A 57,671-nucleotide genomic window follows, 5' to 3' on the forward strand; every position below is an offset into this window, starting at 1 on the left:
TGGTGCATCCGGGAGGATTCGAACCTCCGACCGCTCGGTTCGTAGCCGAGTACTCTATCCAGCTGAGCTACGGATGCGTAAATGGCGGTGAGGGAGGGATTCGAACCCTCGATGCAGCTTTTGACCGCATACTCCCTTAGCAGGGGAGCGCCTTCAGCCTCTCGGCCACCTCACCAATTTACTTCTTAACTTAGCTTCAAAGGAAACTTACGTAACCGTTCGTTGCTGCGTTGGCGCACATATTACTTTCCCCGGTTTATAAGTCAAACACTTTTTCGAGAAGATTATTTGTTTGCACAAAACCGCAGCAATTAGCACATTTACTCGGCGATTTTCTTTTCTAAAGCATAAAAAAACGGCTGCAAACATAATTAAGTTTCACAGCCGCTTCGTAACCTGCCCCTGGTGAGTGCAGATAGATTAATACTCAGAGTCCTGAGTTTTTTCAGCTTGGATGCGTTGGTAAATCTCTTCACGGTGCACCGAAACCTCTTTAGGTGCATTAACACCGATTCTCACTTGGTTCCCTTTGACACCGAGTACTGTCACTGTAACCTCATCACCGATCATGAGGGTTTCACCAACTCGACGAGTTAGAATAAGCATTCTTTGCTCCTTGAAAGATTAAAAGAGTCGGGTCTCTGCACAACCCGGCACATCCATCGTTAACACTAAGTAATTAGGACAGTATTTTATTAATAAAATTCACTCAATCCGTGATTACTCATGCTTGATAATAGTTTAGCCGAAATACACAGTTCTTACCTGACATTATCAAGAGATTTATTAAATGATTTTATAATGTGCCCAACAGAATTTGTTGGGCTATTAATGTAATCAATTTAACTTATTGTAATTTATTGGAAATAATTTCAGGCACTTGCGCGAACGTTGCCGTAAGCGCATCAGGTAGATTCCCTCCTGCTTGTGCCATATCCGGTCGACCGCCACCTTTGCCGCCGACTTTCGGTGCAATAAGTCCAATCAGTTCACCCGCTTTAACGCGGTCTGTCAAATCATTAGTCACACCAACAATAAGTGAAACTTTATCTTCGCTCGTCGTACCTAAAACAATAATTGCTGAACCTAGTTGATTTTTCAGGTCGTCGACCATGGTACGAAGTAGTTTAGGATCAATTGACGGCAACTCACTTACTAGCACTTTTACACCATGAATTTCACTAACTTGATCAGCTAAAGAAGCACTTTTCTGAGCCGCTTGCTGGTCTTTGAGTTGTTGAACCTGTTTTTCTAGCGCACGAGTATGTTCGGCTAGCGCTTTAATCTTGTCATTAAGATTTGTGCTATTTGCTTTGATCAGTTGTGCTATTTGCGTCAGCTGATCTTGGGCCGCGAATACCGTGCCCAGCGCACGCTCCCCGGTAAAGGCTTCGATACGGCGTACTCCAGCGGCAGTGCCAGACTCTGAATCCAACACAAAAAGGCCGATATCTCCGGTGCGCTGTGCGTGTGTCCCGCCGCAGAGTTCAACCGAGAAGTCACCCATAGTCAGTACACGGACCTGTTGATCATATTTTTCACCAAACAAGGCCATAGCCCCTTTCTGTTTGGCGTCTTCAATGTCCATAATATCTGTCGTGACGGGAAGATTAAGGCGAATTTGTTGGTTAACAATCTCAGTCACTTGGCGAAGTTGCTGTTCGCTCATAGCTTCCGTGTGAGAAAAGTCAAAACGCAAATATTTATCGTTAACCAATGAGCCTTTCTGTGCGACATGCGGCCCGAGAACCTGGCGTAATGCTGCATGTAACAGGTGCGTCGCAGAGTGATTTAATCGGATTTTTGCCCGTCTTGCTTCATCAACGTGAGCGTTGGCCTGTTGTCCAACGTGTAACTCACCCGTGACCAAGCGACCTAAATGCCCCGGACTTTTACCATATTTTTGTGTATCTTCTACGGCGAATTCACCCTGTTCTGTCGAGATAACACCGGTATCACCGACTTGTCCACCGGACTCGCCATAGAATGGAGTCTGATCAAGTATCACAACGGCCGATTGACCTGGTAAGAGTTGTTGAACTGATTGTCCTTCGACAAAAATCTCACTCACCTTGGCAGAGAAGGCTAATTGGTCATAGCCATTAAATTCGGCCTCTTTCTCTACCCGAATTTGCGCATTGTAATCCGCGCTAAAGCCGCTTGCTTGGCGGGCACGTTGGCGCTGTGCTTCCATTGCTGCTTCAAAACCGGCTTCATCAATTTTTAAATCACGCTCACGACAGACATCTGCCGTTAAGTCAGCAGGGAAACCGAAGGTATCGTAGAGACGAAAAACAATCTCACCCTGTAAGGTATCACCTTTTAAGGCAGCAAGTTCTTCATCAAGAAGGGCTAAACCACGCTCTAGAGTTTTAGCGAACTGCTCTTCTTCGGCTTTTAGCACACTCTCAACATGTTGTTGTTGTTTACGTAATTCTTCGCCTGCACTGCCCATCACCTCGATCAGCGGCTGGACCAATTTATAAAAGAAGCTCTGTTGTGCGCCTAACATATTACCGTGGCGGACTGCACGACGAATAATACGACGCAGCACATAACCCCGGTTTTCGTTAGAAGGAACAACACCGTCGGCAATTAAAAATGCGCAGGAGCGGATATGGTCAGCAATAACACGTAACGATTTATTGGTTAGATCTTGTATTCCAGTAACCTGTGCCACAGATGTAATCAATTTTTGGAATAAGTCGATATCGTAGTTAGAGTTAACATGTTGCAGCACTGCAGAAATACGCTCTAGACCCATTCCCGTATCAACGGAAGGTTTAGGAAGAGGAAGCATCGCGCCATCCGCTTGACGATTGAACTGCATGAAAACGATGTTCCAGATTTCAATATAGCGGTCGCCATCTTCTTCTGCTGATCCTGGAGGCCCTCCCCAAATATGGTCGCCATGGTCGTAGAAAATTTCGCTGCAAGGGCCGCATGGGCCAGTATCACCCATCTGCCAGAAATTATCTGAAGCATAGGCACTGCCTTTATTATCACCAATACGGATAATACGTTCAGCGGGAACACCGATCTCTTTTTCCCAGATATCCCAAGCTTCATCATCGGTTTCATAAATAGTTACCCATAAACGTTCTTTGGGTAAATTAAACCATTGATCGCTAGTAAGCAGTTCCCAAGCGAATGAAATAGCTTCACGTTTAAAGTAATCACCGAAACTGAAGTTACCGAGCATTTCAAAGAAAGTATGGTGACGCGCAGTATACCCAACGTTTTCGAGATCGTTATGCTTACCCCCTGCACGGACACAGCGTTGAGAGGTCGTGGCACGAGAGTAATCGCGTTTATCTTGACCAAGGAACACATCCTTGAACTGGTTCATCCCTGCGTTAGTAAAGAGTAACGTTGGGTCATTGTTTGGTACTAGCGAACTGCTAGCAACAATTTGGTGGCCTTTGCTTTGGAAAAAATCGAGAAACGTCTGGCGAATCTCTGCAGTACTCTTGCTCATAAATGTCCTGGTATCATGCTTAACAGACGTTCCGTTACATCTAAGTCACTGGAATGTTCACAGTCGACCTATGATAGGGAACTCAAAGTCTCAATAAGATAAGTTTTCTTCACGGCGAAGTAAAATCTCAATCTTATTCACGAGGAAATATTTTCAAAAACAGCACGGATATCTTCGCTTTGAAAACCTCTGCTGTAAAGATAACGTTGTAACTTCACTTTTTCAGGATAGGTCGTTGGCCAACGTTGGCCCGCTTTTTTCTCGGCAACGTCTTGCGCACACTGCTGCCAATCCACTTCAGTGTGACGCAATGCATGCTGTACTTTTGCCGACTCTATATATTTTCGTTGTAAATCTTGGCTAATGCGCTGTGGTCCATAACCTCGACGGCTACGTTGCAGAATAAATTGTTGGCAAAAGCGCTCGTCATTTAGGTAGCCTTGTTCTGTGCACCACTGCACGACACTTTCAAGTGTCTCTTCTGCTACCCAAAAATGATAGGCTGTCTCGCGCAAAGCCTTCCTTGCGATTCCTAAACGTAACTTTTCTCGTAACTCTTCTGTACCATGATCTCGCTGTCCTAATATCCATACTGCACGTTGTAGCAACTGTGCATAAGTTACCTCTTTCTTCGGGACGCTACTCTCCATTCGATGTCCTCTTTACTCAGCACCTGTAACGAAAAACGGGAGCCGCATAAGCAGGCTCCCGTTACTAACGTCACGATGTAATGTTAAAATTCATCTTGCTCGTCGTTCTCTCCAGATATTTCATGTACTGGAGAGGTTTCACCTTCATGGTTTGGATTATTCAGCAAAGTTTCACGAAGTTTCTGTTCAATTTCGGTAGCAATTTGCGGATTCTCACGTAAGTAGTTACCTGCATTAGCCTTACCTTGACCAATTTTATCGCCTTGGTAGCTGTACCAAGCACCTGCTTTTTCAATAAATTTATGCTTCACACCTAAATCAACTAACTCACCATAGACGTTGATACCTTCGCCATACATAATTTGGAATTCTGCTTGGCGGAAAGGTGCAGCAATTTTATTTTTTACAACTTTCACACGGGTTTCACTACCGACCACGTTTTCACCTTCTTTAATCGCACCAATGCGGCGGATATCAAGACGAACCGAGGCGTAGAATTTTAATGCGTTACCACCCGTTGTAGTTTCAGGGTTACCAAACATTACACCAATTTTCATCCGGATTTGGTTGATGAAAATAAGGAGTGTATTAGATTGTTTTAAATTACCTGCTAATTTGCGCATCGCTTGGCTCATCATACGTGCCGCAAGGCCCATATGCGAATCACCAATCTCGCCTTCGATCTCAGCTTTCGGTGTCAGTGCCGCAACGGAGTCAACGATAATGACGTCAACGGCGCCTGAACGTGCTAATGCATCACAGATTTCAAGTGCTTGCTCACCTGTATCAGGCTGAGAACAAAGTAGATTATCAATATCGACACCTAATTTCTTAGCATAAACAGGGTCTAGTGCATGCTCAGCATCGATAAAGGCACATGTTTTCCCTTTACGTTGCGCAGCAGCGATAACTTGTAATGTCAGCGTTGTCTTACCGGATGATTCAGGACCGTAAATCTCAACAATACGTCCCATTGGTAGGCCACCGGCCCCTAACGCGATATCTAAAGATAATGATCCCGTTGAAATGGTTTCAACATCCATCGTCCGGTCTTCACCCAGACGCATGATGGAGCCTTTACCAAACTGCTTCTCAATCTGTCCTAGCGCAGCTGCAAGTGCTTTTTGTTTGTTTTCATCGATAGCCATTTCAACTCCTAATCGTACTGGTTTCGCCAGCAAGGGGATTTTTATGCTTATGCATTTACGGGATTAATTATACTGTATAGTCATACAGTATCAAGCTTAATTTTGAAAAATGTCTCTAACGCGGTCGCTAGGGCAAAGGTCACTGCCTGCTGGCGGATAGACTCGCGATTACCTGTGAAGTGGCATATATGGCTAGTCGTCGTCCCCCCTGCCATTGCAAACCCAAAGCAGACGGTACCCACCGGCTTATTCTCGGTTCCCCCCGCCGGTCCCGCATAACCAGTTACCGAGATGGCATAGTTAGCTGAGAAGGCTATACAAGCACCTTCAGCCATCGCTTTCGCTACGGCTTCGCTAACCACGCCATGCTGCTGCAACGAGTCAGGCAATACACCCAAATAACGCTGTTTACTCTGCTCGCTGTAAGTGACTATCCCCCCATCAAAATAAGCGGAGCAGCCACTGATATCAGTGAGCGCTTTAGCGATCCCCCCTCCCGTGCAAGATTCTGCAGTGGTGATCGTTGCTCGAGATTGCATAAGATGATGCCCGAGTAATTGGCTTACTTGGGCCAGTTCGTCGCTCATATCATTATCTCCGTCCACCTGGTTCAGGTCGATAGTTTAACAATTCTAGGTCAACAATGGCGCATCGGGCATACGATCTACTACTCGATACTCAATTAATCCATCGTATTACAGATTATTTTGTCGAGAAGCGCGGACTGACTCACCAAGTTGCCATACAGCCATCGCGTACTGTGTACTGTGATTGTAACGCGTTATCGCATAAAAATTGGGTAACCCAAACCAGTATTGATAACTGTTACCCATATCTAAACGTAATAAACTCACTTTTTGTGAGCCTGAGAGCGGCTGCTGTGGAGTCAATCCACTGTTTTGTAATTGGCTAACGGTGTAACGCGTTGAGTACCCGTTTTCTAAGCCAGGAGCTTGACCTGACCCGACGACTGCCACCGGTTGGCCTGTTTTCCAACCACTTTGTTGAAAGTAATGCGCAACACTACCAATAGCATCCACCGGATCCCAAAGGTTGACATGGCCATCACCATTAAAATCGACTGCGAACTGCTTATAGGCAGAGGGCATAAATTGACCATACCCCATTGCCCCGGCAAAAGAACCTCTTAACGTTAATGGGTTGTCTTGCTCATGTTGAGACATTAATAAAAAGGTTTCGAGTTCACTACTGAAATAGGTCGCTCGACGAGGGTAATCAAAGGCAAGAGTCGCTAGGCCGTCAATGATACGAGTTTTCCCCATAACACGGCCCCAGCGAGTTTCAACCCCGATAATTCCAACAATAATTTCCGCCGGCACTCCGTATTGTACTTCCGCTCGAGAAAGTGCATCGCGGTATTGGTTCCAGAAAGCGACACCATTTTGTACATTTGAATCAGTTATAAATTTATTACGGTAACGAATCCATGCGCCGTTAGGGCCAGGCGCAGGCGTGTAGTTTGGCGCTTGGCGATCCATTAATCGAAGCACGTAGTCCAAACGGCGGGTTTGGCTAAGCCACGCGATGAGTTGCTGACGGTTAAAATCATGCTTTTCAACCATCATATCGATAAATTTTTCTGCTCTTGGGTTACCTGCAAAGTCCCCGGTTAGATCACTTTGGGTTAAGATTGCCGGCTTTAATAGAAACCCGCCTTGAGGGGCTGTTTGATTATCTGTACGGTGCGAGTGGCTACTGCAAGAACAGAGAAGAGTGATGATAGGTACGATAAGATAGTTAAATCGCATGCGAGCTCCACTAGCTATTACATCGACTTTCTCATAATAAGAAAGCAGGATTATTGATGTCTTAGCATAATATAAAAGACGGAAACTTTCTGCACTAACCTAGTATTTTCTATGCAGTTTATCGCCGCCTCAAGGCCATTCCGTTATCTTAATTTAAAAGTGCCCTTTACCGCCTAAATTGAGACAATTATCGTTATGCTTTTATTACCAATTTGAACTGCTGTATTCACCCTAATACTGCCTTGCGGGAAGAGATTGGCTTCAAGCCCCAATTTCATTTCAGCGATATTCTCTGCTCCGGCAAGCTCTACTTTAGTACTGTCCATTTGGATACCATGACGTTTTGAATTATGTGTCCAGTTAAGCTCGAAAAAAGGTTGGAAATATCGTTTAGTTTCAGGTGAAGCCCTAAACGGATCAGTGAGTTGTATACCATCGAGAGAAATATGAGGTAGATATGTCGGAAGAACAGCTCTTTACCAAACGCCAACTCACCACGAAACTACTGCTGAACTCTCTGAAAAGCTTGCTGCGTTAAAAGGTAAACACACTGTCGCGTCACTCAATACTGGCGAGGGACTTCAAGTTTAGCTTTTTGTTGTTCATGATGAATATTTACATGAGTGACAGCATGGTCCCATGACACTTAAAAAATCAAGCATCTTCAATAATCAGGGGGATAGTGAGTTTATATCTTTCACCTTTAACTCTCCTTTATCTACCCAAACGGAAAAAGTCACACTATAACTATTCCCATTTTCTGTAGTGTGATCTTCCTTTATACGTATTGCATTAATAGAAAACACATATGATTTACCGGGTTCAAAAGAAAAAGCGGAATTAGAGAGGCATTTATTTGAGTATAACTTAGGTCCATTTCCAATAGCGAATTGTTTCTCCAGCACATTTTTACTATTACCAATTTCATTTATACTTAATAAAGATATGCTTTCATTTTTAGTATCAGGCAGTGAAACACAAATACCATCACCTACTACACTCACATTAGCCCGATGATTTTCCGGGCGAGTATCATTAAGGTGGCAGGATGCTAAAAACAGAACAGAAATAAATAAAATTATGCTTTTCATCACATCGCTCTCTTATAAAATTGATGCTGGCAATATTTTTCTATACAGCGAAAGGGTATTATTATCTAACACCCCCTGAAAACCAGCCTGACGCCCAATTTCACTTTTCAGACCACTTACACCATATCTTTCTAACAGAAAATAATCGGCAATAATCTGAGCTTGTTGCTCCATACTGTATTTACTTAAACTTTTATTCGTATCGATGGTATATTTGTAAGTTGATGCCCAGCTAAATACACCTCTTGTTCTAACCCACATTCCGTGCTGATGTTGCCAGACATGTGTCATTTCATGCATAAAAAAATGTTGGTTAGATTTTGAAGATAATGAGAAGTCCTTGAGATATGTTTCTTTTCTGAAATACATTTCACCATTTGGTGTCATCCCAACAAACTTTCCTTGCAAACCAAATGGGAGATAACTCTCACAATGAACCCATACCTTATTCCATTGAATTGAACTACCGAAAACTGTCTGAGCTAATTTTTTTTCCCCTGATGTTAGGAGGCGTAGAGAATTTTCCGTTTCCATAAGTAATCCTTCATTATGTATATAAATATTATCCTAATGAGTAAATAATAGATCCTGTGTAATAGAAAGTACACAATAGATATATTTTTAAGAATGGTGCTCAAAAACACAAAAAATAGTTATTGATTTCTATCCCATAAAACTATGATTATGGGTCCTCGCCATATAATCCGCCCTTATTTGCAACCACTTCCGACATTCAGCACCATACTGATACAGATTATAAATCTCTTCGCCGCCGCCGCGCGTATAACCCAGTACAGCCTCTGCGACTTTATTTGGACATTGCAGGTGGGAGAGTCCTGTTCGTACTGTACGGCGTAAATCGTGAGGCGTCCAATAAGTTATATTAAGCATCGGACTCCCTTTTAATCGTGTTAGGGTTCGTTTTCGTCTATTTCAATGTCTGCACCAAATTACGAGCAACATCACGGGCTTGTTCAATATTGGTAAATTCGGACACATTACCAATAGTAGACCTGATGACAGTTTGTCGTGACTTACCACCAGTAGTAGATTGGCTTTCAGCTAAGGAGACTCGGTGCGGGATAAAATAGGTCTTTATGGTGGCACTGATTTTGTGTACCAAAACCAACGGGTGAATCCCTGTGATTATCAGTGATAAGATACGGTTTTCGTTCTGGATTGGGTAAGTAGACTACTCGCCCATCATGATCGTGACTTGGTTTTACGTTGATAGATAATTTATTGATTATAATCGCCTGATTGAGTGTCATTTTCATCAATGTATATCAGCAGTTCAAGTGTGTATGAGAGAGAGTAGCTAGCATACATCTGGCATGCAAATTTTCGGATTTAGAGGGAATTATCAGGGTTTCAGATGGGGCCACTTGAGTACTTCTAAAACCATAAAAATGAGTAAATTCAATATGAAAGAGTCTACCGAGAAGGACCTTAGCACCCACACCCCGATGATGCAGCAGTATCTCGGCCTCAAAGCTGAACATCCTGATATCTTACTGTTCTATCGTATGGGTGACTTTTATGAGTTATTTTTTGATGATGCACGGCGGGCATCTCAACTGCTCGATATCTCATTAACCAAACGGGGTTCTTCCGCTGGGCAACCTATTCCAATGGCCGGCGTTCCCTATCATGCGGTGGAAGGCTATCTAGCCAAACTGGTACAGATGGGCGAATCGGTGGCGATTTGTGAACAAGTCGGCGATCCTGCGCTGAGTAAAGGGCCAGTGGAACGTAAGGTTTTACGTATTGTCACCCCTGGCACCATCAGCGACGAAGCGTTATTAAATGAACGCCAAGATAACCTTCTCGCGGCCGTCTATGAAACGAAACAAGGCTTTGGCTACGCTACGTTAGATATTGGCTCAGGCCGCTTTTTATTAACGGAAGCACAGAGTGAAGAAACTCTTGCAGCAGAATTACAACGCACCAACCCTGCAGAATTGCTTTATCCGGAGGGCTTTATCGCCTTTCATTTGATTGAACAGCGCCGAGGCTTACGCCGCCGCCCCATTTGGGAGTTCGATCTCTCAACCGCACGTCAACAACTAACCTTGCAGTTTGGCACCCGTGACTTACAAGGTTTTGGCGTAGAACAAGCCTTACTCGCTCTACCGGCCGCAGGCTGCCTATTGCAATATGCTAAGGATACGCAGCGTACCGCTCTGCCCCATTTACGCAGTATCACGATGGAACGTCAGCAAGATACCATCATCATGGATGCCGCCACACGACGCAATCTAGAAATTACCCAAAATCTCGCCGGTGGCACGGATAACACTCTTGCCGCAGTGCTCGATCGTACCGTCACACCCATGGGGAGCCGAATGCTGAAACGTTGGCTGCATACGCCCCTGCGGGATACCGCCATCATTACCGCCCGTCAGCAGGCGATTACCGAATTACAGCCGTTAGCTTCGTCGCTGCAGCCCTTGTTACATCAGGTGGGAGACTTAGAGCGTATTCTGGCGCGATTAGCCTTACGTTCCGCGCGCCCACGTGACTTAGCGCGTATGCGTCATGCTTTCCATCAGCTACCTGATATCCAAACATTACTGGCCGAAACGACCGGCCCTTCACTCGCCTTATTGGCAGAACGTAGCGGCGAATTTACCTCATTACGTGAGTTACTCGATCAAGCGATAGTTGAAGCTCCGCCTGTTTTAGTGCGTGATGGTGGCGTTATCGCCGAAGGGTATCATGCAGAATTGGATGAATGGCGAGCGTTGGCGGCAGGTGCGACAGACTATCTGGACCGTTTAGAGATTCGGGAGCGCGACCGTTTAGGTATTGATAGCTTAAAAGTCGGCTATAACGCAGTACACGGTTACTTTATTCAAGTTAGCCGTGGCCAAAGTCACCTAGTACCGATTAATTATGTGCGCCGTCAAACCTTAAAAAATGCCGAGCGTTATATCATTCCTGAATTAAAAGAGTATGAAGACAAAGTATTAACGTCCAAAGGCAAAGCATTGGCTTTGGAAAAGGCGCTCTACGATCAGCTATTAGATCAACTGCTGCCACATCTTGCCGACTTACAGCAGAGCGCAGCAGCCTTAGCAGAACTCGACGTCTTGGCGAATTTGGCCGAGCGCGCCGAAGCGTTAAACTATGTTTGTCCTCAATTATCCGAACACACCGGAATCGAGATTAATCAGGGCCGACATCCGGTAGTCGAACAGGTACTGAAAGAGCCTTTTATTGCCAACCCTGTTTCGTTGCAGCCGCAACGCCGGATGCTGATCATCACCGGCCCGAATATGGGCGGGAAAAGCACCTACATGCGCCAAACAGCGCTCATCGCCCTATTGAGCTGGGTCGGCAGTTATGTTCCTGCACAAGCCGTTACCCTAGGTCCTATTGATCGCATCTTTACCCGCGTTGGCGCAGCCGATGATCTGGCTTCAGGCCGTTCAACCTTTATGGTCGAAATGACCGAAACGGCGAATATTCTCAATAATGCGACCTGCAATAGTTTGGTGTTGATGGATGAAATAGGCCGGGGAACTTCAACCTATGATGGTTTATCACTGGCTTGGGCCTGTGCAGAAAATATTGCCAGCCGATTACAGTCACTGACGTTATTTGCCACACACTATTTTGAGCTCACCGCACTCCCTGACCAGATTCCGGGTGTCGAGAATGTTCACCTTGATGCGCGCGAGCATGGCGATAGTATCGCCTTTATGCATACAGTGAGTGAAGGCGCAGCCAGTAAAAGCTATGGTTTGGCCGTTGCGGCGTTAGCCGGCGTGCCGAAAGAGGTAATAAAACGCGCCCGGCAAAAATTACGCGAACTGGAAGCCCAGCCTACTCATGCGCCGACGGCAGGGGTAGAGACTAATCAATTATCACTGTTAGTGGAAGAGACCTCTCCAGCCATCGAAGCGTTAGAAACACTCGATCCTGATAGCCTCAGTCCTCGGCAAGCACTGGAATGGATTTATCGCCTCAAAACACTGCTCTAACGCGTAGATAAAAAAAAGCCATCTAACGATGGCTTTTCTTCTTATGCATTACTGTCGATTATAGGAACAGGGCGTCTAAGCTGAGACCTTGATCTTCAAGGATTTCACGTAAACGACGCAGACCCTCAACTTGAATCTGACGAACACGTTCACGGGTTAAACCGATTTCCTGACCCACATCTTCCAGTGTCGCCGGTTCATATCCCAGCAACCCGAAACGACGCGCGAGAACTTCCCGCTGTTTGGCATTCAGTTCATACAACCACTTAACGATACTTTGCTTCATATCGTTATCTTGGTTGGTGTACTCTGGCGAGTTATCATCGTCATCGGAAATCATGTCCAGTAATGACGTTTCCGAGTCGCCACCGATTGGCGTATCCACCGAAGCAATACGTTCATTAAGGCGAAGCATTCGACTGACATCCTCGACTGGCTTATCCAATTTCTGTGCAATATCTTCAGCAGTTGGCTCGTGGTCCAGAACTTGCGTCAGTTCACGTGCAGTACGTAAATACACATTTAATTCTTTAACGATATGGATAGGCAGACGAATGGTACGCGTCTGGTTCATGATAGCCCGCTCGATCGTTTGACGGATCCACCATGTCGCATAGGTAGAGAAGCGGAAACCTTTCTCGGGGTCAAACTTCTCAACCGCACGGATCAAACCAAGGTTACCTTCTTCGATCAGATCGAGTAGCGGCAGGCCACGGTTGTTATAGCGGCGCGAAATCTTCACCACCAGACGGAGGTTACTTTCGATCATTCTGCGGCGTGAAGCGACGTCGCCTCGTAGCGCACGACGAGCAAAATAGATCTCTTCCTCTGCAGTAAGCAGTGGCGAGAAACCGATTTCACCTAAATAGAGTTGAGTGGCGTCCAGAACCCGTTGGGATGAATTCGGCGCAAAGAGATCTTCCTCTGCGCTAGAAATTTCATAATCATCTTTAGAATCGCTGGTCGCATTCTGCTCTTCAAAAGCTACATTCTCATGATCGTCATAATCAACATCATGTAACTCTTCAACTTTACGCGTATTCTGACTCATTGTGATGCCTCCTGGTCCTGGCAGAGCCAGAAGGCCCTGCATCTATCGCTGCGGTAAGTAACGCAACGGATTGACGGATTTTCCTTTATAACGAATTTCAAAGTGCAATCTTACCGAACTCGTCCCTGTACTGCCCATGGTGGCAATTTTTTGACCGGCAGTGACTTCTTGTTGCTCTCTAACCAACATCGTGTCGTTGTGTGCATAGGCGCTGAGGTAATCATCATTATGTTTGATGATAATCAGGTTACCGTAACCGCGTAACGCATTACCTGCATACACAACTCTACCTGCTGCTGTAGAGACCACTGCTTGACCACGAGAACCGGCAATATCGATTCCCTTATTTCCACCTTCCGACGCCGAGAAACCATCAATAATGTTTCCTTTTGTCGGCCAACGCCAAGTCGTAATTGGCGTCGAGCTGGTCGTACTACTGACTGTTGGAGAGGTTGCTGGTGCCACAATAGGTGCCGCAGCACTCCCTGTTACAGCCGTTTTGCTCGGTAATAATTTACTGCTCGATTGAGCAGAATTATTGCTGCTTTGTTCGTCAGTATCTTCAGAATACTTAACTATTGGCTGTTGTGCAACCTCTTTGGGAACGGTTCTCTGAACATTATTTGCACTATTGTTATTAGAAGAGATGTTATCTGCTTTACTAATTTCATTAGGCCCCGTTATAGGTTGTCCAGCACCGTTACCAATTTGGAGAACTTGGCCAGCATTCAAGCTATAAGGGGCTGCGATACTATTTTTTTGTGCAAGATCGCGAAAATCGTTACCTGTAATCCATGCGATATAAAATAATGTATCACCGCGCTTAACAGCGTAGGTGCTGCCGCTATAACTACCCTTCGGAATATTCCCATAATTGCGGTTATAGATAATTTTGCCATTTTGCAACTTCACTGGCTGGCTACTGACCACTTGCTGAGTAGGCTGAACCGGCTGAGTCGATTGTACTGGCATTACCGGCTGAGGCGCTTGAACGGGTTGTGCGGCCATTGAACGTGGCGCACTTGGAACAGTAGACGATGTCCTCGGATACTGCTGAACCGCACGTTGGGTGGAGCCCGCTGGCGCTCCGCCACTCGCACCAATAGCTGTGATCGGGGCTTGTGAATCGGTACTATCAGAACTACATCCTGCCAAGCTGGCAGCAATCAATGAGGCGAGCGCCATCTGGCGATAATTACTACTTTTGCTTCCTTTGCTCATTCATTCCCCCATAAGGCTTACGGCTATTGGTTTTACGATCCTCGTTCGGACTGTAAACAACTTAAATGAAATTATCGTCCAATAGTAGCAGGCAACGCCAAGACAGGCTATGAGACGATGTGAGGAAAACATTAAGCCAGATCACCTGGAATTAACGGGACAAACCTTACTGGTTCAATCATATCGTCGGTGAACTCTTCACCAATACGTTGGATTCGCTGTAAAAATTGCTGTTCCTCGCCGACGGGAAGAACCATTACTCCCCCATCGGCTAATTGCGCCACCAGCTCGAGCGGAATCTGAGGAGCGGCTGCAGTGACAATAATGGCATCGAAAGGGCCACGAGAGACCCATCCATGCCATCCATCACCGTGGCGTGTTGAGACGTTATGCAAATCGAGATTTTTCAGTCGTCGTTTGGCCGCCCACTGTAGCCCTTTGATACGCTCGACCGAATAAACATGCTCAACTAAATTCGCTAAAATAGCGGTTTGGTAACCCGACCCGGTACCGATTTCCAGCACACGTGAAAAAGGCGTTAGGCCGAGTAGTTCAGTCATTCTCGCTACCATATAGGGTTGAGAAATCGTTTGACCGTAGCCGATAGGGAGTGCGTTATTGTCCCAAGCCTTATGCTCAAATGCCTCATCGACGAATTGCTCACGCGGCACCAGTGAAATAGCACGTAGTATCGACTCATCAGCAATGCCGTGCTGACGTAAGTAATCAAGTAACATCTCTACACGCCGACTTAGCATGTGACTTGGCCCTCGACATTCCCTAACCATTCTGTCAATTGGGATACTGCATGGTATGCAGTAAGATCAATACCTAAGGGAGTGATAGAAACATAGCCTTGTTCTACCGCATCAAAATCAGTCCCTTCGCCCGCATCGTGCGGCTTACCTTGTGGACCAATCCAATAAAGGGTTTCGCCACGCGGATCGCACTGGGTAATCACTTTATTAGCCGGGTGACGATAACCACAGCGCGTCACTTTCCAGCCCTTAATCTCCGCTAAAGGTAGATTAGGAACATTAATATTTAATACCGGACTTAGCCGCAGTGGGTGTTTCGCCAGTATTTTCAGAAGCTGGCAGGTAACCTCGGCAGCGGTATCGTAATGGGTATGGCCATTTAGCGATACCGCGAGTGCCGGTAAGCCAAGGTGACGGCCTTCAATGGCCGCGGCAACCGTTCCTGAATAGATCACATCATCGCCAAGATTTGGGCCAGCATTAATCCCAGAGATAACAATATCGGGCGCAGGTGTCATCAGGCAGTTCACACCAAGGTAGACACAATCTGTCGGAGTACCTTGCTGCACGGCAATATCACCATTGTCATGGTGGTAAGTGCGCAGTGGCATATCTAGGGTCAATGCACTCGATGCCCCACTACGGTTGCAGTCGGGAGCAATAATTTGGACGTCCACTGCTACACAACGCAGTGCTTGGGCCAACCGTTGAATACCCGGTGCTAATACACCGTCATCGTTACTCAGCAGGATCCTCAATCATTTCTCCCTGTAATACGAGTTCTCTAACGACACTGGTTGCAAAACTGCCTGCTGGCAACCAAAAATTAAGTTGTAAATGCTGGCCATCTAACCATGTCCACGTCATGTCTCGCGGACAAACGAGCATCGCGCGGCGTGCTGCATCGACACGCTCATCAGATAACAGCGAGATAAATGCCTGTTGCGTCGCCAACTGCTGTTGCTCGAATTCAGCGGCTACGCCAGCCACGACAGTGTTCCCCTTACCGACTAATGGGGCGGTTATACGCAGTTCACCTTGCTGGACACGCGTTAGCGTCTCGCTAAATTCTTCTTCGCTCACCACAAACCAGCTCCCCCGCCCGGTGAGCTGCACACAATCGCCCACCCATAGTGTCGAAAGATTGGATTGTGCCGCGAGTCGTGCACTGGTGACTTGGTTAAAGATATCACTCCGTATCGCGGAGAGCAGCAAGCTTCGCTTGGCACGATCTTTAATCCGTATCTCTCCAGACGCCCACTGTTGCGCAAGCGTCAGATTATGACGGTCTCGTCCAAAACGCTGTTCACCAAAGTAGTTCGGTACACCTTGTTCAGCGACAGCGGCTAAACGCTGCTCAACACTTTGCACATCACTGACGTCACGGACAATCAGTTCGAAGTAATTACCGGCTAACCCACCGATACGCACTTTGCGTTGGTGACGCGCCACCTCAAGGATCTCAACACCTTCAAGGGTAAAGTTGGCAAAACTCGGCATCTCTTTACCAGGAAGACGCGCGCAAAAGGTTTGCTCAGTCACAGCGTGACGGTCTTTCATTCCCGCATAACTGACTTCGCGAGCCGGTATTTTTAAAAATTTCGCCAAAGCATCTGCCACAAAACGGGTATTACACCCCGTTTTACGTAGACGAATTAATAAATGTTCACCTTGCTGATCAGCAGTATAGCCAAGATCTTCAATAACGCGGAAGTCACTAGCAGACTGTTTGATCATTCCGGTAGCACTAGGTTTACCCAGTAGCCATTGCAGTGGAGTCGACTCCATTACCCTTCTACCTTGACCAGTAGCGCTACCGCTTCGCAGGCAATCCCTTCACCGCGGCCGGTAAACCCTAGCTTTTCCGTGGTGGTTGCTTTGACATTAACGTCATCCATGTGACAACCTAAATCTTCAGCGATATTAATTCGCATCTGAGGAATATGTGGGAGCATTTTGGGCGCTTGCGCAATGATCGTCACATCGACATTACCTATCGTATAGCCTTTTTCTTGAATTCTGCGCCAAGCCTCACGCAATAGCCCTCGACTGTCGGCACCTTTAAAGGCTGGATCGGTATCAGGGAAGAGTTTGCCAATATCGCCCTGCGCCACCGCACCGAGCAGGGCATCTGTCAGCGCATGTAACGCTACGTCACCATCGGAATGCGCAAGGAAGCCTTGAGGAAAGGGAATACGTACCCCTCCAATAATCAGCGGACCTTCCCCGCCAAAAGCATGTACATCGAAGCCGTGCCCAATACGCATTATAATGCTCCTATTGGTTTTTTTGAGAAAGATAGAATTCCGCTAACGCCAGATCTTCGGGGCGGGTTACTTTTAAATTATCGCTGCGCCCTTCTACTAAAATTGGCTGATAACCCCCTAGCTCTAGCGCTGAGGCTTCATCCGTGATCTCTTTACCTTGTTCGAGTGCTTGCTGTAAGCACTGTTTTAACAGCGATAGCGGAAATAATTGCGGGGTTAAGGCATGCCAGAGATCGGTACGTTCCACGCTGCGCTGCACACGCTGTTCCGCCGCAAAAGCCCGCTTCATCGTATCTTTAACGGGTGTGGCGAGTAAGCCTCCCACCGTAGAGTGAGTTGTCAGCTCTACTAACCGCTCAAGATCCTGAGGAACTAAACACGGACGAGCCGCATCATGCACCAGTACCCACTGCGTCACCAGTGGGTCGATAACCGCAAGACCCGCTAAAACTGATTCCGCACGGGTTGTGCCACCAATTACCGTGCTGACTCGAGGATCGCGAGCAATGGGCAATTGTTGGAAACGACCGTCCTCAGGATGCAAGGCAACGATAACCCCTAAAATTGCGGGGTGATCAATAAGCGCCGCGATACTGTGTTCAAGAAGAGTTTTGGAGCCAATAGAGAGATATTGCTTTGGGCAAGATGATTGCATGCGGCTACCAATGCCGGCAGCAGGAACCACAGCAATAATTCCCGTAGTTGAAACGGTTTTCATCATTGATTTTCGTCGTTGTTATTGTCCTTGCGCCGAATTATTTGCGGCGTTACGATTCTGTTCAGGCACTAAGCGAAAGAAGGTTTCACCAGGACGAATCATTCCAAGTTCATCTCGAGAGCGTTCTTCAATGGCTTCAGAACCTCCATTGAGATCGTCAATTTCAGCAAACAGTTGGTCATTACGCGCTTTTAATTTGACATTAGCATCTTGATGCTGCGTAACTTCTTCGCTGACGCGACTGTAATCATGGATACCATTTTTACCGAGCCACAATGAGTATTGTAACCATCCCAGCAAAATAAGTAGCAATAAAGTGAGTTTTCCCATCCTTCCCCCCAACAGACTCGCTAATCTTCCCACAAGTTAGCGTTCGACTCCACTGTAACCTGTCGCAAGTCAGCGTTTTCTGACAAGTTTTAGCCTGCGCACTTAAGTGGTAATCGCTTTACCATCCAACAAAGGCATAAAAGAGTCCCCAAAAACTGCTACTGACCAGCAGCAGCGTCAGCAAGAAAGTCAGGAAAATTTTCTGCTGTTGCCAGACTGAAATCGCCATCCCTGAAAATACCGCGACGGGCAATAAAGCCAAAAAGAAAGGCCAAGTATAGAGGAAAAAGAACAGGACACTGGCCCCGAAAGCCACGAAGGGTGAAAGTATCGCGAGGAAATAAGCAAAAAGGCCAAAGCAGCCCCCCGCAACGAGTGTTGAGGGCCACTCCTTGGTTAAGGGAGGGCGAGTCATAACGGGATCTGGCAACTCTGGCATAGCGATCGTAACTTATCCTAAAAGGGTTAAGCGGCGATAATAGCGCGATCACGCAATAGATCGATAATCTGCTCGCTCAGTTTTGTAACTAATTGTTCGCCATCGACCCGTAGCTCGGGTAAGAGTGGCGCTTCGTAGCCTGAACCAATCCCTGTGAAGTCTTTGATTTCACCCGCTCTTGCTTTCCGGTATAGCCCTTTCGGGTCCCGAGCTTCGCAAATTTCGGGGGCTGTATCGACAAATATTTCGATAAATCTTTCTTCACCAATCAGCTCACGGGCCAGCTGTCGCTCACTGCGGTGTGGCGAAATAAAGGCCGTTAACACAATCATCCCGGCATCGGCCATTAACTTTGCGACTTCACTGATACGACGAATATTCTCTTTACGGTCATTATCACTAAAACCAAGATCTCGACATAATCCTTGTCGGACATTGTCGCCATCAAGCAAAAAAGTGCTACTACCCAATTGATGGAGCGCCAACTCCACGGCCCCTGAGAGGGTCGACTTTCCAGAACCCGATAGGCCAGTAAACCAAACGACTGCACCACGATGGTGGTGCAGGGTTTCACGCATTTCTGGCGTCACGGCATGTTGATGCCAAACAATGTTTTCCGCTTGCCGGCTCATTTAAGACTATCTCGTAAGTTTATTGCATTCCAATGTGGAAAGTGCTTACGCACCAGCTCATTGAGCTCGAGCTCGAAAGCACTGAATTGTCCAGCCGATTGCGCCGCGTCTAGCGTTCGCGTCTGATAGACCATTCCTGCCCCAACGGTCACATTGCTCAGGCGATCAATAAAGATTAAGCCACCTGTCACGGGGTTTTCCGCATAAGGGTCAAGCATTAATGGCTCATCAAAAGTTAAGGCTACGCGACCAATGGCATTAAGCGGTAGAGTCTGCGTATCACTGGTGGCTAAGGTATTGATATTCACTTGGTGAATAATCTCATCAACCACAGCGCGTGCCGTCTTACCCGCCACTTTAATCTGATAGCTTTGACCTGGCTGTAGGGCATTCTCTCCCATCCATACCACGTCTACTTCCGCGGCGTGGGTCGGACTTAATTGCGCATCACCGTCAACCAACAAGTCACCACGTGAAATATCGATTTCAGTTTCCAATACTAGGGTCACGGCTTCGCCAGCAGCGGCTTGGGGTAAGTCGCCATCAAACGTCGTGATCTTCGCAATACGGCTGCTGACACCGGACGGCAAGACTTTGATCTGTTGTCCTACTGACACGATGCCGGAAGCAACGGTACCGGCATAGCCTCGGAAATCAAGGTTTGGCCGGTTAACATATTGCACAGGGAAACGCATAGCCTGCCATTCCACTACTTTTTTCACTTCGACAGTTTCTAGGATTTCAAGCAGCGTTGGCCCAGTGTACCATGGCATATGCTGACTATTGGCAGCGATGTTCTCACCCTCTAAGGCCGAAACTGGGACGAAGCGGATATCAAGATCTTTAGGTAATTGCTCAGCAAAGTCGAGGTACTGCTGTACAATCTGATTAAAGGTAGCCTCGCCATACTCAACCAGATCCATCTTATTCACCGCAACAACCAAGTGCTTAATCCCTAATAAGGTTGAGATAAAGCTATGGCGCCGAGTTTGATCCAGTACACCTTTACGCGCATCGATCAGCAGAATAGCTAAGTCACAGGTCGAGGCACCCGTTGCCATATTACGAGTATATTGCTCATGCCCCGGGGTGTCAGCAATGATAAATTTACGTTTCTCGGTGGAGAAATAACGGTATGCGACATCAATGGTGATGCCTTGCTCACGCTCTGCTTGTAAGCCATCCACCAGTAATGCCAAATCCAGCTTCTCACCTTGGGTACCATGACGCTTACTGTCATTATGTAGCGACGAGAGTTGGTCTTCATAAATTTGACGGGTGTCATGGAGCAGACGACCAATTAGGGTACTTTTGCCGTCGTCGACACTACCGCACGTTAAGAATCGTAATAAGCTTTTGTGCTGCTGGGCGGTCAACCAGGCTTCTACGCCACCTTGATCGGCAATTTGTTGTGCTAATGCATTATTCATAATCAGATCCTTAGAAGTAACCCTGGCGTTTTTTCATTTCCATCGAACCGGCTTGGTCCCGATCAATGACGCGCCCTTGACGTTCGCTGGTAGTGGACACCAACATCTCTTCAATAATTTCCGGTAACGTCTCGGCAGAGGACTCTACTGCTCCGGTTAATGGCCAACACCCCAACGTACGGAAGCGAACCTTTCGCTGCTCAATCTGCTCGCCCGGCTGTAAATCGATGCGATCGTCGTCGATCATCATTAACATGCCATCTCGTTCCAGTACCGGTCGCTCAGCGGCCAGGTAAAGAGGAACAATCTCGATATTCTCTAAAAAGATATATTGCCAGATATCCAGCTCGGTCCAGTTAGAGAGCGGGAACACACGAATACTTTCGCCTTTATTAATTTGCCCGTTGTAGTTGTGCCACAGCTCTGGTCGTTGATTTTTCGGATCCCAGCGGTGAAAACGATCACGGAACGAATAGATACGCTCTTTGGCACGCGATTTCTCTTCATCACGGCGAGCGCCTCCGAAGGCGGCATCAAACCCATATTTGTTTAATGCTTGCTTTAAGCCTTCGGTTTTCATGATATCGGTGTGCTTGGCACTGCCATGTACGAAAGGATTAATCCCCATCGCTACCCCTTCTGGGTTGCGGTGAACAATCAGTTCAGCACCGATTTGTTTGACGGTACGGTCACGGAATTCGTACATTTGTTTGAATTTCCAGCCCGTATCGACATGTAATAGAGGAAAAGGTAACTTGCCAGGATAAAACGCTTTACGGGCAAGGTGCAACATGACCGAAGAGTCTTTACCGATCGAATACATCATCACCGGGTTGGAAAATTCTGCCGCCACTTCGCGTAGGATGTGAATACTCTCTGCTTCCAGCTGACGCAGATGAGTCAGTCGTTGTTGGTCCATACGATACCTCAAATAATGGGTGTAAGCGCTGAGGAGGAAGTGATCGACGCGGATGACTTCTGAAACCAGGCTAAATGCTTGTGTAAGTGAACAACCTCGCCTATAACCACTAATGCTGGCGTAGGCGCTTTGGCCGCTAAGTCCGAGAGTTGATCAAGGCGACCCGTCAGGACCTTTTGATCCTGTCGAGTCCCTCGTCCAATAACGGCAACCGGTGTGTGTGCAGCTCGTCCATGCTCGATCAGACGATGGCTAATTTCTGCGGCTTTTACCGTTCCCATATAAATAGCAAGGGTTTGGTCGCTAAGGGCTAAGGCTGCCCAGTCCGGTTCACGGCCATCTTTGCGGCAATGTCCGGTGATAAACATCGCACTTTGCGCATAATCTCGGTGGGTTAGCGGGATACCCGCATAAGCGGTTGCTCCTGCTGCTGCAGTAATCCCGGGGACGACTTGAAAAGGGATATTAGCGGCCACTGCGGCTTCTAGCTCTTCGCCACCACGCCCAAAAATAAAGGGATCGCCTCCCTTTAAACGCACGACTTTTTTCCCTTCAAGAGCAAGGGTGACGAGTAATTGATTCGTTTCATCTTGAGGGACGGAGTGTGCACCGGCACGTTTACCGACACAGATGCGCTGCGCATCACGACGGACCAGGTCTAAGACCTCATCGCTAACCAAATGGTCATAGAGCACCACGTCGGCCAGCTGCATCACTTGCAAACCACGCAGGGTCAGCAAACCTGGATCTCCCGGTCCCCCACCTACCAGATAAATTTCACCGCGTTGCGAAATCGGCTGATGTAAGCTCTCTGCGAGAATGCTTTCTGCCTGATGGAGATTCCCTGCAGTCGCCTGATGCAGATATTCGCTGCTAAACAGACGCTCCCAGAAACGGCGACGATCGGCCATACGATGAAAGCGCTGTTTAACCCGATCACGCCATTGCCCGGCAAGCTGTGCGGCGTCGCCTAGGCGTGCAGGGAGTAAGGTCTCAATCTTTTCACGCAACGACCGGGCGAGAACCGGTGCCGTGCCCGCGGAAGAGATCGCCACGATAACCGGAGAACGGTCAACAATAGAGGGAAAAATAAAACTACAGCGGGCTTGGTCGTCAACCACATTAACCAATTTGAACTTTCTTTGGGCATCTTGATACACCCGCTCATTCAATACTGAGTCGTCGGTCGCGGCGATAACAAAAAAAACCTGATCGATTTGATCAGCATGATACTCTGACGCAATCCATGAAGCTTTTTGCTCCTTAACCAGTACACTCACTTCTTCCGAAAGTTCGCGCGCGGCGATATGGATGATAGCGTGCGCTCGAAGCAGTAGATCGATTTTTCGCGATGCGATTTCTCCGCCACCGATCACCAGTACCGGGCGGTTTTTTAATTCAGCAAACAGCGGTAAGTAGTCCACACACACTCAGTAAAGTTAGTCGTTCAATGACTAAACTATATAAGCTTAATTACCTAATGATGAAATGTTGTTTTGGAATGAGCAGTAACTTTATGGAATAAGCTTAGCGATTTTTTTGCTTTAGATTGAATCAGTACTAATTCAGACTATTTGTCGCCTTAGATAATGGAAACTAATGCTATTATCTTAGCTGAGTGACAGTGTGGAACCCTCTAATAATGTTAAGTTTGTTGAATAATAAATCGGTCTCAATAGCCCTTTACTTCGGTCTTTTACTTGCCCCTTTCTCAGGCCATGCCCATTCCACGTCGAAGGTTGATAACGTAGCGGAACAACACACTCGCTATATCGCCACCTATTTCCCCGGAAGGATCTCGGGTACCCCAGCTGAGTTCCTCACTGCACAGTACTTACAGCAGCAGTTTAGTCAATTAGGCTATCACGCGCACATCCGTCATAAACAGGGCGTAGCGTATCCGCTCGCGGCAACCTCTGCCGTGGCGGTACATCGTGGTCAATTGCCGCAAGAAATCTTGATCATCGCCCATATTGATACACCACAAGCCGACACTGCCCACCAACGCCAACAAAATGTCGGCGGCATTAACTTCCAAGGGGTAGATAATAATGCTGCCAGTTTAGGCGTTATGTTGGAATTAGCTAAGCGCTTGGCTTCCCATCATAATGGCTATAGCCTACGTTTTGTGGCATTAGGCGGCACTCAGCCGCCCCATCAAGGTATGACAGATTACTTGAATAGCTTATCGATGGACGAACGTAAGAATACGCTACTGGTGGTAGATATTGAGAATATTATCGCGGGGAAAACCCTCGCGTTTCTCAGTGGCAATACAACCGCCACGGCAGTGCGTAAACAGACTACCGGGGAAGCCAAACGGATTGCGCAGCAACGCGATATACCGTTATTAACTGCGCAACTGGCCAGCAGCCGCTCACGCACACTGACTGTCTACGAAGAAATGGGACTACCTTATATGCGAGTAACGGCATCCAATGCCGTTAAACTGACGACACTCGCTACCGGAGAGATAAAGCCCGTTTTGGGTAATGATGCCGCAAAAGATAACTTAGCCTACATCAACCATCACTATCCCAGACGTTTAGCACAACGTAGTCACCAGGTCGTCACTATTCTCACGCCTTTGCTGCGTGGCTTACTGACCCCTACGCGTGCCGCCAAGCATTAACCTTCGTGAAGCCCACACTCGCGTTTCAACCCGAAGAAACGCGTCTCTTCTTCGCGCATCCCAGGCTCCCATTTACGAGTGGTATGAGTATCGCCCACCGATAAATACCCTTGTTCCCATAGCGGGTGGTAACTTAAGCCATGTTTTTTCAGGTATTGATACACTTGACGGTTATCCCAATCGACGATAGGTAAAAACTTAAAGATCCCTCGCGAAAGTGATAACACTTGCAGCTGAGCCCGGCTTTCGGATTGCTCTCGACGTAAGCCAGCGAACCAAGTACTGACCTGTAGCGCTTCGAGGGCATGCGTCAGTGGCTCCACTTTATTCAATTGGTTATAACGCTCGAGTCCCTCGACGCCCTGCTCCCACAATTTACCGTAACGCGCCTCTTGCCAAGCGGGAGACAGCGCGGAGCGGTAAACCTGTAAGTTGAGCTGCAATTGTTGTTGCAGGCTATCGATAAACTGATAGGTTTCAGGAAACAAATAACCGGTATCGGTCAAAATTACCGGAATATTGGATGACTGCTGAGTCACCAAGTGTAAGCTTACCGCAGCCTGAATCCCAAAACTGCTGGTCAACGCATGCTGACCAGGGAGATGTTCGAGCGCCCAAGCCACCCGCTCTTCAGCGCTCAGTGCTTCCAGCTGCTGATTGACGGTCGTTAGGGCCACCTGTTGCTCGGTTTTATCTAATAACGCTAAGTCTGCTAGATTGAGTTTAGCCATTACGCCTCCACAGCGGCCCAAAAATCACGAGCCGGATCGACAACTTCCCGAATAATCCCTGCTCGAATGGTGTAATCACCAAATCCTTCGTGCGCTTCACGCTCTATCGCCCAACGCCCAATAAGTTCGTCGAGGATCGAGAGAATTTCTGCTTCCTGAATATTTTCACGATACATCGCGGGGATACGTGTACCGATACGATTCCCGCCAAGATGGAGGTTATAGCGACCCGGCGCTTTACCCACCAGCCCAACTTCGGCTAATAACGCGCGACCGCAGCCATTTGGACAGCCGGTTACCCGCATCACAATCGCTTCCTCAGCAACACCGTGATTCGTCATCAGCGATTCAACCTCACTGATAAAACCTGGAAGAAAACGCTCAGCTTCTGCCATGGCTAGTGGACAGGTAGGAAATGCCACACAAGCCATTGAGTTTTCGCGTTGTGGTGAGACCTTCTCCATTAAGCCATGCTCAACCGCTAATGCTTCAATCGCGTCTTTTTGGCTTTCAGGCACCCCAGCAACAATCAAATTCTGATTTGCGGTCAGGCGAAAATCACCTTGATGGACTTTGGCTATCTCTGCTATCCCTTTCTTCAGCGGGCGACCAGGGTAATCGAGTAAGCGACCATTTTCGATAAAGAGCGTTAAATGCCAGTGATCATCAATACCTTTAATCCAACCAAAACGATCGCCACGGGTGGTAAATTCGTAAGGACGAATGGGTGCAAAAGTCAGACCTGCACGTTTCTCCACTTCCGCTTTAAATACCTCAGGCCCAACACGCTCTAAGGTATACTTGGTTTTAGCATTTTTACGATCCGTTCGATTGCCCCAATCACGTTGCGTGGTGACTACCGCTTGCGCCACGTCCAGTACTTTGTCGAGTGGTAAAAAACCAAACTCAGTGGCAGTCCGTGCATAAGTCGCTTTATTACCATGATCGATGGAAAGCCCCCCACCAACCAGTAGGTTGAAGCCAACTAATTTCCCCTCTTCCGCGATGGCGATAAAGTTAAGGTCGTTAGCATGTAAATCCACATCATTGTGCGGGGGGATAACCACCGTCGTTTTAAACTTCCGCGGAAGATAGGTTTCGCCCAGAATCGGTTCTTGATCCGTGGTCGCGACTTTCTCTTTATCCCACCAAATTTCCGCATAGGCCTGCGTTTGGGGCAACAGATGCTCAGAGATTTTCTTCGCCCATTCATAAGCTTCTTGGTGTAGAGCCGACTCTACCGGATTCGACGTACAAAGAACGTTACGATTGACGTCGTTCGCCGTCGCCAAGGCATCAAGGCCGACTTCGTGTAACATCTGATGCACAGGCTTGACGTTCTTCTTCAAAATACCGTGGAACTGAAAGGTTTGGCGATTCGTTAAACGAATACTGCCGTAAATTGTTTTCTCTTCCGCGAAGCGATCAATCGCTAACCATTGCTCAGGCGAAATAATGCCGCCAGGTAAACGGCAACGAAGCATCATAGCGTGACGCGGTTCTAGCTTTTGCTCCGTCCGCTCGGCACGAATGTCTCGGTCATCTTGTTGATACATGCCATGAAAGCGGATCAACAGATAGTTGTCACCGTTGAAGCCGCCCGTTAGGCCGTCGTTAAGATCTTCTTTAATCGTCCCACGTAAGAACTGACTCTCTTTCTTTAGACGCTCAGCATCGGATAATTTACCCTCTACAACCAAAGGGCCAGGATATTTTGTACTCATTAGTAGACATCTCTCTGATAGCGGCGAGCAATACGCAAATCGCTCAAATATTCGTCTGCAGACTCACTGTCCATCGCACCATATTGAGCAATAATCTCTAATAGGGTGTTTTCGACATCTTTTGCCATACGCGTAGCATCGCCACAGACATAGATATGGGCGCCTTGTTCGATCCAACGCCACACTTCCTCACCTTGTTCACGCAGTTTATCTTGCACGTAAACTTTCTCTGCTTGATCCCGAGACCAAGCGAGATCGATTCGCGTGAGGAGTCCTTGTTTAATATATTTTTGCCATTCTACTTGGTAAAGAAAATCTTCAGTAAAATGAGGATTACCAAAGAATAGCCAGTTTGGCCCTGCTGCCCCATCGTTATCCCGTTGTTGGATAAAAGAGCGGAATGGCGCGATTCCCGTGCCAGGGCCAATCATAATGACGGGTGTATCCCCTTCAGCGGGTAAACGGAAGTTATCGTTATGCTCAATGAAGATATCAATCTCGTCGTCTTCTTGTAGCTGATCGGCAAGAAAACCCGAGGCTCCTCCGGTACGAGCTCGGCCTTCGATATCGTAACGCACTACCCCAACCGTAATATGTACTTCATCTTCCACTTCAGCTTGCGAGGATGATATTGAGTAAAGGCGTGGGGTCAGCGGGCGCAGAAGCTCGACTAGTTGCTGTGCGGTGAGTGGCGTCGGTGCATGGCGAATCATATCGACGATAGGCCATTGCTGCGCAAACTGTTGTAACGCGCTTTTATCGCTCAGTAATGCCAGGAGAGTTTCGCTAGCAGAGTGATGCGCATAACGCTCAACAATTTTTGCACTGTTTACGGTTAACTCTAACCGGCTACGCAGTGCCTCGCTAATTGTTAAGGTGTCATTATCAATGGTGACCATTTCGTTGGCATCGATCCATAACAATTCAACAATTTCACTGACTAAAGCCGGGTCGTTTTTAAACCATACCCCTAGCGCATCGCCGGCTTGATAGCGTAATCCTGATTCGCTGATATCGATTTCGATATGGCGAATATCACGATCGGAATCGCGGCCAGTAATTTTTTGACTCACCGCCAGCGTTGCGGTGAGCGGGGCTTCTTTACTATAGGGAGTGCTATCCAAGGTATCGCTATTACCTAACGCGACTTGAGAGACCGACTGTGGTGAACTGGTCGGTACCAAGGCCTTGAGTCTTGTCACCACCTCTGAGCGCCATTGTTCTGCTGCCTGTGTATAGTCGACATCGGCGTCGACACGCGGCAATAACCGTTCCGCGCCTAATGCAGAAAATTGCTGGTCGAAATCTTTCGCCGCTTGACAGAAAAATTCATAAGAAGAATCCCCCAAACCGAATACGGCAAAGCGGACTTCTGGTAAAGCGGGTGCTTTTTTGGAATGCAGGTATTTATGCAACGCTACCGCTTCTTCCGGGGCTTCACCTTCACCTTGTGTGGAGGTTACCACTAACACTATTTTCTCTGCCGCAATCTGCTTAAATTTAAAATCCGCCGCATTGACCAAATTGACCTTCAACTGCGCACCGAGTAAGTCATCACGTAACTGCTCCGCTAAGCGCCGTGCATTACCGGTTTGCGAAGCGGAAATCAGTGTAATGCTGGGTTGTTCGGCCTCTGGCGTTACCGGTGCAGGTCGACTCGATACGGCTGAGGGATCAGCGAGACGCCCCCAGCAATACCCGGAAATCCACGCGAGTTGATGCGAAGTCAGATCTTGAGTGACGTCTTGTAAGCGGGCGAGTTGCTCCGCGCTAAGCGGCAGCTGAGGGGGTTGAGTGGTCATTGCTTATCGTATTCCAGTGCCAGAGGCAAAAAATTCAGTGAGTGTAGAGTAACCGTACGATTATTACTGATAAAGACAGCTTGAGCATATTAAATAACTAAATACACTAACTCGTTTTAGTACTAAAGCTTATCGATAAAACTGGTTAACCCCTATTAACGGCAACAATATGAGCCACTATCGGCGAAAAGGATGAGAAGACCTGACTTTTACGCTAAACTGCTCACTTTTCACTTATCTACTGCGGAATTTTATCAACGCTATGGCAGTCACAACGTTATTTAAAGAGTTTCAATTTGAAGCCGCTCATTTTCTTCCACATGTTCCAGAAGGACACAAATGTGGACGCTTACACGGACACTCCTTCCTTGTTCGATTAGAAATTACCGGTGAAGTGGACGCCTATACTGGCTGGGTAATGGATTTTGCAGAATTGAAAGCCACTTTTAAGCCACTCTATGAGCAATTAGATCATCATTATCTAAACGATATTGACGGGTTAGAGAACCCGACGAGTGAAGTGCTAGCAGTCTGGATTTGGCAACAAATGAAACCCAAACTGCCTTTACTGAGCGGAGTGATGATTAAGGAAACCTGTACAGCAGGCTGTACTTATCGAGGAGAATAACCACTACGCAATATTTAAGTATTTGTGAGTCTGCATTGAAAAACGCCAATTCCTGGCAATACAGGTCGCAATACAGAGTTCAGTAGCAGCCTTCTTACAGCTAATTGGCTGCAAGGCAATAATGCGTTGTGTAGAAGGCGGAACCTGGCTTAATAGAAGATCCAGCGCGTCAATATCGCGCTGACGTCCTACCGGATGCTTAACTTCATTCGCCCTATGTAGGGCACTATTCAGTACATCGTACCCGCCGCGCATATTCACTTTTGGCGATACCGTCACCCAAGTCGCTGCAGAGCAACGAATAGGATGTGTCCCGCTGGTTTCGATTTGGCACTGAAAACCGTTTTGTTCAAACTGCTCGGTTAAGCTTGTTAAATCATAGAGCGCAGGTTCACCACCAGTGATGACGATATGTTTCGCCGTCCAGCCTTGTTCAGCCATTACCGCTAACAGCTGTTCGGCACTGGCATCCGCCCAAGCCTCACTTTCAGCCGATTTATGCACAATATCAGCAAGTGACTGCTGTTTATCAGCATACTTTTCCCAAGTATGCTTGGTATCACACCAGCTACACCCCACAGGACATCCCTGCAAGCGAATAAAAATGGCGGGCGCGCCAGTGTAAAATCCTTCACCTTGCAAGGTTTGGAACATTTCATTAATTGGGTAAAGCATGGACACTCAATATCAGCTCGAAAAAAGCTATTATCGCAGAAGTTAGTCGATTTATCATGTGCCAATTCTCCCTAATTGGTGAAACTCCCGATTTCATCGCTGAGGTAACCCTTAATCAAGCTGACCAGCTTATACTCTTTTTTTACCCTGACTGAGTTGGAAAAAATGAGCGATAAATTATCCGCCTTATTCCCACAACATGAACCGATTTCACCCAAGATGGGGTAAAAAAAAGCCCTCATTATGAAATGAGGGCTTTATAGCGTGATTAAGCGATTATGCTTGGCCTTTCACTTCTTTAAGACCATTAAATGCAGCTTTACCACCCAGTGCTTCTTCAATACGAATCAGCTGGTTGTACTTAGCAACACGGTCAGAACGGCTCATAGAACCTGTTTTGATTTGACCCGCCGCGGTACCGACTGCTAAGTCTGCAATGGTTGCATCTTCAGTTTCACCTGAACGGTGCGAGATAACAGCGGTATACCCTGCATCTTTAGCCATTTTGATTGCTGCTAGGGTTTCAGTCAGTGAACCAATTTGGTTAAATTTGATTAGGATTGAGTTAGCAATACCTTTTTCGATCCCTTCTTTAAGGATTTTGGTATTGGTAACGAATAAGTCATCACCGACTAACTGAATTTTGTCACCCAGTACTTTGGTTTGGTAAGCAAAACCATCCCAATCAGATTCGTCTAAACCATCTTCGATTGAGACGATTGGGTACTGTTTAGTCAACTCTTCTAAGTAATGAGTGAACTCTTGTGAAGTAAAGGTTTTGCCTTCACCTTTCAGCTCATAGTTGCCTGTCTCTTTGTTGTAGAACTCAGAGGCGGCACAGTCCATCGCTAAGGTTACGTCTTTACCAAGTTCGTAACCTGCAGCTTTTACGGCTTCAGCGATCGCGGCTAGTGCATCAGCGTTCGAGCCTAAGTTTGGCGCATAACCACCTTCATCTCCGACCGCAGTATTCATGCCTTTAGCTTTCAGCACTTTAGCTAAGTGATGGAAGATCTCTGACCCAATACGTACCGCTTCTTTCAAACTTGATGCACCAACAGGCTGCACCATAAATTCTTGAATGTCGACGTTGTTGTCAGCATGCTCACCACCATTGATGATATTCATCATAGGTAATGGCATTGAGAATTTTCCTGGGGTACCGTTAAGCTCTGCAATGTGCTCGTAAAGCGGTTGGCCTTTTGATGCGGCAGCCGCTTTTGCGGCAGCAAGAGAAACCGCTAGGATCGCGTTAGCACCAAATTTTGATTTGTTCTCAGTACCGTCTAACTCGATCATAACGTTATCGATATTAGCTTGGTCTTTCGCATCTTTGCCGGTTAGTGCATCGGCGATTGGACCATTAACGGCAGCGACAGCCTTTGTCACACCTTTGCCCAGAAAACGTGATTTATCACCGTCACGTAATTCCAGTGCTTCACGGGAACCTGTTGACGCGCCTGATGGCGCAGCCGCTAAACCTACGAAACCGCCTTCTAAATGCACTTCTGCTTCAACAGTCGGATTGCCACGCGAATCAATAATTTCACGACCGATGATTTTTACGATTTTGGACATTCGTTGTTCCTCAGTACTAGTTAAGCTAACGTTCTTAAATCTAAGACACACAGCCAGCGAAAGGTTCACTGGCTACACCAAAAAGCTTACTTATCCATCCGCTTTTGAAAATCTACCGCGGCGCCCACGAACCCTGAAAACAGTGGGTGTCCATCACGCGGAGTCGATGTAAATTCTGGGTGGAATTGACAGGCGACGAACCAAGGATGGTTAGGGTTTTCAATAATCTCGACCAATTGATCATCACCTGAACGACCAGCGATACGTAAACCGGCTTGTTCAATTGGCTTCAATAAGAAATTGTTTACTTCATAACGATGGCGATGACGCTCAACAATAGTACTAGAACCGTAAAGATTACGTACGATGCTGTCATCGGTTAACTGACAAGGTTGGCTACCTAAACGCATGGTACCACCCAGATCGCTTTTCTCATTACGAACTTCTAGGTTACCTTCTTCATCACGCCATTCAGTAATTAGCGCAACAACAGGTGATTGGCAGTTAGCATCAAATTCTGTTGAGTTTGCACCTTTCATACCCGCCACATTACGTGCAAATTCGATTAACGCAATTTGCATACCTAAACAGATGCCTAGATAAGGGATTTTATTTTCACGTGCGTATTGTGCGGTCATGATCTTACCTTCAATACCGCGCGAGCCGAAGCCACCTGGGATCAGGATAGCATCCAGATCTTTGAGGACTTCAGTACCACGTGTTTCGACATCTTGAGAATCGATCAGTTTGATATTCACTGTCACGCGGTTTTTGAGGCCCGCATGTTTTAGAGCTTCGATGACAGATTTATAAGCGTCTGGTAGCTCAATGTATTTACCGACCATCCCGATAGTTACTTCACCACCTGGATTAGCTTCTTCGTAAATGACTTGTTCCCATTCAGAGAGATCAGCGACCGGAGGGTTTAGGTTAAAACGCTTACAGATATAGTCATCCAATCCTTGTGATTTTAACATCCCAGGGATTTTATAGATTGAATCGACATCTTTCAGTGAAATAACGGCTTTCTCTGGCACGTTACAAAACAACGCAATTTTTGCCCGCTCATTTGCCGGAACCGCACGGTCTGAACGGCAAATCAGCATATCCGGTTGAATACCGATAGAAAGTAGCTCTTTCACAGAGTGTTGCGTTGGCTTGGTTTTAACCTCACCCGCTGCGGCCATGTAAGGGACTAAGGTCAAATGCATGTAAAGCGTATGCTCACGCCCTACGTCCACCGCCATTTGACGAATCGCTTCTAAGAAAGGCAGAGATTCGATATCCCCAACCGTACCACCAATTTCAACCAGTACAACGTCGTGGCCTTCGCCACCTTCGATAATACGCTCTTTGATGGCATTAGTAATATGAGGAATAACTTGGATAGTTGCACCCAAATAATCGCCACGACGCTCTTTTCTAAGTACTTCAGAGTAAATGCGTCCAGTCGTAAAGTTATTACGACGGCTCATGCGGGTGCGAATAAAACGCTCGTAGTGACCGAGGTCGAGATCGGTTTCGGCGCCATCGTCCGTGACAAACACTTCACCATGTTGAGTCGGGCTCATCGTCCCAGGATCGACGTTGATATAGGGATCAAGCTTCATAATGGTCACTTTAAGACCACGAGCTTCGAGAATGGCTGCCAGAGAGGCTGCGGCAATGCCTTTACCCAGAGAGGAAACGACCCCGCCGGTCACAAAAATATAGTTAGTTGTCATGCAGAACCTGAAGGTTTAGGTTTAAAGACGGTGGATGCACCAGGACGGGAAAGCAGTATACCCGAAACTCTGTGGTGTCACAATTGCTCATTCACCCTCGTTCGCTGTTCGACTCAGAATAATGATACCTAATCTGCCACGCCTCTCTTTTGATTTCAATCAGCAATCATCCGTCTATTCAGCGCTCACTTTTTTTCTTCTTGCTTGACGTGTTGCCAAGCTAATTCCATCTGTTCCAGACTGGCTTGGTCGAGTGTGAGGCCTTGTTCAATGACTTTTTGTTCAACTTGACGAAAGCGCCGTTCAAATTTCAGGTTGGCCTTATGCAGCGCAGTTTCCGCACGAGCCCCTAAGTGGCGGGTAAGATTAACGGTCGCAAAAAGTAAATCTCCCAACTCTTCTTCAAGGCGTTCTGGATTACGATCCACCATTGTCGCCTCTTCCATCACTTCATCAAGTTCCTCTTTAACCTTATCTACCACCGGACCTAGCGTGTCCCAATCAAAACCCACCGTGTGGCAACGTTGTTGAATTTTATCCGCGCGAAGTAAGGCCGGCATGGCATGGGGAATATCATCAAGCAGCGAATATTGCCTTTTTTCATTCCGCTCTTGTTGTTTAATCTGCTCCCAGCCCATCTTCGACGTGGTCGCGGTCAATACGCCAGGGTGACGACGAATCAGTTTTTGAGTAATCGCTTGGCAAATATCCTCAAAGTTAAAACGGCCTTGCTCTGAAGCCATCTGCGCATAAAAAACAATTTGATAGAGAAGATCACCAAGCTCTTGTTTCAGATCGATAAAATCCCGACGCGCAATAGCATCCAAGAGTTCATAACATTCCTCTAGTGTGTAAGGTGCGATAGTGTCGAAAGTCTGCTGCCTATCCCACTCACAACCTTGCTCAGGATCGCGCAAGCGCTGCATCACTGACAGTAACTGCGACAATGATGAATCACTCATAAAAACCTCTTAATAAGAAAAAACCACCCCTAGGAGTGGTTTAAATGAAAATTAATGAAGCCGCTTGGCGTCAATGACATCAGGAATTTGATTCAGCCGAGAGATCACTCGCCCTAATACCTGTTGATTATAGATTTCGATTTCCATATCGATGGTCGCGAGTTGTTTACGTGTATCACTATGGCTAGAGACCCCTAACACATTCACTTTTTCATTCGCTAAAATCGTGGTGATATCGCGTAGTAAACCACTGCGGTCATTGGCCACAACTCGCACAACTAAGGAGTAGCCACTAGAGTAGTTCTCCCCCCAGACCGCATCGACAATCCTCTCTGGAGCATGATTGATCAATTCCGCTAACTGCTCGCAATCCGCACGATGGATCGAGATCCCCCGGCCTTGGGTAATGAATCCAGTTATATCATCACCTGGGATTGGCTGACAGCAACGGGCAATATGGTGCATAAGGTTGCCCACCCCCTCAACCACAATTCGCCCACTGTCTTTACGCGCTGATTGATGGTTCACCGATTTCTGCGTGAGCTGCTCTAACGCTTTCTGGTCCTCTTCTTCTGCACTAGGTTTATAAACCTTCGCTTGTAAGAAGTTAACCATTTGGTTTTGACGAATATCCCCCCCGCCAATTGCCGCCAAGATCTCTTCCATTGAGGTCATGTTATAGCGCGGTAGAAGGTATTTCTCCGCATCTTTCAAACTAATATTTAGTTGGTTTAATTCGTTATCCAGAATTTGCTTTCCGGCTAGGATATTTTTGTCACGGTCTTGTTTTTTAAACCAAGCATGCACTTTTGCACGCCCGCGACTGGTCGTAATGTAACCAAGATGCGGATTGAGCCAATCACGGCTCGGGTTAGGTTGCTTTTGGGTAATAACTTCAACTTGGTCACCCATTTGCAGGTGGTAAGTGAAGGGAACGATACGCCCACTAATTTTAGCGCCAATGCAGCGATGGCCAATATCACTATGAATATGGTAAGCAAAATCGAGTGGAGTTGACCCGGCAGGTAGGTCAATCACATCACCTTTCGGAGTATAGACGTACACTCTATCGTCGAACACTTGGCTACGGACTTCTTCAAGCATTTCGCCACTGTCCGCCATCTCTTCTTGCCAAGCAATCAGCTTACGTAGCCAAGCGATACGTCCTTCATGGCCGGCCGCCCCTCTTCCTACTGGCGTTGTACTTCCTTCTTTATATTTCCAGTGTGCGGCCACGCCTAGCTCAGCGTCTTCGTGCATCTGTTTTGTGCGAATCTGTACTTCAACAGTTTGCCCTTTCGGCCCCAGCACCACCGTGTGGATAGATTGATAACCATTCGGTTTAGGATTAGCCACATAATCATCAAATTCATTGGGTAAATGGCGGAAAAGTGTATGTACGATCCCTAGCGCGCCATAACAATCTTGCAGGCGTTCAGCAACAATCCGTACTGCTCTAACATCGAATAACTCATCGAAAGCCAGAGATTTTTTCTGCATTTTTCGCCAGATACTATAAATATGCTTAGGTCTTCCATAGACTTCCGCGCGAACGCCTTCTTTACCCATCATGTCGCGGATCTGCGTCACGAAATTATCAATATATATTTCGCGGTCAATACGACGTTCATGAAGCAGACTGGCAATTCGCTTGTACTCTTCGGGATGTAAATAACGGAAGCAATAATCTTCTAGCTCCCATTTTAACTGACCAATCCCTAGACGGTTTGCTAGAGGGGCGTAGATATTGGTGCTCTCTTTCGCCGCTAAGACTCTTTCGTCTTCCGGCGCGTCCTTCATTTCGCGCAAGTAGGCGATACGCTCTGCTAACTTAATGACGACGCAACGAAAGTCCTCCACCATCGCCAGTAACATACGGCGGATATTATCCACCTGTTCTGAGGCCATAGAGTCATTTTGGATGGCTTTAAGCTGGCGGATAGCATCCATATCCAGTACGCCATTGACCAGAAAAAGGATACTGTTACCGTAAGAGCTTTTAATCTGTTCAGCATCAAGTACATTAGCATTGGCCAACGGGAAAATTAGCGCGGCGCACAAGGTGTCACAATCCATACTCAGCGTAGTCAAGATCTCTACCATCTCAATACCACGGCTCAGCAAAATTGCCTGCGAGGGGTGATCAGTGGTATTTTCCTGACAATAGCGCCAACAGGCTGTCAATATTTGACCTGTCGGTTCAGAGATATTATGTAGACTCTCAATCCATTGCTCGGCAGCGAATTCTCCCGCCGGATTAAGGTGTGCACTTCTTACTGCAACCATGATGTCTCCCGCATAACTGTTGACTTAATGCTTAACGACGTTCAAACAACACCATTGATTCAAGATGTTCAGTGTGTGGAAACATATCTAGCATCGTCACTTTTACCACCCGATATCCTAACTTTTCGGCAATTTGACTATCCCGGGCCAAAGTAGCAGGATTACAAGAGATGTAGACAATGCACTCCGGTTGTAACGCACACACATAAGGCATGACCTCTGCCGCACCTGCGCGGGCGGGATCCAATAAGACTTTTGTGAAGCCGTCTTTTGCCCAAGGTTGCTGCGAGACATCTTGTTCTAAATTGTGCTGGTAAAAGGCAACATTCGTAATATTATTTCGCTGGGCATTGTACTCCGCCTTAGCGGCTAATTCTGCTAAACCCTCAACACCTGTGACTGAACTCGCGAATCTTGCTAAAGGAAGTGTAAAGTTTCCTACTCCGCAAAAAAGGTCAAGAATACGATCAGTGGGTTTGATATGAAGCCATTTTATAGCTTTATCAATCATTTGTTGATTAATTTTGGCGTTGACTTGAATAAATCCTTGGGGATTAAAATATAAATTTATCTGATTAATACCATACCACGGTATTTCCCCTTTCAGCAGAGTTTGTTGCTGTCCATCCGCTAAGAAAAGTGAAACAAAGTGATTATGCGAAAACTGTTCCAAGTTTTTGATATCACCCGCCGATAAAGTGCGCAAATGCCTGATCACGACCGTAACAGTGTTATTATCCGCAGCCACCAGCTCGACATGCCCAAGATGTGAGACGGTCTCGAGTTGAGACAAACAACGATACAACGGCGGTAGTAATGTATTGAGCCGTTGCACTAAAACAGGACAGTCCTGAACCGAAACAATCTCATTACTTTTTTTTCGTCGAAACCCCATTATCAGCCGACCGGTGTTATCGACGCGCAAGCTGAGTCGCGTACGGCGACGATAATGCCAACTGTCTGCTGTGATCACATCATCAACTTTCTCCACACCCACTGGTTTCAGTAATCGTACTAACGCTGCGGCCTTCGAGGTTTGCTGTAACGACTCACTAATATGCTGCTGCTGACAGCCGCCACATTGCCCGTATAGTGGACAGCGAGGTTCGCGTCGCTCAGGACTAGATTGTGACAACTTAACTAATTTCGCGCGCATATACTGGCGCTTATTTTCAATGACTTCGACCTCACCGGCTTCTCCCGGTAGTAAGCCTTCAACGAAACACGCTTTTCCTTGATGATGGCCAACGCCTTGTCCGAATTGATCTAACCCGTTAACCGAAAGCTGGAAGATTTTACGGACAGGTGTTGTCTTTTTAGCTTTATAAAATTGCACCATCGCGATGGCTCCCACAGGTAAAAAAATAGTGTTGCGCGCTGAGCGGCTATTAACGCGCCCAACTAAACTGCTGTAACATCTGTTGCCAGGTTTCATCCATCCCAGCTTCTAGGGTGATTGACCGCTGAGTGAAGGGATGGATAAAAGAGAGCATTGAAGCGTGCAACATTAATCGCTGACAACCGAAGTGTTCAGCCGCTCCACGATTCTGTTTAAGGTCGCCGTGCGCGGTATCACCAATAATCGGGTGACGCAGATGGGACATGTGCCGACGGAGTTGATGCTTACGTCCTGTCTGCGGTTTCAATTCTATCCAGCTATACCGGCAGCAGTCATAGCGCCCTACTGGATAAGGCATTTCAACTTGAGCTAAAGTTTTGTACTCGGTGATGGCGGATTGTGTAACGGGTTCACCCGTTGCAAATTTGTCCGCAATTTTGTCATGCTCTTCTCGTAAAGGGTAGTCGATCACCCCCTCACCCTCGATCCAACCTCGAACAATAGCGTGATACGTTTTTTTCATCTTATGTTGTTCAAAAAGCTGTGAGAGCTCGCGCCCAGCATCACTTGATAGGCCAAACAGTAGTACGCCGGAGGTTGGACGGTCTAAACGATGTACGGTGAAAACATGCTGACCAATCTGGTCTCGTAAGGTTTGCATCACAAATTGCGTTTCATGGCGAGCTAACCAACTGCGATGTACCAGCATATTAGCCGGCTTATTGACGGCAATGATCCACTCGTCTTGATAAATAATCTCAAGCACAGATAACCCTAACTCTCAACAGGGTACTCACTTCAGCCATCCCTTTCCTGGAAACTTTCTCCCGAGCACTTACCCGATGAAGTCAAAAACACGTCATTTTATGCATTAGAGGAGGTATTCTTGATACAGGTTGTAAAATGGCTAAAACGCTTACCCAATAGGTGATAAATAGTGAAAGATAATAACATGTACAGGCAGATAAAAGAAAAAAAGGGAGTACCGAAAACTCGGCACTCCCTAATTTAGGGCGGTATCCTACCGCTGTCTGCGTCCTGCTAATTCATAGGATTCGACAATCCAGAAGGATGTGTTTCCCTGACTACATAATCCTATGAATTCAGCTACATTTCCTTTGTAGCTTACCCTTCTGCAGAAGATTCCCTAATGTTTAGGAAACAGCGCATCATCCTAATCAACTATTTCCAGGCTTCACTCACTGTAAAGCGGTTCCGTCCTTGGGCCCCATCCTTAGAACTAATTTACATCCTTCTGACCCGTCTATTTTCTCAAAGTTATGACGATAAACAACCAGATTATTTCACTATGTTTCTTAATAATCTTGAATTATTGATTGTTAAAAACTTAACCAATTGATTCAAAATATATTTCATAAAAGAGTTTGTTGATTAATTGTGTTATTTCATGATCTAAGTCAAGTTTATAGGATCAATCTCATTTACATCGAGGCCAATAAAAAATCAAACCTGAGGGTGTAATGCTTGAAGAAAATCGCTCAATGAAGGCGCTAAAATCTTATTTTGGTTCTTACCAAGGACTTCAAGAATAACGTTACCAGCAAGATTATCCACAGCAATAATTGTTGAGTCCTCTTCGGTTGTGGCAATAAATAGCGTCGGGCTATGCTTTAAACGCCGTTTCATCACAAGATGCCCCACTAGATTTTGTTGAAGAAGAGTAAAGTCTTCCTCGTTCCATGCCTGCAGTAACGTAAGCGGCATCCCTTCGAAGATTGCTGTCATTTCTGCTGCAAATTGTGTCGTATAAAATGCAACGACTGAGGGTTGCAACACTAAATCGACACCTTTCGACACGGCATCCAAATTCTTCGCTAAGGTAAAAGGCTGTGGTTGCCAAGTGATACCGTTTTCATTGGTAGTTAATAAACAAGGGGAATCAACACCAATTAGCTGCTCGTTTACCGGGGCGCTTTGGCGATCCTGTTGCCAGCGTCGGCAGTAACGCAGGGTGAAGTCTCTGAGTTGCTGAGAGGTCTCATCTAACATTCTATTTATTACTCTGAATCAGTTACAATCCTCCCATCATCCATTTACTTGGGCACAGATGCAATGGCCGACTACGAAAACCATCCCACCTTATCAGACCTGACGTTGGGTAAATCCACCGCTTATATTTCGAATTATCAACCGAGCCTCTTACAAGCAGTGCCAAGAAGCTTAAATCGCGATAGTTTGCAGCTTGAGGAAAGCCAACTTCCCTTCCACGGTGAGGACTTTTGGACCCTTTACGAACTCTCTTGGCTTAACGACCACGGCATACCACAAGTCGCAATCGGTGATGTAGCACTGCCTGCCAGCAGCAAGAATCTGATTGAATCCAAAAGTTTTAAGCTTTATCTGAACAGTTTCAACCAAACTCGCTTCAGCGATTGGCAAAGCGTCGAACAAACCTTAGCGCGCGACCTGAGCCACTGCGCGCAGGGCGAGGTACGTGTCACATTACATCGCTTACACGACTTTACCGCTCAACCGATTGATGATTTTGCCGGAGAATTGATCGATGAGCAGGCGATCATGGTCGATGATTATCAATTTAATCGTGACTACCTGCGCGAGGCGACCTCGGATGAGTTAGTTGAAGAGACCTTGGTCAGCCATTTATTAAAGTCTAACTGTTTAATTACCCAGCAACCGGATTGGGGATCAGTGATGATCCACTATAAGGGTCCAAAAATTAATCGTGAAGCGCTATTACGCTACCTACTCTCCTTCCGCCAACATAATGAGTTTCATGAACAATGTGTTGAACGGATCTATATGGACATTATGGCGCTATGTAAGCCACAAGCGTTAACCGTCTATGCCCGCTACACACGACGAGGCGGCTTAGATATTAATCCATGGCGGACTAATCAGCACTTTACCCCACATAACCGCCGTTTAGCGCGACAATAATAACGCTATACTTAACAGGGTTGCTGGCCGTTAGCCTCACGCCGTAGCCTGGAAGTCACTCACAGAAAGTGGAAGGTACTCACCTCCACTTTCTGGATAAATACTAAGGAGCTCACTTGATAACACATGTTAGTCCGTTAGGAGCGATGGATCTGCTTTCGCAGCTTGAAGTCGATATGCTCAAAGATACGGCGAGCAGCGATCTCTACCAGCTGTTTCGTAATTGTTCACTGGCAGTATTGAACACCGGCAGTCAAACCGACAGTAGTGAAGCGATTCTTTCTCTTTATAAAGATTTTGAAATCAATGTGTTGCGCCGTGAGCGTGGAGTAAAACTCGAATTAATTAACCCGCCACCAGCCGCCTTTGTCGATGGCCATATCATTCGCTCGCTACAAGCTAATCTCTTTGCTGTGTTACGGGATATTGTTTTCGTGACTGCACAACTGAATACCGATAAACGCGTCAAACAGCGTGCACCGACCGATTCGGTGTATATCACCAATATGGTGTTCTCATTACTGCGTAATGCACGGGCCTTGCACGTTGGTGAGCTTCCCAATATGGTGGTCTGCTGGGGCGGGCACTCTATCAATCCTATTGAATATCAATATTGTCGTGAAGTAGGGAAACAATTAGGTCTTCGTGAGCTGAATGTCTGTACTGGATGCGGTCCAGGTGCGATGGAAGCCCCTATGAAAGGCGCGGCAGTGGGTCATGCTCAGCAACGTTACCACGATAGCCGCTTTATCGGTATGACTGAGCCTTCAATTATTGCTGCCGAGCCACCGAACCCGCTGGTCAACGAACTGATTATCATGCCAGATATTGAGAAGCGGCTCGAAGCCTTTGTGCGTATCGCCCACGGAATCATTATTTTCCCCGGGGGAGTAGGCACCGCAGAAGAGCTTCTTTACCTGTTAGGTATCATGATGCATCCGAATAATCAGCAACAAGTTCTCCCTTTGGTGCTGACCGGTCCGAAAGAGAGTGAAGACTACTTCACAATGCTTGATGAGTTTATTCGTCATACACTTGGCGAGGCGGCAACTCAACATTACCGTATTATTATAGGTGATGCGGCGGAAGTGGCCCGAGTCATGAAAGAAGCCATGCCTGCTGTGAAACACTATCGCCGTGATACCGGTGACGCTTACAGTTTCAACTGGTCATTACACATCGACAGCGAACTGCAGCACCCTTTCTACCCTTCGCATGAAAATATGGCGAGCCTTAAACTGTTCAAAGATCAACCGGTAGAGAAATTAGCCGCCGATTTACGCCGGATGTTTTCCGGTATTGTAGCCGGTAACGTTAAAGAGATCGGTATTCAAGAAATTGCGAAACATGGCCCTTACTTAATTCATGGTGACGGCGACATTATGGCGAGGATGGATGAAATGCTACAGGGGTTCGTTGCACAGCAGCGGATGAAATTACCCGGTAGCGCTTACGTCCCCTGTTACAAAATTATCCGCTAACTCAAAAGGCTGCGCTGAGCCTGCGCAGCCTCAGAGAGATTCACACTGATGACTTATCACTTATTGATTATTGATGCGTTGAATTTAATTCGCCGCATCCATACCGTGCAGGGTAGCAACTGCTTACTGGGCTGCCTCTCTGCAGCAAAACAGCTTCTCCACCATAGCCAGCCGACACATGTTGTCGCGGTCTTCGACCACCCACTGCGCAAAAAGGGTTGGCGACATCAACTGTACCCCGACTATAAAGCGGGACGTAATGCAATGCCCGAGGACCTCGCGCTACAGCTACCTTCCATCGAAAAAGCGTTCGCCGAGCTGGGTATCACCAGCTGGACCTCACCGGAGGATGAAGCGGACGATCTGGCCGCCACTTTAGCGATCAAAATGCGTCAAGCCGGACATCAAGTGACCCTGGTATCGACCGATAAAGGCTATTGTCAGCTACTCTCTGCACAAATTCAGATACGTGATTATTTCCAAAAACGCTGGTTAGACGTCGCTTTTATCGAGAAAGAGTATGGCGTACAAGCATCGCAGCTTGCCGATTACTGGGGATTATGTGGGATATCGAGCAGTAAAATCCCCGGCGTGCCGGGGATTGGTCCGAAGAGCGCCCAAACCTTAATCACGCGTTTTGGCTCTTTAGAGCAGGTCTATCAACAGCTTGAAGAGATACCGACTACGTGGCAAACCAAACTCAAGGCGGGGCAAGATAATGCCTTTATCAGTCGTCAATTAGCGCAACTCCGTACCGATTTAACCCTGAGCGGTAACCTACGTCAGCTACGCTATAGGCCTGCCTAATTTTAGCGCTCGTCTATCCGTCCAGGCCAAGCACTCCAAATGCGACGAATATGGACGGTGACCTCCTCACGGTCATGATACAAATGACGGGCGCGAATTTGGACATTAAGTCCTTGTTCAGCCAGCGAAGTCTCCATCATCGCCAGAATTTGCGTGACCTCTTCGTAACGCTTTTTCATCGGTAACTTGAGGTTAAAAATCGCTTCACGGCACCAGCCATTTGCGATCCAACGCATCATTAAATGCGCAACCTTAATCGGTTTTTCAACCATATCGCAGACTAACCAGCTGATATTATTGCGCGGCGGTTGAAAACGGAAACCATCTTCTTGCAGATGCGTTACCTGTCCAGTATCCATCAATGAAGGGGCCATCGGACCGTTATCAACCGCAAAGACCATCATTGAGCGCTTCACCAACTGGTAAGTCCAACCTCCTGGACAGGCACCCAAATCAACCGCATACATCCCACTGGCTAAACGCTCTTCCCATTCGTCTGCAGGGACGAAGACATGAAAAGCTTCTTCCAATTTTAATGTTGAACGGCTCGGTGCATCTGAAGGGAATCTTAAACGAGGGATCCCCATAAAAAGCGCAGAGTTATTATTAGAGTAAGAGTAACCGACATAGCAGGTCCCCGGCGCAATAAAGAAGACATGTACTACAGGCCGTTTAGCGCTTTCGTAATTAAGAAGCAGGTTCTCTTGACGTAGTGCAGCGCGAAGCGGCACGGTGAGCTTACGGCAGAATTTTAATAACTCTTTGGCCTCGTTAGTATCAGGTACCTCGACCCGAAGCTCTCCGGCTTTTTCGACCACACCGGTCAGCATGCCAACGATAGGGGTTACTCTATCTTCCGGTGGTAAATTTTTAAGTAACTCCCCTACCACACACATCTGGCGTGCGAAAATAAGGGTTTCAAAAGCGATTTCGCGGATTAAGCGATCGGCATCTTCATACTGATAACATTCATATAAAACGTAACCCGAGTTCTCTTTAACACGTGCGAAACCAAATAAGTTAAGCTCAGTCGCTTTCGCGGTGATTTCCGCCGCACACTCTTTTTCAAAGCCTTGTCGGCAATACAGTAATACTTTATTCATGGCAACTCGCCCTATTTCTCAGACGCAGTGCGCCAATTAACATCAATAACCACCCAATCAGAAAGAAAAGTCCTCCAATTGGCGTAACAAAAACAAGAAAACGGAGGTGCGACAGTGCCAAGCTGTATAAACTACCGCTGAATAGCACCACTCCTAAGGCCATACTGGCCGCACTCCAATAAAACCAAATATTGCGTCGAGTCTGCATTGCGCTACCGAGCCCGAGTATCGCCAATGTATGCCACGCTTGGTATTGTAACCCGGTGTGAATCCATGCCAGCTGTTCGCTGCCTAATAGATGACTCAACACATGGGCGCCAAAAGCACCCAATGCCACCAGTAGAAAACCACTGATGGCGACAAAAATATAGATCATTCGACTATTCATTTTAAACCCTCGTTGGTCTTAACCGCGCAGGGCGTCAAGCTTTTATACTGTCTTGCTCGCGTGCGGCTGTATCAATAATCCATTGTCGAAAGGCCGCTATTTTACCGAGTTCTGCTTGGCTGTCATGGTAAACCAGATAAAAAGCATTTTTACTGGAGAGCACTTCGTTAAAAGGACAAACCAAACGCCCCGAACTCAGCTCACTCTGTACCATCACATTATTCGCTAACGCGATACCTTGCCCGTGAATGGCAGCCTGAAGCACCATAGCACTGTGACTAAAAATAGGACCTTGTTGCACGTTGATATGAGGTAAACCGACTTGCCTCACCCAACTCTGCCAATCACGACGCGAAGCATCGTGCAGTAACGTGACATGTTGTAAATCTGCGGGGGATTGTAACGGACGTTCGCCAGTTAGCAACACGGGAGCACACACTGGCAATAAATATTCTGCGTATAATTTCTCAACCCGTAAGCCCGGCCAGTTTCCCCTACCGTAAAAAATGGCAATGTCGACGTCATCCGCCAATTTATCTTCTTCTCGATCAACGGCTTGAATACGAACATCAATGCCAGGGTGTTGTTGATTGAAGCTCGTTAAGCGGGGAACCAACCATTGGATAGCAAAACTGGGCAGTAAACTGACCGTTAATGCTCCTTTCGCGCTACGCGCTTGCAGTTTACGAGTGGCATCATTGAGCGCGGAGAAAATTTCTTTAATGTCGAGGTAGTAACTTTGCCCCTCTTCCGTCAATAACAATGAGCGATTACGCCGGCGAAACAACTTCAATCCAAGAAAATCCTCTAACGCTTTAATTTGATGACTCACTGCAGCTTGGGTAACAAATAGCTCTTCGGCTGCACGGGTGAAGCTTAGGTGTCGCGCGGCAGCATCAAAGACTTTTAGAGCATTGAGAGGTGGAAGACGTTTTGACATAACCTATGGGTACTCATTTATCGATAGCGGGCCGCTATAGCAATATTAGTTTTTATAATGTGAAGCATTATAAATTGTCCATTGAGTAACTTCCACTAAATACCTATAGTTGCGCCCACTTCCGAAGGTGGTATTGCGATAAGCTTGAGAGTTTATCGAAAGAAGCTTTAGGTGCTGATGTTGTGTTTGCATTTGACTTGGAAGGTTCAAGTCCACTATTTCCTGTGATATACACCCTGTCTGTCCATAGTATATTATTTATAACACCGCCTAGGCGGTGTTTTTTTTTTGCCCAAACGACACAGCGACAGCGCGATGATAAAAAAATCGGTGCTCTCGAATACCAATCGTTTGCGTTGGCGATGGATAGATTTAATTCATGCTAAAAGAGTTAATACGGAGAGAAGACTGGCAGTGGATGCTACCAGTCTTAAGGCGGGACTATTGACCAACTTCAGTCAAATCTTTAACTTCTAAACGGTTAATCTGTTGTTTGACACCTGCGCCATCTTTATAAAGAATAAGACCTGTGTCTTCATCTACCGAAGGTTTACCTTGGGTGACGATAGTTTTTCCATCATTGGTGTGCATAACGTAATTACTCGAACACCCTGCAAGAGTAAAAGCTAAGCCTGAAACAGCCAATACAGCTAAAAGATGCTTTTTCATTTATTATCTCCATATCGAATATCTTCAGTCATTATAGATCTGATTTTTTCAGTTCTTATACTTACCATAGGCTAAGTTAGAAAAATTGCTATGGTTTACGATCAAAAAAAAGGTTGTCACGCACAGTATGAGAAAATTCTCTCCTGATTGGTTTCGTCAGCAGTTTCCAGCACTCCACAAGCCGTACTGTTATCTGGACAGTGCAGCCACCAGCCTGCGCCCACAGGTGATGATTGAGGCGACACAAGCCTACTATCAAAACGGAGGAACGGTTCACCGCAGCCACTATTCACAGGCGAAAGAGGCAACCGAACGCTACGAAGCTTGCCGCCAGCAAGTTGCACAATTAATTAATGCCGCCGAGGCCAACCAGATTATCTGGACGCGAGGGAGTACTGAGTCAATTAACTTAGTGGCTCAGGCTTGGTTAGCTCATCAGCTCCAACCCGGCGACGAAATCCTTGTCAGTGAAGCAGAACACCATGCCAACCTATTGCCTTGGTTAATGCTGGCTGAACAAACGGGCGCTAAGGTTGTTCGTTGGCCCCTTAGCCCACAAGGCGAACTGGAGGTCGATGAGTTAGCATTGCGACTCACCGCCCGCACTCGTTTACTGGCCGTTACCCAAATGTCTAATGTCACCGGGTATGTGCCGCCAATGGCAGAAATTATCGCGTTAGCACATCAGGCTGGCGTCCCAGTATTGGTTGATGGCGCACAAGGTATTGTTCATCAACCGACCGATGTGCAGCGATGGGATGCCGATTTTTACGTTTTTTCCGCACATAAATTGTACGGTCCTACAGGTATCGGTGTACTTTACGCCCGCAAAGATCGTTTGGCCGAGATGCGCCCCACTCAAGGCGGCGGCAAAATAATTAGCCATGTAGATTTTGACGGTTATCGCCTGCTCTCTGCCCCTTGGTGCTTTGAGCCTGGCACGCCGAATATTGCAGGTGTTATCGGGCTGGCGAGTGCCCTTGGTTTCCATCAGAGCGTTGATTGGCAAGCGGCAGAAGCCTGGACCTGTCAGCTCGCCGACTACGCCGCAGAACAGTTGGCGGCATTACCGGGAATAACCCTGTTCCGTGCAGCAGGTTCTCCGATCATCTCATTTGTTTTTGAGTCACTGCACAGTGCCGATCTGTTCACCTTAATTAGCGAACACAATGTGGCATTACGGGTGGGACAACACTGCGCCCAACCCTTAATGCAGGCATTAGGGGTTCAGGGTACCTTAAGAGCTTCATTCGCCGCTTACAATACCTACGATGATGTCGAGAAATTAGTGCGCGCCGTCACCTTTGCTTATCAACTATTAACTGAAGAAGAGTAAGGCCCGAATTTATGCCACTCCCCACCCATCCTTTTGGTACTGCTATCACAGCTGAAGATATCGCTGAACGATTACAAAAAAGCCCACATTGGGAAGACCGCTACCGTGAGTTAATCCGCTTGAGTCGTCAAATGCCTACTCTACCACAAGCGTATCAAACGCCCGAAAATGAGGTTTTTGGTTGTGAGAACCGAGTGTGGGTAGCCTATGAGCTCACGGCTCAAGGCCAATTCCACTTTGTGTTGGAGAGTGAAAGCCGCATCGTAAAAGGATTATTATCGGTATTACTGAGTCAGTGTGAGGGCGACTTGCCACAAGCACTGGTCGATAAAGACCTTTTAGCGCTATTTAACCGATTAGGGTTAGCACACCACCTTTCGGCTACCCGCAATAGCGGATTGACGGCTGTCGCGCAAGCGATAAAAAATGCGGCTCACGCCGCATTGGATCACTCTTAGTTCAGTGACTCGCGAAGCTTACGGGCGATAAACTTTTTCAACGCATGAGAGACTGCAACGAAGCCAAAGGAAGCAGTGACCATGGTCACTGCTCCAAAGCCTGAAGCGCAGTCCATACGCTTTGGCCCCTCGGCGGTTGCACGAGCATGACAAACGGATCCATCCGCTTGGGGGTAGCGTAAGGCCTCGGTTGAGAATACGCAGTCGATACCCAACTTACCTTTGCTATTTTTCACGATAGAAAAATCGCTTTTTAAGCGCTCACGTAATTTAGCCGCTAAAGGATCTTGAATCGTTTTAGCCAGATCCACCACAGCAATTTGCGTGGGATCGATCTGCCCACCGGCACCGCCTACCGTGATCACCGGAATTTTATTTCGACGACAATAAGCCAACAGCGCAGCCTTGGGGCGGATCGCATCGATCGCATCAATCACATAATCGAAAGAGTGATTAAGGTAATCCGCAACATTTTCCGGGCTGATAAAATCGTCAATACAACTGACCTGACATTCAGGATTGATCTCGCGAATCCGCGCAGCCATTACCTCAATCTTCTGATCACCCACCGTTTGTTTAAGGGCGTGAAGCTGACGATTAGTATTCGTGACACAGACATCATCCATATCGACCAGCGTAATATGACCAATCCCCGTCCGGGCAAGGGCCTCGGCCGCCCAAGATCCAACGCCCCCTATTCCAATCACACAAAAATGAGCGTGTGGGAAAAATTGTGCAGCCTGTTGACCGTAAAGTCGTGTAATACCGGAAAAACGCTGCTGCCATGATTCTGTCATCGTCATTCTACTCTTAATATAAAACGCTACACTGGGTTATTGGCTAAATACCGGATTAGCCGAAAACACACCAGCGCCTGGTGCTGATTTTAAGATCCACACTCTTCCGTAGTGGTTATAGAACCCGGCTAAATGTGCAGCTTCTTGACCGATACCCTGGTAAATATCGAAGTGTTGGCCTTTAATTGCGCCCCCAACATCTAATGCAACCATCAAGCGCATTTGATATTTACCGTTAAATTTCCCTTTTTCATTAAGCTGTGGCACTTCTGCCAGCAGGACTGAACCGGGTGGGATCAGCGACCGATCGGCAGCCACCGAGGCTTTAGCCACCAATGGTATAGCACTCGCACCACGCACTGGAGTGAAAGGCTCTGGCTTGAAGAAGACAAATGAGTCGTTGCTCTCTAACATTTGACGAACTTCAGCATAGGAGTGGTTATCCGCCCAATCACGAATCGCCTGCATCGACATGTCTTCACGCTTCACTTCACCGCGGTCGATCAACTCTTTACCAATACTGTGGTAAGCCCAGCCATTTTTACCGCCATATCCAAAGAAGGTAAATGGACGGCCGTCGCCATAATCGACATAGCCACTCCCTTGTACATCCATCATAAAGTTATCGATTAATGAATTACTCCACGCGATCACGAAACGCGAATCGATAGCTCCATTATAAATATCTGCTCGTCTCGGCAGCTTATAGCGACCATGTTTTGGTGGCATTCGATAGATAGGATATTGGAATTCACCTTGACGGGTGTAGCGCGCATGGATCACCGGGGTATAGTAGCCGGTGAACTGGACGTTACCGTAATCATCTGCGCCTTCCATTTGCCAGGCTTCAATACCGTAATTGCGCAGCTGACGTGTATCGCCCCCTGCATTCAACCAACTCTGAATGGCATTAAAGGTACTTTGCTGACGCTGATACATGCGCGAAGATGCGCCTTGTACCTGTTGAACCTGATTAACGAAGTCGCCACCGTTAACCGGTGCTCCGATAGCGTTAGGCTGATTACGCAGGGCAAATTGCGATGTGATTTTACCATCTTTATATTGTTGGCCTCGATCCGTGGGTTTCGAAGAGCACCCCGCCAGCAACATCGCGACCAGTGAGCCAGTGACAGCTAGTTTCAGTAATGGGAATTTCATGAGTTTCTCTTATCGCTCAATGTCTATTGGCGAAGATAGCAGAGCCCCTAAAAGATTAAAACTGTAAAGCGAGATCCCCGCAAAAAATGCTTACAAAAAGGACTTATCGAGTGATTTTGCACCGAAAATTAACTTTTTTTCGATATATCTAAAATTTAGGGTTGCAAAGATCGGTGTAATCCGTATAGTGCGCTTCCACGGACGCGGGGTGGAGCAGCCTGGTAGCTCGTCGGGCTCATAACCCGAAGGTCGTCGGTTCAAATCCGGCCCCCGCAACCAATATGAGAAAGCTTATCAAGTAAACTTGATAAGATTTTTTTACATCCTTTCTGGTACACGAATCCCCAGGGTAGATAAGCCTAAGACCTCTCCCGTCAACTGAGTCAGGTAAAGACGATTTTTCCTTTGTTCGGCACTCTCCTCGGCTAAAATCGGCGTATTGGCATAAAACCGTGAGAACAATGACGCCAACTCAAAGAGATATTGACACATCATATTTGGCATCCCTTCTCTCGCTACCAAGTTCAATCTTTCTTCAAGCTGTAAGATGGCCAACGCAATGGCGCGCTCTTCTGGGGTGGTCACGCGAAGTCCCTGACCATCCTGCCAGCTCAAGCCTTGCTGCTGAGCTTTTTCGAGTAGAGAATGAATACGTGCCCCAGCATACTGGATATAGGGTGCAGTATTGCCTTCAAAACTCAGCATACTGTCCCAGTCAAAAATATAATCGGTGGTTCTATTTTTCGATAGATCAGCATACTTAACAGCACCAATACCAATAATGGTCGCTAACTCATCTAACTCTTCGCCAGTAATATGTGGCGATTTCTGCTCGATTATCTGCTTCGCTCGACTGACGGCCTCTGCCAAAAGCGCCGATAATTTTATCGTTCCCCCTTCACGGGTTTTAAAAGGCTGCCCTTGTTTATCCAGCATCATGCCAAACTTATGGTGTTCTAAGGCGACCTCTTGTGGCACATAACCCGCTTTGCGCACAATTGCCCAGGCCATCATAAGGTGTTGGTGTTGACGAGCATCGATATAATAGAGCACGCGGTCTACTTTGAGGGTTTCATAACGATATTTCGCACAAGCAATATCCGTGGTGGTATAAAGATAGCCTCCATCCTGCTTACGGATAACGACGCCCATCGCCTCTCCCTGCTTGTTTTTATAAGCATTGAGATAGACGACAACCGACTCCTTCTCTTCTTGGGCAATATTACGTTCCAACAAGTCATCGATAATCTCGGCAAGCATCTCATTGTAGGCACTTTCACCACGAATATCGGCGGGGGTGAGAGAGACACCTAACAGATCATAGTTCTGCTGGTTCTGCTGCATAGAAATTTCAACCAACGGCCGCCACATCGAGCGGCAATAGTCATCCCCTTGCTGTAGCTTAACGACATACTGTCTAGCACGTTGGGCAAAAGCACTATCCTGGTCGTAGCGTTTTTTTGCTTCGCGATAGAAACCTTCAAGGTCGGAGAGCGAAAACTGATCACTACGATCCCCCTCCTCTAAGTGTGCAATCAACATACCGAATTGCGTACCCCAGTCGCCAATATGGTTAACTTTCGTCACGTTATGACCAAGAAAGCGCAGAGTACGGACACTTGCATCACCAATAATCGATGCTGGAAGTTCGCCACGGGGTATAGATAAAAAATATCCTGTCGGACGGGTTGTTTTAAATCAATCACTACACGTAATGTTTTCACATCAAATTTCGCCACACGAATCCCGCGAATAAAGGGATCTGCCCTCTTAACTTGCTGACTAAGTTTATGCAGCACCGGACTTAGCCTAAAGTCATTAATATCAATCACCAACCGCGCGGCGACTTCAAAATAAAATAGCGGTAGTGGGGTAAGGTTGCCGACTCGAAAGTCAGGCGGGTATAAAGCGTAGAAGGCCATAAACGGATAGCACTAAATTGAGGCCCCACTGCGGCGTGCGCTGACGACATGATACTGATTAGCCAAATTAGCACAGCAAGGTCCTGCAGCCAGTGTTGGTAACCGACGGCTCCTTTTTGAAACAACATATCCTTTTCCCTAAAGATAAGATTGTGATTTATCACAATCTCGACTTGCAATTTATGCCTCTTAAGCATAAAAATACACTTATAACGAATAAAAATTCATTTGGAGCTCCTGTGACAGAACGCAGCACTGAACTGGTAAGAGGTTTTCGGCACACCGCCCCCTATATCAATACTCATCGTAATAAAACCTTTGTCATCATGCTCGGTGGTGAGGCTATCTGCCATGAAAACTTCCTCAGTATTGTGAGCGACATTGGCCTGTTACACAGTTTAGGTATTCGTCTCGTCGTCGTGTATGGCGCGCGCCCTCAAATCGATGCGAATTTACTCGAGCATAATATTGAGCCAACTTATCATAAATATACTCGGGTTACTGACGCGCAATCTTTGGAATTAGTCAAACAAGCAGCGGGCCGATTGCAATTAGATATTACTGCGCGGCTATCCATGAGCCTTGGCAATACGCCACTGCAAAACGCGCATATCAATGTGGTCAGCGGTAACTTTATTATTGCTCAACCTTTAGGGGTAGATGACGGTGTCGATTATTGTCACTCTGGCCGTATCCGTCGTATCGATTATCAAGCAATTAACCAGCAACTGGACACCGGAGCAATCGTACTGATTGGTCCGGTAGCCGTCTCGGTAACAGGTGAAAGCTTTAACCTAACGTCTGAAGAAATCGCTACACAAGTGGCCATAAAACTTAATGCCGCGAAAATGATTGGCTTTTGCTCAGAACAAGGCGTTCCAGATGAAGAAGGTAATATTATCTCTGAGATGTTCCCTGACCAAGCACAACAACGGATTGAACAATACGAATCTGCAGGTGATTATCTGTCAGGCACCGTGCGTTTCTTACGGGGTGCTATGCAAGCCTGTAAAAGCGGCGTACCGGGTAGCCATCTGATTAGCTATTTGGAGGATGGAGCTCTGCTTCAAGAGCTTTTTTCTCGCGAAGGGATAGGTACGCAAGTCGTTATGGCGTCCGCCGAACAAGTCCGTAAGGCGACGATTGACGATATTGGCGGGATTTTAGATCTAATCCGTCCACTTGAACAGCAAGGTATTTTAGTGAGACGTTCCCGCGAACAATTAGAAATGGAGATCGATAAGTTTACGGTTGTCGTACGCGATCAATTAACGATTGCCTGTGCGGCCCTCTACCCTTTTGCTGAAGAAAAACTTGGCGAGATGGCCTGCGTGGCGGTTCACCCTGATTACCGTAGCTCTTCACGGGGAGATATGTTGCTCCAGCAAGTTAGCCAACAAGCGAGACAGATGGGCTTAGAAAAGCTCTTTGTACTGACCACTCGCAGTATTCACTGGTTCCAAGAGCGCGGCTTCCAACCTGTCGATATTGAGTTTCTGCCAGAAAGTAAACAGAAACTCTATAACTATCAACGACGTTCGAAAATCCTGATGCTCACCTTAAATTAGCGAGACTTCCCCAAGCTCGCTTTAGCGTAAAGCGGCAGTTAATCCACTACGGCGCGAGGTTTGATTATTGATCGCGCGGTTAAGGATAGCCGCTTCGCTATAAAGCGTTAACTGCGATTTCGCTCGTGTGATAGCGGTATAAATAAGCTCACGAGAAAGCACAGGACTAAACTGGCGCGGTAACACCAGTGCAGTATGCGTAAACTCAGACCCCTGTGACTTGTGTACCGTCATGACCCAAGCCGTTTCGTGTTCGGGTAATCGTGAAGGCTGAACGGCCCTTAGCTCACCATCGGGTAGCTGAAAGTACACTTTCAGCTGTTGATCGCTGTCTAATAATGTGATGCCGACATCACCATTAAAGAGCCCCAACCCGCTATCGTTACGCGTGATCATAATCGGCCGGCCCACATAATCTTGCTGCAGGGTCGAGGAGGATGAAAGTAAACCACGTTGACGTAAGGCCGTTTCAATACTCTGATTCAGCCCCTTCACACCGAAAGCACCTTCACGTAACGCGCATAGTAGCTGGTAGTGAGAAAACTGAGCGACGATCTGCCGAGGCGATTCACCCCGCGCAACCGAGGCTAAAAACGGCTGGTAGCCCTTACATACTTCTTGCAGTAGAGTGCGCCAGTCGGCCTCATCGGCTAATCCACGCCAGTGGATATCAGGAAGCTCGCTGGTTAACAACGCATGCGCCTGTTGAGTTTGGCCTTGATTTACCGCCCTTGCCAACTGGCCAATCCCCGATTTATCATCGAACCGATAGCTGTGTTTCAGTAGACAAATAGTATCCCGGAGTTGCGGTGCCTGGGGTTGTTCGAAGCCCTCAACATCACAACCGGTAAGACGCGACAATTGCGCTGCCCGTGCCGCACTGTAGCCATATTCAGCACTGCGACAAATATCGCCCAGTACTGCACCCGCCTCGACTGAAGCCAGTTGATCGCGGTCGCCCAGAAAAATAACTCGCGCCTGAGCAGGTAGCGCGGCGATTAGATTCGCCATCATGGTTAAATCAACCATTGAGGCCTCATCGACAATCAAAATATCCAGATGCAGTGGATTGTGCGCATGGTAGCGCAGTTGACGCGTAGTCGCTTGCGCCCCCAGCAAACGGTGTAGTGTCGTGGCTTCCCGTGGGAAACGTTGGCGGATCGTTTCGTCAACGTCTAAAGCAAGCAGTGCTTTACCCAGTGATTCGGTTAACCGAGCCGCTGCTTTGCCGGTCGGTGCCGCCATTTGGATCCGCAACCTTGTCTGACTTAGTTGGATCATGGCCGCCAGCAGCTTCGCTACCGTTGTCGTTTTTCCGGTTCCCGGTCCCCCCGAGATGATCGCGTGACGAGCGGTCAACGCCACCGCCGCCGCCACTTTTTGGTCGTTATGGACAGATTCACCAAATAATTGGTCGAGGATGTGACGTGCCTGTGATTCATCATCCAACCGCTGTTCAGGAAGCGAATTGAAGAACGTAGCAACCTGTTGCTCCTGATACCAAGCACGCTGTAGATAAAGCTGTTGATCGACTAAGCATAATGGGCCAATCTGGTTAGCCGAGGAGAGCGCTGACCAACCGGCTAACCGACTTTGCCATCCCTCTGCGTCCTCAGGAGCTTGACACAATTGCCATAGATCCTCAGCAGCGATTCGCTGTTGCCCCGTCCACAAGGCTTCCGGGCTCAATGTTTCTAAGGCGAGGCAAACATGCCCCTCTCCTGCGCTGGCACTGACACAGGCTGCAGCAAGGAGATAATCAGCTCGATCGTCCTCACATAATAACCGAGCAAATTGCAGATCCACTGAACGAAAAAGCTGTGTAGAGTGAGCATAAGCAATAACCTGATCAATGAGGTTCATCGGTTTCCTCCTCTCGGCTAAATAAACGATCCAGCTGCTCAATCAAGGCAACAGGAGGCCGCGTGTAATAGATTCCATTTCCTGGAAGGAAATCAGCCATTCCCCGCAAAAAGAGGTAATAGACACCTCCGACATGCTGTTCATAATCGTAATCAGGGAGACGATGACGTAAATAGCGGTGTAGGGCTAGGGTATATAATTGATACTGAAAATCGTAACGGTGTTCGACCATTGCCCCTTCCATTGCCGCCTGCGTATAAGCCTGACTATCAGTTCCCAACCAATTCGACTTATAATCTGCAATGTAATATTTTCCCTGCCAACGAAAAACAAGATCGATAAAGCCTTTCAACATCCCCTGCACTTGAGAGAATACTAAGCTTGCAGCTTGCGCGGACAAGGGATCGTAACGCTTAATGCAGTGATCCAGTGCAGCGGCATTGAGCGGCTTCTCAATCGGGATCCAAAACTCCATTTCGATTAAGCGATCGCTATTGCTGATATGAGAGAGCGACGTTTCCGCTCCCGGTAAGTGTTGCAACAAGACTCGATGGATCCAGCCATGCACTACAGGGGTCCACACGTCTTCGTAGCCCCAAGCCAACAACTGCTCTGTCACCCACTGCACCTCGGGTGCAGCGGTAAAATCAAGATGTTCGAAGAGGTGGTGTAAAAAGGTACCAGGCGCTGCCCCTTTGGGGAACTGATGCACGGTAGAAAGCTGAGGCTGTTCATCGGTGCGCTCGACAACAACCTCAGCGTCGAACCCTGGCACAAACAGTTGTCGACTGCTGGCATGATGAGTGAGGGCGGAATAACTGGTGACACGCCAATGATCTTGTAGCGACCGCTGTAATACCTTTGCCGTAACCTCTGCCGATTCGGCTAACTCGGTCTGATAGTGTGTTGACGGCCCCTCACTAGCGATCACGACCTCGCACTCGGTATCGGCCATCTTTGCCAATGCCTCAGCAAGCTGTGCGGCAGTCGCCGTCTCACCTTGCTGCACCAAATACCCTACTGCGCTGTGCTCCAATTCAGTAGGACCTTGATATTTACGTTTACGATAAAAGAGCGGAGCAATGCCTATACTGCAGTGCCAAATTGCACGCGTTAAGGCAACGTAAAGTAAGCGTAAATCCTCCGCGAGCCGCTCTTCTTCCGCTAAGGATAGGCTTTCTTCATCGGCTTGCAGATCGAGCACTGCTGAAAAATGCTGACGATCGTGGTAGAGCGGTTGTTTCGTTTCTCGATAGCTTGCAATAAAGGGAAGCCATACTAATGGATACTCTAATCCCTTAGATTTATGGATCGTGACGATCTGCACCAGATCGCGATCGCTCTCTAAACGCAATTGCTGATGACGGGCATTGTCATCCGGTTGATCCACTTGCTGAGCAAAGAAACGTAACAACGCGTGGGGCGTATCATGTTCCGATGACGCCGCTTGTAATAGCTCACTAACATGCATTAAATCGGTAAGCCGCCGCTCCCCACGTTCGCTCGATAATAAATTTTCCGCTAGCGAATAGTCGTGCAACACCTGACGAAACATCGGCAGAAAACCAAATGTCCGCCACTGTTGTTGCCAGCCAGTGAATTGATCGGTCAACGCATCCCATTGCCCGCTATCTTGGTTAAGGGCCTCAATGTGTGTCGCCGAGTAGCCGAGTAGCTGGGTGGCAAGCGCGGTACGTAATAACGACTCTTGTTGTGGATGCAAGATTGCGTCTAGCAACCATAGCAACTCTTGCGCTTCGACTGTCTGATAGACGCTATCGCGACTCGATAGATAGACTGAAGCTATACCCTGCTGTTGCAGCGCATCACGGATCAAACTCGCTTCACGACGGCTACGCACTAATACGGTAATATCCGCGGCACTGACGCTGCGGCGTGTCTCCCCTTTCACCAACCATGCCTGCTGCTGCTGTCCAGCTGTCAGCCATTGTGCAATATCATTGGCACAATATTGCGCCATGGTCTGTTGATAATCGGTAACATTGCACCCTTCTCCCTCCTTTAACCACCAGCGCATCGCCGGCTGTTGTTTACCCTCTCGCCATAAGCTTAGTGACTGGTTACTCGGTGCCGACGCTACCGGTAAGAAGGGGATATCGGCAAACAGAAAAGGATGTTCAACTTGTTGAAAAAGACGATTAACACTTTCCACCATTCCTGGGGAGGATCGCCAGTTTGTATGCAGTGAATAGTGATCCGTAACCTCATCACGCGCTTTGATATAAGTAAAAATATCGGCGCCCCGAAATGCATAGATCGCCTGTTTAGGATCG

52 protein-coding genes, 3 tRNA genes and 3 pseudogenes (1 of these 58 running past the window's edge) are annotated in these 57,671 nt (G+C 47.3%); 10 read left to right on the forward strand and 48 right to left on the reverse strand.

The window, feature by feature from the left end; genetic code table 11:
• The 13 genes and pseudogenes from HH682_RS02830 to HH682_RS16005 form a co-directional block, all read right to left on the reverse strand.
• Positions 1–77: transfer RNA gene (locus HH682_RS02830), tRNA-Arg, on the reverse strand.
• A gap of 5 nt (positions 78–82) precedes the next feature.
• Positions 83–175: transfer RNA gene (locus HH682_RS02835), tRNA-Ser, on the reverse strand.
• Positions 176–420: 245 nt separating this feature from the next.
• Positions 421–606 carry a carbon storage regulator CsrA gene (gene csrA / locus HH682_RS02840; protein ID WP_062812383.1) on the reverse strand — a complete coding sequence of 62 codons (186 nt, stop codon included), beginning with the start codon at positions 604–606 and terminating at the stop codon, positions 421–423.
• A 241-nt stretch (positions 607–847) separates the two neighbouring features.
• On the reverse strand, positions 848–3,478 hold the full coding sequence (alaS, locus tag HH682_RS02845) for an alanine--tRNA ligase (RefSeq protein ID WP_214236069.1): 2,631 nt from the start codon (positions 3,476–3,478) through the stop codon (positions 848–850).
• Between the two features lie 137 nt (positions 3,479–3,615).
• Positions 3,616–4,128 (reverse strand): regulatory protein RecX, encoded by a 513-nt coding sequence (locus HH682_RS02850; protein WP_214236071.1) that lies wholly within the window; start codon positions 4,126–4,128, stop codon positions 3,616–3,618.
• 83 nt (positions 4,129–4,211) lie between these two features.
• Positions 4,212–5,276 (reverse strand): recombinase RecA, encoded by a 1,065-nt coding sequence (recA, locus tag HH682_RS02855; protein WP_214236073.1) that lies wholly within the window; start codon positions 5,274–5,276, stop codon positions 4,212–4,214.
• Positions 5,277–5,356: 80 nt separating this feature from the next.
• Positions 5,357–5,863, reverse strand: a complete 507-nt coding sequence (locus HH682_RS02860) for a CinA family protein (RefSeq protein WP_214236075.1) — start codon at positions 5,861–5,863, stop codon at positions 5,357–5,359.
• Between the two features lie 108 nt (positions 5,864–5,971).
• A complete protein-coding gene (mltB, locus tag HH682_RS02865) occupies positions 5,972–7,045 on the reverse strand; it encodes a lytic murein transglycosylase B (protein WP_214236077.1) in 1,074 nt (357 codons plus the stop codon).
• Between the two features lie 173 nt (positions 7,046–7,218).
• The gene (locus tag HH682_RS15705) at positions 7,219–7,491 is read right to left on the reverse strand and encodes an autotransporter outer membrane beta-barrel domain-containing protein (protein ID WP_214236304.1); all 273 of its coding nucleotides are present in this window, start codon (positions 7,489–7,491) and stop codon (positions 7,219–7,221) included.
• 225 nt (positions 7,492–7,716) lie between these two features.
• On the reverse strand, positions 7,717–8,136 hold the full coding sequence (locus tag HH682_RS02875; protein WP_338049308.1) for a putative T6SS immunity periplasmic lipoprotein: 420 nt from the start codon (positions 8,134–8,136) through the stop codon (positions 7,717–7,719).
• A gap of 12 nt (positions 8,137–8,148) precedes the next feature.
• Entirely contained in the window at positions 8,149–8,670 is a 522-nt protein-coding gene (locus HH682_RS02880) for a type IV secretion protein Rhs (protein ID WP_214236080.1), read from the reverse strand.
• Between the two features lie 129 nt (positions 8,671–8,799).
• Positions 8,800–9,027 (reverse strand): annotated as a pseudogene (locus HH682_RS02885) (hypothetical protein); the annotation flags it as partial.
• Positions 9,028–9,067: 40 nt separating this feature from the next.
• Positions 9,068–9,413 (reverse strand): annotated as a pseudogene (locus HH682_RS16005) (integrase); the annotation flags it as partial.
• 147 nt (positions 9,414–9,560) lie between these two features.
• On the opposite strand from HH682_RS16005, the gene mutS reads away from it, so the two are divergent.
• A complete protein-coding gene (gene mutS, locus HH682_RS02890; RefSeq protein WP_476705555.1) occupies positions 9,561–12,122 on the forward strand; it encodes a DNA mismatch repair protein MutS in 2,562 nt (853 codons plus the stop codon).
• A 58-nt stretch (positions 12,123–12,180) separates the two neighbouring features.
• Here mutS and rpoS read toward each other — a convergent pair whose 3' ends face one another.
• The 13 genes from rpoS to cysG form a co-directional block, all read right to left on the reverse strand.
• Positions 12,181–13,215, reverse strand: coding sequence for an RNA polymerase sigma factor RpoS (gene rpoS, locus HH682_RS02895; RefSeq protein WP_420826176.1), 1,035 nt, complete (start codon positions 13,213–13,215; stop codon positions 12,181–12,183).
• Positions 13,216–14,394, reverse strand: coding sequence for a murein hydrolase activator NlpD (gene nlpD, locus HH682_RS02900; protein ID WP_214236085.1), 1,179 nt, complete (start codon positions 14,392–14,394; stop codon positions 13,216–13,218).
• A gap of 131 nt (positions 14,395–14,525) precedes the next feature.
• A complete protein-coding gene (locus HH682_RS02905; protein ID WP_092675830.1) occupies positions 14,526–15,152 on the reverse strand; it encodes a protein-L-isoaspartate(D-aspartate) O-methyltransferase in 627 nt (208 codons plus the stop codon).
• Positions 15,146–15,910, reverse strand: a complete 765-nt coding sequence (gene surE, locus HH682_RS02910) for a 5'/3'-nucleotidase SurE (protein ID WP_214236087.1) — start codon at positions 15,908–15,910, stop codon at positions 15,146–15,148. The genes HH682_RS02905 and surE overlap by 7 nt, the downstream gene beginning before the upstream one ends.
• Complete coding sequence (gene truD, locus HH682_RS02915) at positions 15,891–16,940, reverse strand: tRNA pseudouridine(13) synthase TruD (protein ID WP_214236089.1); 1,050 nt, start codon at positions 16,938–16,940, stop codon at positions 15,891–15,893. Before truD ends, surE begins: the two co-directional genes overlap by 20 nt.
• Positions 16,940–17,419: a 2-C-methyl-D-erythritol 2,4-cyclodiphosphate synthase gene (gene ispF, locus HH682_RS02920; RefSeq protein WP_250318525.1), complete on the reverse strand. Its 480-nt coding sequence runs from the start codon at positions 17,417–17,419 to the stop codon at positions 16,940–16,942. Before ispF ends, truD begins: the two co-directional genes overlap by 1 nt.
• Positions 17,420–17,429: 10 nt before the next feature.
• Positions 17,430–18,140 (reverse strand): 2-C-methyl-D-erythritol 4-phosphate cytidylyltransferase, encoded by a 711-nt coding sequence (gene ispD, locus HH682_RS02925; RefSeq protein WP_214236090.1) that lies wholly within the window; start codon positions 18,138–18,140, stop codon positions 17,430–17,432.
• A gap of 15 nt (positions 18,141–18,155) precedes the next feature.
• Positions 18,156–18,467 carry a cell division protein FtsB gene (ftsB, locus tag HH682_RS02930; protein WP_214236092.1) on the reverse strand — a complete coding sequence of 104 codons (312 nt, stop codon included), beginning with the start codon at positions 18,465–18,467 and terminating at the stop codon, positions 18,156–18,158.
• A 118-nt stretch (positions 18,468–18,585) separates the two neighbouring features.
• Positions 18,586–18,906 (reverse strand): DUF3561 family protein, encoded by a 321-nt coding sequence (locus tag HH682_RS02935; protein WP_214236094.1) that lies wholly within the window; start codon positions 18,904–18,906, stop codon positions 18,586–18,588.
• 26 nt (positions 18,907–18,932) lie between these two features.
• Positions 18,933–19,538 carry an adenylyl-sulfate kinase gene (gene cysC / locus HH682_RS02940; RefSeq protein ID WP_214236096.1) on the reverse strand — a complete coding sequence of 202 codons (606 nt, stop codon included), beginning with the start codon at positions 19,536–19,538 and terminating at the stop codon, positions 18,933–18,935.
• Positions 19,535–20,968, reverse strand: a complete 1,434-nt coding sequence (cysN, locus tag HH682_RS02945; RefSeq protein WP_214236098.1) for a sulfate adenylyltransferase subunit CysN — start codon at positions 20,966–20,968, stop codon at positions 19,535–19,537. Before cysN ends, cysC begins: the two co-directional genes overlap by 4 nt.
• A gap of 10 nt (positions 20,969–20,978) precedes the next feature.
• The gene (gene cysD / locus HH682_RS02950) at positions 20,979–21,887 is read right to left on the reverse strand and encodes a sulfate adenylyltransferase subunit CysD (RefSeq protein ID WP_214236100.1); all 909 of its coding nucleotides are present in this window, start codon (positions 21,885–21,887) and stop codon (positions 20,979–20,981) included.
• A gap of 8 nt (positions 21,888–21,895) precedes the next feature.
• Positions 21,896–23,311 (reverse strand): siroheme synthase CysG, encoded by a 1,416-nt coding sequence (gene cysG / locus HH682_RS02955; protein WP_214236102.1) that lies wholly within the window; start codon positions 23,309–23,311, stop codon positions 21,896–21,898.
• A gap of 218 nt (positions 23,312–23,529) precedes the next feature.
• Here cysG and HH682_RS02960 point away from each other — a divergent pair, with 218 nt between their 5' ends.
• Positions 23,530–24,519: a M28 family peptidase gene (locus HH682_RS02960; RefSeq protein ID WP_214236104.1), complete on the forward strand. Its 990-nt coding sequence runs from the start codon at positions 23,530–23,532 to the stop codon at positions 24,517–24,519.
• On the opposite strand, the gene HH682_RS02965 is transcribed toward HH682_RS02960, so the two are convergent.
• The 3 genes from HH682_RS02965 to cysJ are packed head-to-tail and all read right to left on the reverse strand — an operon-like array spanning position 24,516 to position 28,776.
• Positions 24,516–25,250 carry a phosphoadenylyl-sulfate reductase gene (locus HH682_RS02965; RefSeq protein ID WP_214236106.1) on the reverse strand — a complete coding sequence of 245 codons (735 nt, stop codon included), beginning with the start codon at positions 25,248–25,250 and terminating at the stop codon, positions 24,516–24,518. The genes HH682_RS02960 and HH682_RS02965 overlap by 4 nt on opposite strands.
• On the reverse strand, positions 25,250–26,974 hold the full coding sequence (cysI, locus tag HH682_RS02970) for an assimilatory sulfite reductase (NADPH) hemoprotein subunit (protein ID WP_214236108.1): 1,725 nt from the start codon (positions 26,972–26,974) through the stop codon (positions 25,250–25,252). Before cysI ends, HH682_RS02965 begins: the two co-directional genes overlap by 1 nt.
• Positions 26,974–28,776, reverse strand: coding sequence for an NADPH-dependent assimilatory sulfite reductase flavoprotein subunit (gene cysJ / locus HH682_RS02975; protein WP_214236110.1), 1,803 nt, complete (start codon positions 28,774–28,776; stop codon positions 26,974–26,976). Before cysJ ends, cysI begins: the two co-directional genes overlap by 1 nt.
• A gap of 262 nt (positions 28,777–29,038) precedes the next feature.
• Here cysJ and queD point away from each other — a divergent pair, with 262 nt between their 5' ends.
• Entirely contained in the window at positions 29,039–29,404 is a 366-nt protein-coding gene (gene queD / locus HH682_RS02980) for a 6-carboxytetrahydropterin synthase QueD (RefSeq protein WP_214236112.1), read from the forward strand.
• Between the two features lie 3 nt (positions 29,405–29,407).
• On the opposite strand, the gene queE is transcribed toward queD, so the two are convergent.
• The 8 genes from queE to syd form a co-directional block, all read right to left on the reverse strand.
• Positions 29,408–30,079: a 7-carboxy-7-deazaguanine synthase QueE gene (gene queE / locus HH682_RS02985; protein WP_214236114.1), complete on the reverse strand. Its 672-nt coding sequence runs from the start codon at positions 30,077–30,079 to the stop codon at positions 29,408–29,410.
• A gap of 276 nt (positions 30,080–30,355) precedes the next feature.
• Positions 30,356–31,657: a phosphopyruvate hydratase gene (gene eno, locus HH682_RS02990; protein WP_214236116.1), complete on the reverse strand. Its 1,302-nt coding sequence runs from the start codon at positions 31,655–31,657 to the stop codon at positions 30,356–30,358.
• Positions 31,658–31,743: 86 nt separating this feature from the next.
• Complete coding sequence (gene pyrG, locus HH682_RS02995) at positions 31,744–33,381, reverse strand: glutamine hydrolyzing CTP synthase (RefSeq protein ID WP_214236118.1); 1,638 nt, start codon at positions 33,379–33,381, stop codon at positions 31,744–31,746.
• Between the two features lie 185 nt (positions 33,382–33,566).
• Positions 33,567–34,343 (reverse strand): nucleoside triphosphate pyrophosphohydrolase, encoded by a 777-nt coding sequence (mazG, locus tag HH682_RS03000; RefSeq protein ID WP_214236120.1) that lies wholly within the window; start codon positions 34,341–34,343, stop codon positions 33,567–33,569.
• A gap of 51 nt (positions 34,344–34,394) precedes the next feature.
• Positions 34,395–36,629 (reverse strand): GTP diphosphokinase, encoded by a 2,235-nt coding sequence (gene relA / locus HH682_RS03005; protein WP_214236121.1) that lies wholly within the window; start codon positions 36,627–36,629, stop codon positions 34,395–34,397.
• A 31-nt stretch (positions 36,630–36,660) separates the two neighbouring features.
• On the reverse strand, positions 36,661–37,968 hold the full coding sequence (rlmD, locus tag HH682_RS03010; RefSeq protein ID WP_214236306.1) for a 23S rRNA (uracil(1939)-C(5))-methyltransferase RlmD: 1,308 nt from the start codon (positions 37,966–37,968) through the stop codon (positions 36,661–36,663).
• A 49-nt stretch (positions 37,969–38,017) separates the two neighbouring features.
• Complete coding sequence (truC, locus tag HH682_RS03015) at positions 38,018–38,734, reverse strand: tRNA pseudouridine(65) synthase TruC (protein ID WP_214236123.1); 717 nt, start codon at positions 38,732–38,734, stop codon at positions 38,018–38,020.
• Between the two features lie 698 nt (positions 38,735–39,432).
• Positions 39,433–39,978, reverse strand: a complete 546-nt coding sequence (syd, locus tag HH682_RS03020) for a SecY-interacting protein (protein ID WP_214236125.1) — start codon at positions 39,976–39,978, stop codon at positions 39,433–39,435.
• Between the two features lie 63 nt (positions 39,979–40,041).
• On the opposite strand from syd, the gene queF reads away from it, so the two are divergent.
• The 3 genes from queF (at position 40,042) to xni (ending at position 43,175) form a co-directional block, all read left to right on the forward strand.
• Positions 40,042–40,887 (forward strand): NADPH-dependent 7-cyano-7-deazaguanine reductase QueF, encoded by an 846-nt coding sequence (gene queF / locus HH682_RS03025; RefSeq protein ID WP_214236127.1) that lies wholly within the window; start codon positions 40,042–40,044, stop codon positions 40,885–40,887.
• A gap of 116 nt (positions 40,888–41,003) precedes the next feature.
• Complete coding sequence (gene ppnN / locus HH682_RS03030) at positions 41,004–42,368, forward strand: nucleotide 5'-monophosphate nucleosidase PpnN (protein WP_214236129.1); 1,365 nt, start codon at positions 41,004–41,006, stop codon at positions 42,366–42,368.
• Positions 42,369–42,416: 48 nt separating this feature from the next.
• Complete coding sequence (xni, locus tag HH682_RS03035; RefSeq protein WP_214236131.1) at positions 42,417–43,175, forward strand: flap endonuclease Xni; 759 nt, start codon at positions 42,417–42,419, stop codon at positions 43,173–43,175.
• A 2-nt stretch (positions 43,176–43,177) separates the two neighbouring features.
• On the opposite strand, the gene rlmM is transcribed toward xni, so the two are convergent.
• The 4 genes from rlmM to HH682_RS03055 all read right to left on the reverse strand — a co-directional run bounded on the left by rlmM (position 43,178) and on the right by HH682_RS03055 (position 46,275).
• Positions 43,178–44,278, reverse strand: a complete 1,101-nt coding sequence (rlmM, locus tag HH682_RS03040; protein WP_214236133.1) for a 23S rRNA (cytidine(2498)-2'-O)-methyltransferase RlmM — start codon at positions 44,276–44,278, stop codon at positions 43,178–43,180.
• Positions 44,271–44,666, reverse strand: coding sequence for a DUF423 domain-containing protein (locus HH682_RS03045; protein WP_214236135.1), 396 nt, complete (start codon positions 44,664–44,666; stop codon positions 44,271–44,273). The genes rlmM and HH682_RS03045 overlap by 8 nt, the downstream gene beginning before the upstream one ends.
• A gap of 34 nt (positions 44,667–44,700) precedes the next feature.
• Complete coding sequence (locus tag HH682_RS03050) at positions 44,701–45,606, reverse strand: transcriptional regulator GcvA (protein ID WP_214236137.1); 906 nt, start codon at positions 45,604–45,606, stop codon at positions 44,701–44,703.
• 441 nt (positions 45,607–46,047) lie between these two features.
• A complete protein-coding gene (locus tag HH682_RS03055) occupies positions 46,048–46,275 on the reverse strand; it encodes a YgdI/YgdR family lipoprotein (protein ID WP_214236139.1) in 228 nt (75 codons plus the stop codon).
• A gap of 127 nt (positions 46,276–46,402) precedes the next feature.
• Here HH682_RS03055 and csdA point away from each other — a divergent pair, with 127 nt between their 5' ends.
• Complete coding sequence (gene csdA, locus HH682_RS03060; RefSeq protein WP_214236141.1) at positions 46,403–47,611, forward strand: cysteine desulfurase CsdA; 1,209 nt, start codon at positions 46,403–46,405, stop codon at positions 47,609–47,611.
• Between the two features lie 11 nt (positions 47,612–47,622).
• Positions 47,623–48,069 carry a cysteine desulfurase sulfur acceptor subunit CsdE gene (gene csdE, locus HH682_RS03065; protein WP_214236143.1) on the forward strand — a complete coding sequence of 149 codons (447 nt, stop codon included), beginning with the start codon at positions 47,623–47,625 and terminating at the stop codon, positions 48,067–48,069.
• On the opposite strand, the gene tcdA is transcribed toward csdE, so the two are convergent.
• Positions 48,066–48,866 (reverse strand): tRNA cyclic N6-threonylcarbamoyladenosine(37) synthase TcdA, encoded by an 801-nt coding sequence (gene tcdA / locus HH682_RS03070; protein WP_420826177.1) that lies wholly within the window; start codon positions 48,864–48,866, stop codon positions 48,066–48,068. The two genes, csdE and tcdA, sit on opposite strands and share 4 nt — an antisense overlap.
• Before the next feature lie 36 nt (positions 48,867–48,902).
• Positions 48,903–50,024, reverse strand: coding sequence for a murein transglycosylase A (gene mltA / locus HH682_RS03075; protein ID WP_214236147.1), 1,122 nt, complete (start codon positions 50,022–50,024; stop codon positions 48,903–48,905).
• Positions 50,025–50,226: 202 nt separating this feature from the next.
• Between mltA and HH682_RS03080 the strand changes: the two genes are divergently transcribed.
• A tRNA-Met gene (locus tag HH682_RS03080) sits at positions 50,227–50,303 on the forward strand.
• Positions 50,304–50,342: 39 nt separating this feature from the next.
• Here the strand turns inward: HH682_RS03080 and argS are convergent.
• The 3 genes and pseudogenes from argS to HH682_RS03095 form a co-directional block, all read right to left on the reverse strand.
• A pseudogene (gene argS / locus HH682_RS03085) lies at positions 50,343–51,677 on the reverse strand (arginine--tRNA ligase); the annotation flags it as partial.
• Positions 51,608–51,946 (reverse strand): AMIN domain-containing protein, encoded by a 339-nt coding sequence (locus tag HH682_RS16075; RefSeq protein WP_250318526.1) that lies wholly within the window; start codon positions 51,944–51,946, stop codon positions 51,608–51,610. The gene HH682_RS16075 and the pseudogene argS, both read right to left, overlap by 70 nt.
• The gene (locus HH682_RS03095) at positions 51,853–52,074 is read right to left on the reverse strand and encodes a hypothetical protein (RefSeq protein WP_214236150.1); all 222 of its coding nucleotides are present in this window, start codon (positions 52,072–52,074) and stop codon (positions 51,853–51,855) included. Before HH682_RS03095 ends, HH682_RS16075 begins: the two co-directional genes overlap by 94 nt.
• Before the next feature lie 54 nt (positions 52,075–52,128).
• Here HH682_RS03095 and argA point away from each other — a divergent pair, with 54 nt between their 5' ends.
• Positions 52,129–53,514, forward strand: a complete 1,386-nt coding sequence (argA, locus tag HH682_RS03100) for an amino-acid N-acetyltransferase (RefSeq protein WP_214236308.1) — start codon at positions 52,129–52,131, stop codon at positions 53,512–53,514.
• 21 nt (positions 53,515–53,535) lie between these two features.
• Here the strand turns inward: argA and recD are convergent, their stop codons facing one another.
• The gene (gene recD, locus HH682_RS03105) at positions 53,536–55,377 is read right to left on the reverse strand and encodes an exodeoxyribonuclease V subunit alpha (protein WP_214236152.1); all 1,842 of its coding nucleotides are present in this window, start codon (positions 55,375–55,377) and stop codon (positions 53,536–53,538) included.
• Positions 55,364–57,671, reverse strand: the 3' portion of a protein-coding gene (gene recB / locus HH682_RS03110) for an exodeoxyribonuclease V subunit beta (RefSeq protein ID WP_214236154.1). It continues 1,241 nt past the right edge of the window; only the last 2,308 of its 3,549 coding nucleotides appear in the window; its start codon lies beyond the right edge, outside the window — the gene reads right to left on this strand; it ends in the stop codon at positions 55,364–55,366. Before recB ends, recD begins: the two co-directional genes overlap by 14 nt.

Origin of the sequence: Rosenbergiella gaditana (assembly GCF_018494065.1) — a bacterium.
GTDB lineage: Bacteria > Pseudomonadota > Gammaproteobacteria > Enterobacterales > Enterobacteriaceae > Rosenbergiella > Rosenbergiella gaditana.

Coding starts and splice junctions, on each gene's coding strand:
- HH682_RS03045 (WP_214236135.1), bottom strand. CDS start 44,666: ATGAATAGTCGAATGATCTATATTTTTGTCGCCATCAGTGGTTTTCTA.
- HH682_RS16075 (WP_250318526.1), bottom strand. CDS start 51,946: ATGGCCTTCTACGCTTTATACCCGCCTGACTTTCGAGTCGGCAACCTT.
- syd (WP_214236125.1), bottom strand. CDS start 39,978: ATGTTAGATGAGACCTCTCAGCAACTCAGAGACTTCACCCTGCGTTAC.
- HH682_RS02880 (WP_214236080.1), bottom strand. CDS start 8,670: ATGGAAACGGAAAATTCTCTACGCCTCCTAACATCAGGGGAAAAAAAA.
- truD (WP_214236089.1), bottom strand. CDS start 16,940: ATGGAGTCGACTCCACTGCAATGGCTACTGGGTAAACCTAGTGCTACC.
- mltA (WP_214236147.1), bottom strand. CDS start 50,024: ATGAAATTCCCATTACTGAAACTAGCTGTCACTGGCTCACTGGTCGCG.
- mutS (WP_476705555.1), top strand. CDS start 9,561: ATGAAAGAGTCTACCGAGAAGGACCTTAGCACCCACACCCCGATGATG.
- HH682_RS02875 (WP_338049308.1), bottom strand. CDS start 8,136: ATGAAAAGCATAATTTTATTTATTTCTGTTCTGTTTTTAGCATCCTGC.
- eno (WP_214236116.1), bottom strand. CDS start 31,657: ATGTCCAAAATCGTAAAAATCATCGGTCGTGAAATTATTGATTCGCGT.
- HH682_RS02960 (WP_214236104.1), top strand. CDS start 23,530: ATGTTAAGTTTGTTGAATAATAAATCGGTCTCAATAGCCCTTTACTTC.
- rpoS (WP_420826176.1), bottom strand. CDS start 13,215: ATGCAGGGCCTTCTGGCTCTGCCAGGACCAGGAGGCATCACAATGAGT.
- HH682_RS02860 (WP_214236075.1), bottom strand. CDS start 5,863: ATGAGCGACGAACTGGCCCAAGTAAGCCAATTACTCGGGCATCATCTT.
- HH682_RS02850 (WP_214236071.1), bottom strand. CDS start 4,128: ATGGAGAGTAGCGTCCCGAAGAAAGAGGTAACTTATGCACAGTTGCTA.
- queE (WP_214236114.1), bottom strand. CDS start 30,079: ATGCTTTACCCAATTAATGAAATGTTCCAAACCTTGCAAGGTGAAGGA.
- HH682_RS02935 (WP_214236094.1), bottom strand. CDS start 18,906: ATGCCAGAGTTGCCAGATCCCGTTATGACTCGCCCTCCCTTAACCAAG.
- ispD (WP_214236090.1), bottom strand. CDS start 18,140: ATGATGAAAACCGTTTCAACTACGGGAATTATTGCTGTGGTTCCTGCT.
- HH682_RS02965 (WP_214236106.1), bottom strand. CDS start 25,250: ATGGCTAAACTCAATCTAGCAGACTTAGCGTTATTAGATAAAACCGAG.
- cysI (WP_214236108.1), bottom strand. CDS start 26,974: ATGAGTACAAAATATCCTGGCCCTTTGGTTGTAGAGGGTAAATTATCC.
- ftsB (WP_214236092.1), bottom strand. CDS start 18,467: ATGGGAAAACTCACTTTATTGCTACTTATTTTGCTGGGATGGTTACAA.
- csdE (WP_214236143.1), top strand. CDS start 47,623: ATGCCACTCCCCACCCATCCTTTTGGTACTGCTATCACAGCTGAAGAT.
- HH682_RS02905 (WP_092675830.1), bottom strand. CDS start 15,152: ATGCTAAGTCGGCGTGTAGAGATGTTACTTGATTACTTACGTCAGCAC.
- recD (WP_214236152.1), bottom strand. CDS start 55,377: ATGAACCTCATTGATCAGGTTATTGCTTATGCTCACTCTACACAGCTT.
- ispF (WP_250318525.1), bottom strand. CDS start 17,419: ATGCGTATTGGGCACGGCTTCGATGTACATGCTTTTGGCGGGGAAGGT.
- rlmM (WP_214236133.1), bottom strand. CDS start 44,278: ATGAATAAAGTATTACTGTATTGCCGACAAGGCTTTGAAAAAGAGTGT.
- csrA (WP_062812383.1), bottom strand. CDS start 606: ATGCTTATTCTAACTCGTCGAGTTGGTGAAACCCTCATGATCGGTGAT.
- mltB (WP_214236077.1), bottom strand. CDS start 7,045: ATGCGATTTAACTATCTTATCGTACCTATCATCACTCTTCTCTGTTCT.
- tcdA (WP_420826177.1), bottom strand. CDS start 48,866: ATGACAGAATCATGGCAGCAGCGTTTTTCCGGTATTACACGACTTTAC.
- recA (WP_214236073.1), bottom strand. CDS start 5,276: ATGGCTATCGATGAAAACAAACAAAAAGCACTTGCAGCTGCGCTAGGA.
- queD (WP_214236112.1), top strand. CDS start 29,039: ATGGCAGTCACAACGTTATTTAAAGAGTTTCAATTTGAAGCCGCTCAT.
- queF (WP_214236127.1), top strand. CDS start 40,042: ATGGCCGACTACGAAAACCATCCCACCTTATCAGACCTGACGTTGGGT.
- HH682_RS03050 (WP_214236137.1), bottom strand. CDS start 45,606: ATGTCAAAACGTCTTCCACCTCTCAATGCTCTAAAAGTCTTTGATGCT.
- cysJ (WP_214236110.1), bottom strand. CDS start 28,776: ATGACCACTCAACCCCCTCAGCTGCCGCTTAGCGCGGAGCAACTCGCC.
- csdA (WP_214236141.1), top strand. CDS start 46,403: ATGAGAAAATTCTCTCCTGATTGGTTTCGTCAGCAGTTTCCAGCACTC.
- argA (WP_214236308.1), top strand. CDS start 52,129: ATGCCTCTTAAGCATAAAAATACACTTATAACGAATAAAAATTCATTT.
- HH682_RS03055 (WP_214236139.1), bottom strand. CDS start 46,275: ATGAAAAAGCATCTTTTAGCTGTATTGGCTGTTTCAGGCTTAGCTTTT.
- mazG (WP_214236120.1), bottom strand. CDS start 34,343: ATGAGTGATTCATCATTGTCGCAGTTACTGTCAGTGATGCAGCGCTTG.
- relA (WP_214236121.1), bottom strand. CDS start 36,629: ATGGTTGCAGTAAGAAGTGCACACCTTAATCCGGCGGGAGAATTCGCT.
- cysN (WP_214236098.1), bottom strand. CDS start 20,968: ATGAATAATGCATTAGCACAACAAATTGCCGATCAAGGTGGCGTAGAA.
- pyrG (WP_214236118.1), bottom strand. CDS start 33,381: ATGACAACTAACTATATTTTTGTGACCGGCGGGGTCGTTTCCTCTCTG.
- nlpD (WP_214236085.1), bottom strand. CDS start 14,394: ATGAGCAAAGGAAGCAAAAGTAGTAATTATCGCCAGATGGCGCTCGCC.
- alaS (WP_214236069.1), bottom strand. CDS start 3,478: ATGAGCAAGAGTACTGCAGAGATTCGCCAGACGTTTCTCGATTTTTTC.
- xni (WP_214236131.1), top strand. CDS start 42,417: ATGACTTATCACTTATTGATTATTGATGCGTTGAATTTAATTCGCCGC.
- cysC (WP_214236096.1), bottom strand. CDS start 19,538: ATGAGCCGGCAAGCGGAAAACATTGTTTGGCATCAACATGCCGTGACG.
- rlmD (WP_214236306.1), bottom strand. CDS start 37,968: ATGGTGCAATTTTATAAAGCTAAAAAGACAACACCTGTCCGTAAAATC.
- cysD (WP_214236100.1), bottom strand. CDS start 21,887: ATGGACCAACAACGACTGACTCATCTGCGTCAGCTGGAAGCAGAGAGT.
- HH682_RS03095 (WP_214236150.1), bottom strand. CDS start 52,074: ATGTTGTTTCAAAAAGGAGCCGTCGGTTACCAACACTGGCTGCAGGAC.